The following is a 55,876-nucleotide window of genomic DNA, read 5'->3' as shown; positions in this document are numbered from 1 at the left end:
CAGTACTTCGAGGAGCAGGGCCTCAAGGCCCCCGCCTCCGCCCGTACGACCGTGTACGTCGGCCTCCCGGCCGGCCTCCTCATCGAGATCGACGCGCTCGCGGTCCTCGGCTGAGAACCGAGGCAGGGCGCCCCGGCGGTGGACCGCCGGGGCGCCCTGTCACGTACGTGTCGTCAGGCCGTGCAGTACTGGGCCTGCTTGCCGATCGAGCGGTACATGCAGTCCGCGTTCTCCAGGAGCTGGAGGACCGCGTCGCGGTTGCGGCTCGTCTCGCGCTCGATGACCTCGTCGGGCGGGTAGAAGCCGCCGCCCGAGGACGACGCCGGGTACATCTCGAACGTGTAGCCGAAGATCCGGTGCACGCCCCAGAGGTAGTCGTCGATCGAGCCGTCCGTGATGTAGAGGTCGCTGGACTGCTCGGGCGTGTAGCCGTTGCTCGCGGCCATCTTCCCGCCGACGGTCGCGAAGGCGTCCCGGTCGTCCTGCGTCATGCCCGGGGCGGTGTTCGCGGTCGTCCAGCCGAAGGGCCAGAGCACCAGCTCGCTGTAGGTGTGGAAGTCGATGGCCGCCGTGATCTGCTGCTTCCCGCCGACCACCCGGCCGCGCACGAAGTCGGAGACGACCTTCACCTCGGGGGCCGACTCGGGGGCCGTGCCCCGGTAGGTCTCCGAGCTCTTGGAACCGGAGGAGCCGCCGCAGCAGCCCCACTTGTAGTTCCAGTTCCGGTTCATGTCCGTGCCGATGTACGACGAACCGGAGTTGGGCTGACGGTTCTTGCGCCAGCTGCGGTACGAGCCGGAGGCGATGTCGTACTCGCCGCCGTCCGGGTTGAGGTCCGGGATGATCCAGATCTCACGGCCGTTCACGGCGTTGGTGACCCTGGAGTCCGTGCCGTAGCCCGCGCCGAGTTCGCGCAGCAGGTAGAGCGCCATCTCGACGGTGAGGTGCTCGCGGGCGTGCTGGTGGTGGGTGAAGAGGACCTCGGGCTCGTTCTCGTCGGCGGTGACGTTGTCGCTGATCTTGATGGCGACGATGTCCCGGCCCTGGTACGACTTCCCGATCACCTGCTTGCGCATGATGGACGGGTAGGCGGCGAGGCGCTGGTCGATCTCCGTGTTCATCTCCGCGTAGTTGTGGTACCTCGCGTCGGCGGAGGGGAAGTCGAGCGCACCGAGGCCGTGGTCGTGGGTGTCGCCCTCGGCCGTGCGGTTCGGCGGGCCGGGGAGGGCGACCGGCTTGTAGCCGAGCGCCTTGAGGTTCTTCAGCTGTTCGGTGTTGGCGCTGACGACGACCGAACGTGCGTCGACCTCGTCGATCGAGACGCCGGTGGCCATGAGCGCGGTGCGGGCGGCCGGGGTGGACGGTCCGGCGACCTCGTACTGCCGGATCACCTCCTCGGCGCCCGCGGCGATGCGGGCGGCGGTCGTCGCCGGGTCGGCCCCGGCGGGTGTGGTGAGGGCGGAGAGGGGCGCCGCGAGGGCGAGCGCCACGAGGGCCGCGAGGGTGGCGGACCTTCTGCCGCGGGTGGGACGTCGCATGTCGTCTCCTGGGTGGGGAGTGTGGGGGTGTGCGACAAACTCGTGCGGGTGTCCGGGGCACATGGTGGGGCCATGTCATGGACCGGTCAAGACGCCGAGTTCGGCCATACTGTCCCCGTGGGGACCCTCATCGGCAGATACGTCATCGAACGCAAGCTAGGCGAAGGCGGTATGGGCACCGTCTATCTGGCCCGATCGCGTGGCGGGCGTGCCGTCGCCGTCAAAGTGGCGCGGCCGGAACTCGCCGCCGATCCCTCCTTCCGCGCCCGCTTCCGTGCCGAGGTCGCCGCCGCCCGGCAGGTCGGCGGTTTCCACACCGCGCAGGTCGTCGACGCCGACCCCGAAGCCGAGGCGCCCTGGCTCGCCACCGCCTACATCCCAGGACCTACCCTCTCGGCGCTCGTCACCGCCCAGGGACCGATGGGCGAGGAGCGGCTGCGCTCGCTCGCGGCCGCGCTCGCCGAGGCCCTGGAGGCCATCCACGCCTGCGGGCTCGTCCACCGCGACCTCAAGCCCGGCAACATCGTCATGGCCTCCGACGGGCCGCGCGTCCTCGACTTCGGCATCGCCCGCGCGGTCGAGTCGACCCGGCTCACCGCCACCGGCACGGCCTTCGGCACCCCTGGCTACCTCGCCCCCGAGCAGGCCCTCGGCGAGGAGGTGACGGGCGCCGCCGACGTCTTCGCCCTGGGCGCCGTACTCGTCGCCGCGGCGGGCGGGCGCCCGTTCGGGGACGGTACGCCGATGGGGCTCATGTACCGCGCGGTGCACGAGGCTCCCGACCTGACGGCGGTCCCGGCAGGGCTGCGCGGCCTGGTGGGGGCGTGCCTGGCGAAGTCCCCGGAGGAGCGCCCGACCCCGGGCGAGATCCTGGACGCCGTGGCGGGCACGTCGCCGCTGCGGGAGGGGGCGGCGCCCACTCTCGTCGTAACGGACGCGGTGCCGGGACCTGTACGGGACGCTGTGCCGGCACCTGTACGGGACGCGGTGCCGGCGCCCGTACGACATGCGCCACCGCTGCCCGCTCTGCCCACCATGCCGGCGGAGCCGCCCCCGCCCGCACCCGCGCTCGTCGCCGCCGACGGGGACTGTGGAGTGATCGCCGACGCCGATGGCATCCGCTTCGAAGTGTTCGACGAGGAGGCCGAGTTCGGCTGGGCGGAGATCGGGTCCGTCGAGTACGAGTCCGCCCGCAGGGGGCGGCAGCTCCGTGTCGTCGTCACGCTGTACGACGGCTCGGCCTACGACTGCGAGGTCAACGGCCGCTCCGCCCTCGTGAAGGAGTGGATCGCCCAGCTCGACCTGGTGCTCCGCCACTGCATGCCGCGCTAGCCGCGGACGCGTGGCCGTGGCCGCGGACTAGCGTGGCGCCGCCGGGAAGGAGAGAGACCGGCGGCGCCACAGTTTCCGTGCGGACGGGCCGTTACGGCAGGTTGTGGACGTGCGGGCCCACCGCGTTCGACCAGGCGTTGCCGGCCGTCGCGTCCCAGTTGGTCGACCAGGTCATCGCGCCGCGCAGCGACGGCCAGGTCTGGGCGGGCTTGAAGGTGCCGCAGCCGGTGCCCTTGGTGAGGCAGTCGAGCGCGTTCTTCACGATCTGCGGGTCGACGTAGCCGCTGCCCGCACCCCGCGTGGAGGCCGGCACGCCCAGGCCGACCTGGGACGGGGCGAGGCCGCCCTGGAGCTGGATGCAGGCGAGCGCGGTGAGGAAGTCCACCGAGCCCTGGCTGTACACCTTACCGTCGCAGCCCAGCATCGAACCGCTGTTGTAGTACTGCATGTTGACCACCGTGAGGATGTCCTTCACGGCGAGCGCGGTCTTGAAGTACTCGGTGCCGGTGTTCTGCATGTCGATGGTCTGCGGGGCCATCGTCAGGACCATGGTGGAGCCCGCCTTGGCGGAGAGCTGGCGGAGCGCCTTGGTCAGGTAGGTGGAGTTGATGCCGTGCTCGAGGTCGATGTCGACGCCGTTGAAGCCGTACTCCTGCATGAGGGCGTACGCGCTGTTCGCGAAGGCGGTGGCGGAGGCGTCACTGTTGATCGTGACGTTCCCCTTCTCGCCGCCGACCGAGATGATGACGGACTTGCCCGCGGCCTTCTTCGCGGCGATGTCGGCCTTGAAGTCGGCGACCGAGGCGTAGCCGACGGCCGGGTCGAGGTTGAAGACGATCTGGCCGGGCGTGGCCGTGGAGTCGGCGAAGGAGACGGCGATGATGTCGTACTGCGACTGCACGTCCCGCAGCTTCTGGACCGTGGCGCCGTTGTTGAAGTTCTGCCAGTAGCCGGTGAGGGCGTGCTTGGGGACGGCCGGGCCGGGGCCCGGGTCGGTGACCTTGGCGGTCCGCGCCGTCACCGCGGTGGACTTCGCGGACTCGCCCGCGGAGTTCGTCGCGGCGACCTGGAACTGGTACGCGGTGTCGGCGGTGAGCCCGGTGACGGTCGTCGACGTGCCCGTCACGGTCTGCGGGTTGGCGCCGTCCCGGTACACCTTGTAGCCGGTGGCGCCGGAGACCGCGCCCCAGCTCAGGGCGACCGAGGACGAGGTGACCGTGCCGGCGGCCAGGCCGGCCGGGGTGGCGGGGACGACCGGGTCGGGGTCCTGGCCGCCGCCCCCGTCGGGCCCGAAGACGCTGACGTCGTCGACGGAGTAGGGGGAGGTGCCGTACCAGCCGTGGGTGTGGATCTGGACGGAGGTCGTGCTCGCCCCGGTGGTGAAGGTCGTCGTGAGCTGCTTCCACGCGGCGCTGTCGGGCGTCCAGGTGGAGACGTCGGTGGTGCCGGTGCCGGTCGCGCCGAGGTAGGCGTACCCGCCCTGGACCCAGGCGCTCAGCGTGTACGTCGAGCCGGGCTTCACGGCCACGGTCTGCACGCACTTGGCGTTGTCGAGTCCGGCGGGGGTGGCCCTGAGGGCCCCGGCCCCGGTGCGGACGGGGGAGGAGACGGCGGCGCCGCTCCCGGCGGAACAGGACCAGTTGGTGAGGCCGTTCTCGAAGCCGGCGTTCTTGGCGACGTTGACGTCGGCAGCCTGCGCGGTGCCGGCTCCGCCGACGAGGACGAGCCCGGAGCCGACGGCGAGCGCGAGGGCTCCGCCGAGCCAGCGGCGTCCGGGCGCTGCGGCCTGGCGGCGGGTGGTGGTGCGGTCCACGTGCATCCTCCGGTGGGGGAGTTGGGGATGTGGAGGTGCCGTACGTCGTCTTCGTCGTACGGAGGGGGCGTACGGGGGTGCGGGGAGTGCGGACGGTGGCCACCGTTGTCGCAACAAGCTGGTCCAGACCAATCGCGTTGTCAAGGCCTCTGGCGGGAAGGGCTGTTCGGACGGGGTGCGGCGGTCCGGGCGAGCCGGGCTCCGGGTCCGAAGAAAAACGCGACAGCTTGGCGGATTGTGTGTTCACCACCCCGGGGGACGTGGATAGGCTGCAGAGACGGCAGCACCCTGCGGTGATGCCGTGAACGCGGTCAGTGATCCGCGGCCTCCCGGGAGCGGGGAGGCCGGAGGGGACGGGGGGTCCGACGTGCCGACAGCGATCGCGGTCACCAGCGCCGACCTGGTGCTGCCGCCGACCGACCCCGGAACCCCGCACGCCGCCGTGCTCCCGGCCCCCGGCACGCAGTCGCTCGACGCCTCCGTCGCCGACATGCAGCAGCTCCTCGCGCGGTACGGGCACGTGGTCGTCGTCTGCCCCACCTCCGCCCCGCCCGCCGTCGAGAACCGACTGCACGCCGTCCGCGCCCTGCTCGAGAGCGACCGGATCGCCCTGGTCCGCACCGACCTGCCACCCCTCGGCGCGGCCGTACTCGTCCGCCAGATGCGGCAGTTGGCCGGCTACGACTTCAGCCCCGGCGTCCTCGCCTCCGCCGCCCGGCTCCTCGCCCACTACATCTACGCCGGCGCCGTCCTCGGCTCCGTCTCCAAGCTCGACCGCGTCCCCGTCAGCCTCGGCTCGCATCTCAAGGGCTGGCTGCCCGGCGCCCACTTCGCCGTACTCGCAGGACCGACACCGCAGATCACCCGCGTCGGGGGCGCCGGTGAAACGCCCCTCGCGGGGCCGGAATTCACCACCGAACTCCTCCTCGCGCGCGGCCAGCTCCAGACCGACTGGCCCACCGCCACCCTCGTACCCCGTTGGCGGATCCAGGGCGCCGTCCAGGAGACCCCGCTGCCCGAGACCTCGCCCGGCTGGTGGGGCACCGGCAAACTCGTCGAGTTCGCCGCGTACCTCCCCGATCCGCCCGTCCTCCACCAGCTGGTCTCCTCCGTACGGCGCGAGACCTGCCACTGGTGCGCGATGGACCTCATCGGCGACCGCTGCGGCTTCTGCGGGGCGCCGCTGAACGCGACCGCGGGCGCACCACCGGACCGGACCACCGGCACCAGCGGCGCGACCGGCCGCGCCCGAGGCCGGGCCAACCAGCTCACGGGCCCGTCCACCCACGCCGACGGCCCGGCCGCCCACCTCACCGGCGCGCCCGCGCAGCTCGTCGGCCAGGACCCCCGCGAACTCGCCCCGGGCGGGCAACCCGACCCCCACGCCCTCGGGAGCGGAGCGCCCGCCGGCCCCCGGGCCCTGGGATCCGGCGGGCACCCCGGCACCCATGCCGCCCACGACCGGCCGTGAGTCCCATGCTCCCGATGCGCCTCATGCTTCCGATGCCCCCACCGCCCCCGGCGACCGGCCGTGACCCGTTCCCGTTGCCGCCCCCGCTGTCCGTGTCCCTCCCGTCCGTACAGACCACGTCTCCGATCGAGGTAGTCCGGCCATGAACTCCCGCCAGCGCCGCGGCGTCATCCTGCTGCTGCTGTCCGTCCTGTGCGCCCTCGGGGCCTTCGCCGGCGTGCTCACCGTCATCAGCGACGTGAACTCCAAGGTCGGCCCGGAGACCACCGCGTACCGGATCAAGGACAAGGTGGCCCCCTACACGGCCCTGAAACCCGGCGACTTCGAGAAGATCTCGATGCCCGAGCGCTGGCTCTCGAAGACCGCCGTCACCGACCTCCGCCAGATCGAGGGCAAGATCGCCGTCACCGAACTCCGTCCCGGCTCCCTCCTCCAGACCGACATGATCGTCGAGCGCCCCGAGCTCCAGCCGGGCCAGCAGGAGATCGCGATCATGATCGACGCGGCCACCGGAGTCGCCGGGAAGATCACCGCCGGCGCCACCGTCAACATCTACGCCACCTTCGAGGGCGAGAAGAAGGACGACCCCTCCCAGTCGCGGATGATCGTGGCCGGCGCCCGCGTCCTCTCCGTCGGCAAGCTCACCCCGATCAGCGACAGCAACGACCGCTCGGGCCGCGCCGCCAACGCCGTCCCGATCAGCTTCGCGCTCTCCACCCTCGACACCCAGCGCGTCGCGTACGCCGAGTCCTTCGCCGAGCACGTACGCCTCGCCCTCGTCGCCCCCACCACCGGCGGCGCCCCGGCCGACCAGCGCGACCGCACCTATACGCTCGACACAGACAAGTGAGGCCGGTATGACCACCAGGATCCTGCCGGCCGTCGGCGACCCCGACGCGGCCCGGGCCGTCACCACCCTCATCGGCCAGCTCCCCGACGCCGAACCCGCCCAGCCGGTCACCGACTCCACCCAGCTCGTCGACACCCTCGCCCGGCTCGCCGCCGCCTCCCTCGACGAACTCCCCGAGGTCGTCCTCGTGCACGAGCGGATCGGGCCCGTCCCCGCGCTCGAACTCGTCCGCGAGGTCGCCCTCCGCTTCCCCGCCGTCGGCGTCGTCCTCATCACCGCCGACGCCAGCCCCGTCCTCTTCTCCGCCGCCATGGACTCCGGCGCCCGCGGACTCGTCACCCTCCCCCTCGGCTACGAGGAACTCGCCAGCCGCGTCCAGGCCGCCGCCCAGTGGTCCGTCGGCGTCCGCCGCCACCTCGGCGGGGGCGCCGAGCAGGTCACAGGGCCCGGCGGCACCGTCGTCACCGTCAGCGGCGCCAAGGGCGGCGTCGGCACCACCGTCACCGCCGTCCACCTCGCCCTCGCGGCCCGCGCCTCCGGACGGACCGTCGCCCTCGTCGACATGGACCTCCAGAGCGGCGACATCGCCTCCTACCTCGACGTCCAGTTCCGGCGCTCCGTCGCCGACCTCGCCTCCATCGCCGACGTCTCGCCCCGCGTCCTCCAGGACGCCGTGTACGTCCACGAGACCGGCCTCTCCCTCCTCCTCGCCCCCGCGGAGGGCGAACGCGGCGAAGAGGTCACCGACCGCGCCGCCCGCCAGATCGTCAGCGCCCTGCGCGGCCGGCACGAGGTCGTCGTCGTCGACTGCGGCTCCCAGCTCAACAGCGCCAACGCCGCCGCCATCGAGATGGCCGACACGGCCCTGCTCGTCGTCACCCCCGACGTCGTCGCCGTCCGGGCCGCCAAGCGGACCGTACGGATGTGGGAACGGCTCCAGGTGCGCAAGGCCGAGGAGACGGTCACCGTCGTCAACCGCCACCACCGCTCCACCGAGATCCAGCCACCCCTCGTCCAGAAGATCACCGCCACCCGGGTCGCGGGCACCGCCGTCCCCGCCCACTTCAAGGAACTCCAGGCCGTCGTCGACGCGGGCCGGCTGCACGAACTCGACGCCAAGTCGACCGTCAAGCAGGCCCTGTGGGCCCTCGCGGGCGAACTGGGACTGGTCGGCGCACCGGCGACCGAAGCCCCAGGAAAGCCCGGAAAGCCAGGAAAGCCCGGAAAGCAGCTGGCCCGCGTCGGTGACCGGGGCTCGCTCGGGCTGCGGCGCCGTACCGGAGGACGCTGAGGAATGCGTACCTACCGGGACGACGACAGGGGACGGGGTGACGGAGGGCAGGTGGCGATCGAGTTCCTCGGCATGGTGCCGGTCATCCTGCTCACCCTCGTCCTGCTCTGGCAGGTCGTCCTGGTGGGGTACACGTACACGCTGGCGGGGAACGCGGCGGACGAGGCGGTACGCGCGTGCGCGGTCGGCGGCGACTACGACGAGGCCGGGAGACGGCACCTCGACGGCGCCTGGGCGGAAGGGGCCCTGGTGACCTGCCCCCCTGGTGACCCCATGGTGACGGCGGTCGTGACCATCCGGGTCCCCGTCCTGGTGCCGGGCGTGGGCGGGCTCTTCGACGTGGAGGGCAAGGCGGGCGCGATATCGGAGGTACCCACCCCATGAGTGCACACGTGCGCACCCCCAAGGGCCGCGACCGGGGCCAGGCCGCCATCGAGTACCTCGGGTTCCTGCCGATCCTGCTGCTCGTCGGCCTCGCGGGGTTCCAGCTCGGCGTCGCCGCGTACGCCGCGCAGCAGGCGGGCACGGCGGCCCGCGCGGGGGCGAGGGCCGCGAGCATGGACGAGAACGAGGACGCGCCCAGCGCAAAGGCCGCCGCCGAGGCCGCGGTGAGCGGCTGGATCAACCCCTCCGTCACGTCGTACGAGGAAGGCGACGCGGCCGTCGTCACCGTCACGGTCGAGATCCCCTCCGTCGTCCCCTTCTGGAACGACTTCGGAACAGTCGAGGAAACCGCCACCATGCCGATGTCACCGGACCAGGAGGAGGGGCCATGAGCCTGCGCGCCCGGATCAACTCCCCCGAGGAGCACGGCGGCAACGCGGCCGGGAGGGAGGACGGCCACCTCGTCGCCGCCTTCCGTGCCAAGCTCCTGGAGGAGATCGACCTCACCGAGATGTCCGCGCTGGCGGCCGCCGAGCGGCGCGCCCGTCTGGAGCGCGTCCTCGGCCACATCATCAGCCGTGAGGGGCCGGTCCTCTCCACCGCCGAACGCTCCCAGCTGATCCGCCGTGTCGTCGACGAGGCCCTCGGACTCGGCGTACTCGAACCGCTCCTCGAAGACGCGTCCATCACCGAGATCATGGTCAACGGCCCCGACCAGATCTTCATCGAGCGCAACGGCCGCGTCGAACTCCTCCCGCTCCGCTTCGCCTCGCACGACCAGCTGATGCAGACCATCGAGCGGATCGTCTCCACCGTCAACCGGCGCGTCGACGAGTCGAACCCGATGGTCGACGCCCGTCTCCCCTCCGGCGAACGCGTCAACGTCATCATCCCGCCGCTGTCCCTCACCGGGGCGACCCTCACCATCCGCCGCTTCCCCCGGGCGTACACGCTCCACGAGATGATCGGCTTCGGCTCCCTCGACGAGCAGATGCTGCTCCTGCTGTCCGGGCTCGTGCAGGCCAAGTTCAACCTGATCGTCTCCGGCGCCACCGGCACCGGGAAGACCACCCTGCTCAACGCCCTCTCCGGTCTCGTCCCCGACGGCGAGCGAATCATCACCATCGAGGACTCGGCGGAACTCCAGCTCCAGCAGTCCCACGTGATCCGTCTGGAGGCCCGCCCGCCCAACATCGAGGGCCGCGGAGCCATCTCCATCCGCGACCTCGTGCGCAACTCACTCCGCATGCGCCCCGACCGGATCATCGTCGGAGAGGTCCGCGGCGGCGAGACCCTCGACATGCTCCAGGCCATGTCGACCGGCCACGACGGCTCCCTCGCCACCGTCCACGCCAACTCCGCCGAGGACGCCCTCATGCGGCTCCAGACCCTCGCCTCCATGTCGGAGGTCAAGGTGCCGTTCGAGGCGCTCCGCGACCAGATCAACAGCGCGGTCGACGTCCTCGTCCAGCTCACCCGGCACCCCGACGGCACCCGCCGCATCACCGAGATCTCCGTCCTCGCCTCCCACGGGCGGGAACGGTTCCTGCTCGCGACGGTCTGCCGCTTCCAGGCGCAGCCGCTCGCCGCAGACGGGCGGGTGTACGGGCAGTTCACGTACCACCCGCTGCCCCGACGGGTCGCCGAACGCCTCTACCTGGCCGGCCAGCCCATCCCGCAGGCCTTCGGCGTGGCCGCCACCGACGCCCACCTGACCACCCGCGAAGCCGACTAGCCGACTCGCCGACCACCAGGAGCAAAGGCGCAATGACCGATCCCGTGTGGCTGACGCTCGGCGTGGCCGTGCTCTGCTGCGTCCTGGGCATCGCCGGAGTCCAGCTGTACGCGAGCGGGGCCCGCCGGCACGCGGCACTCGTCGCCCGGCTCGACGAGTCGGGCGAACCCGAGACCGGGGGCCGCCGCAGGCGCCGCTTCCGGGGCGTCGACCGGCGCGTCCGCAGGACCGCCCTCGGCCGGAAACTGGAGCTGCGGATCGCGGCCACCGGCCTCGACGTGACCCCGGGCGAGTTCACGGTCGCCCTCACGCTGACCGTGGCCGTCCTGTGGATCGTCGGACAGGCAGCCCTGTCCCCGTTCTTCGGCCCGATCTGCGGACTCCTCGGCGTGTGGGTGGCGATGGGCTTCCTCAGCTGGCAGCGCCAGAAGCGCATCGAGAAGTTCATCAACCAGCTCCCCGAGCTGTCGCGCATCCTGGCCAACGCCACCCAGGCCGGACTCGCCCTGCGGATGGCCCTCAGCCTGGCCGCCGACGAGCTGGAGGCCCCGGCCGGGGACGAACTGGAGAAGGTGGCCCAGCAGTTGTCCGTCGGTACGTCGCTCGACGACGCCCTCGGCGAACTCGCCGAACGCCTGCCCTCGCGCGAACTCGTCGTCCTCGTCACCACCCTCGTCCTCGCCAACCGGGCCGGCGGCACCGTCGTCTCCTCCCTGCGGAACCTCACCGAGACCCTGGAGGAACGCAAGGAGACCCGGCGCGAGGTCCGCACCCAGCTCTCCCAGGTGAGCATGACCGCGTACTCCGTGCCGGTCATCGGCGTCGGCTCGCTCCTGCTCATCGACAACATGCAGCCCGGCGCCCTCGACCGGATGACCGGTTCCGCCATCGGACAGTTCGCCGTCGTCGCCGCGTTCGCCCTGTACGTGGTCGGCTTCGTCGCGATCCGCCGCTTCTCGAAGATCGACGTATAGGGACGGGCGCGCCATGGACCTCCTCCTCGCCCTCCTGGCCGGCCTCGCCGTCGCCGGCATCGCCTACGGCCTTCGGCTCTACCGCGCCGACGCCCGGCTCCCCGACGACCTCAAGCTCGCCCTGGAGGTCGGCGCGACCCGCACGGGAGCCGTCGACTCGGCGGTCGACCGCCTGGGCATGCGCTGGTCGCCGGCGGTGCTCCGCCTGATGGGCCCCAAACGCGTCAACGCCGTCCGCCGCCGCATCGACCTCGCCGGGAACCCCGGCGGCCTCACCATCGACCGGTACGGGGCGAGGCGGGCGGTCTACGGCTTCCTGGGCGTCCTGGGCGGCCTGCTGATGCTGTCGCGCGGGTCGTTCCTGGTGGCGCTGTTGCTGTTCGCCTTCGGCGCGTTCTGGACGGAGGTCGGCATCTGGTCGGCGGTCCGCATCCGCAAGGACCAGATCGAACGCACGCTGCCGGACTTCCTGGACGTGCTGGCCGTCGTCGTCTCGGCGGGACTGGGCTTCCGCCAGGCGCTCGAACGGGTGGCGGAGAAGTACGAGGGCCCGTGGTCCGACGAACTCCGCATCACGCTCCGCCAGATGGACATGGGAGTCAGCCGCCGCCAGGCGTTCGACGAACTGCGCCGGCGCAACGACTCGGAGCAGGTGGCCCAGTTCGTCACCGCGCTCCAGCAGGGCGAGGAACTGGGCGCGCCGATCGTCGACACGCTCATCCAGATCGCCAACGACATGCGGCGAACGGACGCGCAGAACGCCCGCCGCAAGGCCGCGAAGGCCGTCCCGAAGGCGACCATGGTGATCACGACGCTGATGGTCCCGGCGACGATGATCCTGCTGGGCGCGGGCCTGTTCCTGGGCACGGGCACCGACTTCGGCTCGGTGACGGGCGACCGGTGACATATTCACGGGAAAGCCCTTCGCGCGCGCAACAGGATGTGCCAGAGTGCGGACTGAGTGTGAGGGAGGTGGAGTGGTGGACCCGACGTCGAACCACCGCCCCCGCCTCCTGGCCGGGCACCAGGCCGACCCGATGAGCCGGGCGCACGGTGCCCGAGCGCAAGCGTCTGAACGCGGAGGGGACCACGATGAACGACGCGATGCTGAAGGCTTTGACCAAGGCCAAGCTCGAACTGACCACCTGGACACGATCGAGGGACCGCGGCCAGACGGCGGTGGAGTACCTGGGGATCATTGTGGTGGTGGTGGCGATCGTGGTGGCGATCACCGGAACGGACATCGGCCAGTCGATCAAGAACGCGATCTCCCAGAAGATCACGGAACTCACCGGCGGGGGTGGCGAGTAGGCGTCTACCTGCGGCCGGATGAGGGGCAGGCCTTCCCTGTCTATATCGCGGTTGTGGCTGGGCTGTTATTCCTCGCCTTTGCTTACTTCGCCGTGGGGCAAGCTGCTTTGACCCGAAACAGCGCCCAGACCGCAGCCGATGCGGCGGCTCTTGCGGCGGCCCAAGACGCCAGGGAGCAACTGCGCGAGGGATGGCTCAAAGTGATCCTCGACCCGAAACAATGGGGCGGGTTCGTTGCGGGTGAGGCGTACATCCACGCCGCTGCCTGTGGCAGCGCGGCTGACTTCGCTTCCCGCAACGGGGCTGTGGTGGTCAGTCCTGGTTGCGAGCCGCTGTCCTCTGAGGGCAGCGGCTTCAGAGTGACCGTACTCACGACGGGTGGAGAGGCGAATGCCGCCAAGGCGTCCGCCGAGGCGGTGATCGAGCCGCGTTGCAGGTTCGACGAGCCTGATCAGCCCCCCACTTCGGAGCCGCCGCCTTCTCCTCCCCCATCAGATGAGCCTGAAGAGGAGGAGCCCGGTCCGATTCTCGGGCTTGAGTGCCACGGGGAGCCGTGGGAAATCGATCCTGAGGATCCCAGGCTTCCCAGCGCCACCGACCTGTTCACTGTCCGACTGTCCGAATGACCTGCGACGAGCAAAGGGAGAGCGGTACATGAGCGTGCGGTACGCATGGAATCGCCGGGGGGCGGTGGCCGTCGTCGCCGTGGCATCGGTGGCACTTTTCGTAGCTGGCTGCGGTGCGGAGGAGAAGCCGAAGGCGGACAAGCCGACTGTGACGACTGCCGCTCCTTCCAAGGAGGAGGCGTCGACGGGGTCGGCGCCAGTGGAGGAACCCCTGGAGACTCTGGCGATTGCCAAGGGCCAAAAGGGCTTGGAACTCAGCATTCACTCGGCAGATCGTGACCAGGGTGGCTTCCTCACCGTCAAGGGGCGCTTGAAGAACACATCCGGATCAGCTGGCATCATCCCCGCGCAAATGAGTGGTGACGAAACCGAGATTGTGAAGCACGGAAACTCCTTGGGTGGTGCCACCCTCGTCGACTCCGTCGCCAAAAAGCGCTACTACGTCCTGCGTGACACCGACGGCCGACCGCTGACGACCTCGGCGCTCGACAGTCTCGGCCCCGGCAAGTCCACCGCCGTCTTCATGCAATTCCCCGCACCCCCCGCCTCCACCACAGAGGTCTCCTTCCAGCTCCCCACCTTCGAACCCGCCACCCTCAAGCTCTCCTGAGGCGACGCCATGACGACGACCTACCGCCGCCTCGCCGCACTCGCCCTCGCCTCCGTCGCGCTCGGGCCCCTCGCCGTGCCCGTGGCGTACGCCGACGATCCGCCGCCCGGGGCGGCGTCCAGTGCGTCTCCGCCGCCCGCCATCGACGCGAACGCGCCCGGGCTCATGCTTCCCGACGGTGCCACCCTCGCTCCCGCCAAGGTTCTCGACATCAAGCAGATCGTCGAGGAGGAGGGCGGGCAGCAGCGCCGGCAGGACACCAACGTGGACGTGACCTTCGCGCTGCAGGCCGAGGTGCTCTTCCCGAAGAACAGCGCCAAGCTCGGGCCCGCCGCCAGTGCCCGTCTCGCCGCCATCGCCGCCGAGATCAACAAGCTGGGGTCCGGTCGTGTCCGGGTCTTCGGGTTCACCGACAACCTCGGGACGTACGAGCACGGGCTCAAGCTGTCCAAGCAGCGCGCCGTCGCCGTGCAGCAGGTGCTCGCGCGGAGCCTCAACCCGTCGACGACGTTCGACATCCGCGGGTACAGCGAGGACTACCCGATCGCCGACAACGGCACCGAGGAAGGCCGGAAGAAGAACCGCCGCGTCGAGATCTCCTTCCCCCGTACCTCCCCCGTCAGCTAGACAGCGACGTCAGCGCCGCCCGGATCGTGCCCGTCATGCGGTCCGGGCGGTGGAAGACCTCGTCCGCCGTGAACCCCAGCACCCGCCGCACCTCCGGGCAGGACTGAAGCGCGTTGAAGCGGGCGACGTCCCGTTCGTGGGCGCCACGGGTGCCGTGGAAGGCGTAGCCCTCGACCTCCACCGCCAGCCCCTCCGCCCGGAAGAGGAAGTCGGGGCGGAGGAGCAGTCGCCCGTCCTCGGTCCGCAGCGTCGGCTGGGACTCCGGGAGCAGCCAGGCGTCCCGTATCCGGAGCCGTGCGACCGTCTCCGCCGGGGAGCCCGACGCCGGCTCGGCCAGCGGCAGCCAGGTCCGGGCGCGGGCCGCTCCCCGCCGGTCGGCGGCGAGTTCGGCGGCGAGTTCCTCGTACCGGACGAGCGGTTCACGTCGTACGCCTGCGACGGCCCGCCGTGCGAGCGCCGAGTCCGCGACCACGACGGCCTCCTCGCGGCTCCCGGCGTCCCGTATGAGGTCGCCGACCGTGCGCGCCGGGGTCGTCGTCCGCAGTCCCCGGCGGATCGTGCGGTCGTGGTCCGTCAAATACCTCGTCGTACGCACCCGTATCCGGTCTCCTCGTGACGAGCCTGTCGGCGGGAGCGCGGTGAATTCCAGCAGGCCGGCCGCCCGGTCGCCCGCTCCCAGTCGTTCGATGCGGTGCAGGGCCGCCGCCGTCCCGTGGCTGCAGACCAGTTCCGGACGCAGCCACTGGAGCGCCGTCGCCCTCACCCGCCAGTCCACCTCTTTTCCCGGGGCCGCCCACGCGCCCCGGCAGATCCACTGCCAGCCGGCCCGGCGCAGGCGCGCCGCCAGCCGGCCCGGCGGGCAGCCCGCCGCGACCGCCCAGACCGTCAGAAGGACCCCGCCCTGGCGAGGATCGCCAACTCGTACATACGGCCAACGATCCACGGAAGAGGGACACTTCGCACCCCCTGTGGAAAACCTCCCGAAAGCTGTCGTCAGGAATGCGCAAAGGTAGGGACAGGTCGGCCGGGGTGGGAGCATTCTGGACAGATGACGACGACGACAACGTCGAGCGAGATGCCGGGCGAGACGCCGGGTGAGATGCCGGACGCGACGCCGAGCGCGACGCCGGGTGAGATGGCGAGCGAGACGCCGAGTGTGCGGTTGGTCAGTGATCTCGTCGCACGGATCCCCGAGTTCCGGGACGTGTACGAGGACCATGTCTTCCGTCAGGGCGTCGTGCAGCCGCACGTGTTCTTCTGGGACGTGGTCCAGGACACCGTCCGCTCCTTCCTCGGCGAGGCCCCGGCCACCGCCGCCGACTGGCGCCGCACGTTGGCGTTCCTGGAGGAGCAGAGCTGTCGCGGGATCCTCGGCATCGACGAGGTCATCGTCACCTCCTTCCTCGGCGACCTGCCCTCCCCCCACGAGCCGGGACACGCCATCGTCCAGCAGCTCGGTCCCGTCATGGCCGCGAAGTTCGTCCGCATAAGGCCCCTCGGCTGACCGTCCGGCGCGCCCCGGGATAATCGGGCGCATGTCCCTGACCAGGCCCGACCGCACCACTCTGCTCGCCCTCGGCGGGTACGCCGTCACCCGGCTCATCGGCCTCGCGGTCCTCGCGATCGCCGCCGCCGTGACCGGCGAGGACGGGCTCCACCGGCTCAAGGGGCGCTGGGACTCCGTCTGGTACGTGCGGATCGCCGAGCACGGCTACGGCTACGAGGTCACGCTGCCGAACGGCGACGTCCACTCCGACCTCGCCTTCTTCCCGCTCTTCCCGGCCCTTGAGCGCGGTCTCTCCGCCGTCCTGCCCGTCGACGCGGCCACCGCCGGGCTGCTCGTCTCCTGGACGGCCGGGCTCGTCGCCGCCTGGGGCATCCACCGCTGCGGCGCGCAGGCGTTCGGGCCCCGGGCCGGTGTCGTGCTCGCCGTTCTCTGGGGCGTGTACCCGACCGCGTTCGTGCAGTCGATGGCGTACACGGAGACGCTGTTCACCGCCCTCGCCGCCTGGTCGTTGTACGCCGTCCTGCGCGGGCGCTGGATCCTGGCCGGTGTCCTGTGCGCCGCCGCCGGGCTCACCCGGCCGACGGCCGCCGCGCTGATCGCGGCCCTCGGGATCACCGCCCTCGTCACGCTCGTACGGGACCGGCGGCTGCCCCTGGGGACGGTGGCCGGGGTCCTGATCGCCCCGCTCGGCTGGCTCGGCTACGTCGTGTACGTCGGCGTCCGCGAGGGCGCTCCCACCGCCTACTTCGATGTCCAGGCGGCCTGGGGCAACTCCATCGACGGGGGCGTCGCCCTCGGCAGGTTCATCCTGGGTCTGCCGTGGCCCGCCGCCCTCGGACTGTGCGCGGCGCTCGCGCTGCTCGGCTGGCTGCTCGCGCTGTGCGTACGGCAGCGGCAGCCGCTTCCGGTGCTCGTCCACACGATCGGCGTCGTCCTCGTCTCGCTGGTCGGCGCCGCCTACTTCGGGTCCCGGCCGCGCCTGATGATGCCGGCGTTCGGGCTGCTGCTCCCGCCCGCCGTGGCCCTCGCGCGGCTGCGGAACCGGGCCCTGGCGCCGGTCCTCGCCGGACTCGCCCTGGCCTCCGCCGCCTACGGGGCCTTCACTCTGCTCGGGTCGGGTCCGCCGTGACGTCCGTGGCGTCCGCGACCTCCACGCGCACGCGTACTCCCGGCCGCAGCCCCCAGCCGGCCATCGCCCCCGCCTCCGCCTCGAGGACGTGCCGGCCGCGCGGCCTGACCATGCCGAGGCGTCCCGGTCTCATCGTCACCACGGACAGGACCCTGAGCCCGCGGTCCAGATAGGCCACGTCGATCGCGAACCGCATGCCGAAGGTGTGCACGCTGTTCGTCCGGACGATCAGCAACGCCCCCGTCACCCCGTCCCGGCCGAGCAACCCCCGCCGCCGCGCCCGGTACGAGGCCGCCACTTCCAGAGGGACCTCCCGTGCGGCCAGCCCCAGCGTTCCCGTCCCGTCCGCCCATTTCCCCATGCGGCAGACCGTAGCGGCCCCCCGCCTCTAGGGTCTCGTCCGTGTACGTCACGACGATCACCCTCGCCGCCCTCTGGGGAGCCGCCGTCGGGCTGCTCGTGCCGCGTGCCGCCTACCGGCTCTCCGTGGCGTCCGAGGAGCCGTGGCGGGACCGCTGCCCCGACGGGCACGTGCTCGTCGGGCCCGCGCGCGGCTGGCTCGGCGGGCCCGGTCGGCGGGACTGCGCCACGACGGCCGCCCCGCTCACCGCGCCCCTGCTCACCGCCCTCGTGTGCGCCGCGCTCGCCGCCGCCACCGGCGGGCCGCGGCCGGAGCTGGCGGTCTGGCTGCTCTGCGCGCCCTTCGCCGTGCTCCTCGCCAGTGTCGACGCGCGCGTGCACCGGCTTCCGGACGGTCTCACCCTGCCGCTCGCCGCCGCCGTCCCGCTGCTCCTGGGGGGCGCCGAGCTCCTCCCGTACGACGCGGGCTCCTGGCTCCACGCGCTGCTCGGCGCGCTCGTCCTCGGCGGCGCCTATCTGGGGCTCTTCCTGATCAACCCGGGCGGTCTCGGCTTCGGCGACGTGAAGCTGGCGGTGCCGCTCGGCGCGGCCCTCGGCTGGTACGGCTGGGGCGTCCTGTTCACCGGGGCCTTCGCGGGATTCCTGCTCGGCGCGGTGTACGGGTTCGGTCTCGTCCTGCTGCGGCGGGCCGGCCGGTCCTCGGCGATCCCCTTCGGGCCGTTCATGCTCGCGGGCGGTCTGCTCGGTCTTCTCCTCGGCGCGTTCACCGCGCTTCCCTGAGGCGTCCCGGGGGCCTGCGCGTCAACGTCGGGCCCTGCCCGGCCGGTCCCTCTTGGGAGGGACGGAACTCCGCCGCCACGCCGGGGCGCAAACCCGCCACACGGCCCCGCATCCCTTGTCCTGACTGGGCTCCGGTGAATTCGCCATGCTTCGGACGGCGTACGTGGCGCGCAACACGAGTATCGAAGGGTTATGGTGGAAACCCCCCCTCGGGCCGGTCCGTATCCCCCCCCACGGACCGGCCCGTTTTTTCTTTCCGGGGCCCCGACGGGGCCCCTTTCCGGGGCCCCGCGGGCCCTCAGGGGCCTCAGCCCCGGCCGGCCCAGATGTTCGTGCCCTGGGTGTCCACGGCGAACGAGTCGATCTCCACCAGCTCCTCCGCGGTCAGCGGCGCACCCGCCAGCGCCCCCACGTTCTCCTCCAGCTGGGCGACGCTGGACGCGCCGATCAGCGCCGAGGTCATCCGCTCGTCCCGCAGGACCCACGACAGCGCCAGCTGCGCCAGGGTCTGCCCGCGCCGCCCCGCGATGTCCGCGAGACCACGGAGCCGCCGCAGCACCTCGTCGGAGAGCAGGTTCGGGTCGAGGGACTTGCCCTGGGTGGCCCGCGAGCCCTCCGGGATGCCCTTCAGGTACTTGTCGGTGAGCAGCCCCTGCGCCAGCGGCACGAAGGAGATGCAGCCCATCCCGGCGTCCTCGAGGGTGTCGAGGAGGCCGTCGTCCTCGGTCCAGCGGTTGATCATCGAGTACGAGGGCTGGTGGATGAGCGCCGGGACGCCCATGTCCTTCAGGATCCGCGCGGCCTCGGCGGTCTGCTCGCTGTTGTACGAGGAGACGCCGACGTACAGCGCCTTGCCCTGCTGGACCGCGGAGGCCAGGGCCCCCATGGTCTCCTCGAGCGGGGTGTGCGGGTCGAAGCGGTGCGAGTAGAAGATGTCGACGTAGTCGAGGCCCATCCGCTTCAGGGAGGCGTCGAGCGAGGACATCAGGTACTTGCGGGAGCCCCACTCGCCGTACGGCCCGGGGTGCATCTCGTAGCCGGCCTTCGTGGAGACGATCAGCTCGTCCCGGTAGGGCGCGAAGTCCTGGGCGAAGAGCTTGCCGAAGTTCAGTTCGGCGGAGCCGGGCGGCGGCCCGTAGTTGTTGGCCAGGTCGAAGTGGGTCACACCGAGGTCGAAGGCACGGCGCAGGATCGCGCGCTGGTTGTCGAGCGCCCGGTCGTCGCCGAAGTTGTGCCAGAGGCCGAGCGAGATCGCCGGGAGCTTGAGGCCGCTGCGGCCCGACCGGCGGTACTCCATGGCGTCGTAGCGGTCCGCGGAGGCGCGGTACACGGGGGAATCAGTCACGTATCTCTGCTTATCACGTACTTGTGACAGTCCCGGGCTGGGAGCCCGTCGCCCGTGCGCAGTAGTGTGGCGGCTTGCGGACCGCCGCTGCATGGCGGACCGCCGGTGCATGGAGGGGTAAGAACAGTGAACCTGCGCGACCTGGTGTACGGGCTCTACGCACGCCGGGTGGAAGGCCGCCTCGACCACGCCCAGGTGCCCAAGCACATCGGGGTCATCCTCGACGGGAACCGCCGCTGGGCCAAGGCGTCCGGGGGGACCCCCGAGCAGGGCCACAAGGCCGGTGCGGACAAGATCCAGGAGCTGCTCGGCTGGTGTGCCGAGACGGACGTCGAGGTCGTCACGCTCTGGATGCTCTCCACGGACAACCTGAACCGGCCCGAGGAGCAGCTCGTGCCGCTGCTCGGCATCATCGAGAACGCGGTGCGCTCGCTCGCCGCCGACGGCCGCTGGCGGGTGAACCACGTCGGCACGATGGACCTGCTGCCGTCCCGTACCCAGTCGGTGCTCAAGGAGGCCGAGCAGGCCACCCACGCCAACACGGGGATACTCGTGAACGTGGCGGTGGGCTACGGCGGCCGGCAGGAGATCGCGGACGCGGTGCGCTCGCTGCTCCTGGAGCACGCGGACCGGGGGACGAGCTTCGAGGAGCTCGCCGAGATCGTGGACGTCGAGCACATCTCCGAGCACCTGTACACGCGCGGGCAGCCCGACCCCGACCTGGTGATCCGTACCAGCGGCGAGCAGCGCCTCTCCGGTTTCATGCTGTGGCAGAGCGCCCACTCCGAGTACTACTTCTGCGAGGTCCACTGGCCGGCCTTCCGCAAGGTCGACTTCCTGCGGGCGCTGCGCGACTACGCCGCACGACACCGGCGTTACGGGACCTAGGGCCTGTCGTCTGGACCATGCCGGGCTCGCGGGGTCCGGCACCGCGCCTCGCCGCGTTGTCGTCGGTTGCCATGGCTCCGCCATGGCGCCCTCCTCCGCCTTGCGATCCACGGCACCAGACCCCGCTCCCTGATCCGGCCTGATCCAAACGACAGGCCCTGGGCCGGGCGCCACGGACCGGCTCGGAACCGATCACCTCGTGTTCATGAACACGTCGTCACATGCCGTGGCATGACGGCCCCTGTTCAGGGGCATACCCCTGGTGAAGTGAGCGGCACGGAGACCGCCACCCGGGAGGCCCCTTGCACCAGGACGACCGTGCGGGACACGTACGGGAGAAGCGGAGGGCCGTGGTTCGGCCCGCGCAGCGCGGCCTGAGCCCGGTCCCATTCCGCAGCGACACCGGTTCCGTCGCACCCCGACCTCACAGGGGTCTTCCGAGGGGGTCTGTCCTTCCGTGGTGACCAGCACGAAGCGCCGCCTTTCCGACCGGCGCACCTATGTTCTCGACACCAGCGTCCTGCTGGCCGACCCCAACGCCTTCTCCCGGTTCGAGGAGCACGAGGTAGTGCTCCCGATCGTCGTGGTGACGGAGCTGGAGGCCAAGCGGCACCACCCCGAACTCGGCTACTTCGCCCGGCAGGCCCTGCGCCTCCTGGACGACTTCCGGGTCCGGTACGGGCGTCTGGACGCCCCGCTCCCCATCGGGGACCTGGGCGGCAGCCTGCGTGTCGAACTCAACCATTCCGACCCCGGTGTACTGCCCGCCGGCTACAGGTTGGGGGACAACGACTCACGGATCCTCGCGGTCGCGCGGAACCTCCAGGCGGAGGGGTACGACGTCACGGTCGTCTCCAAGGACCTCCCGCTGCGCATCAAGGCCTCCTCGGTGGGGCTCCTCGCCGAGGAGTACCGCGCCGAACTGGCCATCACGGACGCCAACGGCTGGACCGGGATGTCCGAGCTGGCGCTCTCCGGCGAGCAGGTGGACCTGCTCTACGACCAGGAGTCGCTGTACGTGCCGGAGGCCGCCGAGCTTCCGGTCCACACGGGCCTGGTGCTCCAGTCCGAGCGGGGCAAGGCGCTCGGCAGGATCACCGCCGAGGGGAACGTACGGCTCGTCCGCGGCGACCGGGAGGCCTTCGGGCTCCGCGGACGCAGCGCCGAGCAGCGGATCGCCCTCGACCTGCTCCTCGACCCGGACGTCGGCATCATCTCCATGGGCGGCCGGGCCGGCACCGGCAAGTCCGCGCTCGCGCTCTGCGCGGGCCTGGAGGCGGTCCTGGAGCGCCGTCAGCACCAGAAGGTGATGGTCTTCCGTCCGCTGTACGCGGTCGGCGGCCAGGAGCTCGGGTACCTGCCGGGCAGCGAGTCCGAGAAGATGAGCCCGTGGGCCCAGGCGGTCTTCGACACACTGTCCTCGGTCGCGAGCCGTGAGGTCATCGAGGAGGTGCTCGGCCGCGGGATGCTGGAGGTCCTGCCGCTCACCCACATCCGCGGGCGTTCGCTGCACGACGCGTTCGTCATCGTGGACGAGGCCCAGTCCCTGGAGCGGAACGTCCTGTTGACCGTTCTGTCCCGTATCGGGGCGAATTCGCGGGTCGTGCTGACCCATGACGTCGCCCAGCGGGACAACCTCCGGGTCGGCCGGTACGACGGAGTCGTCGCCGTGGTCGAGAAACTGAAGGGGCATCCGCTCTTCGCGCACGTGACCCTCACCCGCTCGGAGCGCTCCCCGATCGCCGCGCTGGTGACGGAGATGCTGGAGGACGTTCAGATCTGACCCGATTCACACCCTTCCGTCCGCGTACGGAAGTTGGCGCCGCCCGGCAAAGCCCACGAGCTTAGCCGGGCGGCGCTCTGCTGTCCGCAGGATCGTCCAAAACACCTGCCCCCACCGAGGTGTGAGCTTTCACACGCAACGGAGAATTGCCTTGCGGTGCGGCGGTCCGGCAGAGTCTTGCTTCCGTCAGGCCCCGCATACGGCACCCGTGCACCTTCAGGGCGCACAACCCCCGCACAACTCAACAGCCGTCCGTCGTATGCCGCCCACAGCACCACGGGCCCGTGTCTCCTGTGACCCTGTATGTCGGAGACCAGCGCCAGGGGCACGATTTCGCCCGCGTGGTCACCTGTGCGAGCGATGCTGGAAGGAAACCGTGTGAGCCGGATCTCGGTCCGGGGATTCGCGGTGGCTTCGGCCACTGCGGTCACCACCGTCGGCGCCGTCGTGGGCGTAGCGTCGGGTAACGCCGTTCAGTCCTCGGACGACAACTTCGAGGCCACCGCGGCCGACACCACGCTGCTCGCGGACATTCCCGCGGGCGAGCAGGCCCAGGTACAGGTCTCGTCCCTCTCGGAGCAGGCCGACGTCCAGGCCGCGGCCGCCGACTCGGTCGCGCGGAAGGCCGCCGAGGAATCGGCCCGTCTCCGCGCCGCCAAGGACGCGGAGGCGAAGAAGAAGGCGGCCGACGAGGCCGAGGCCGAGGCGAAGGCCAAGGCCGAGGAGGAGCGCAAGGCGGCGGAGGAAGAGCGCGCCAGCCGTTCCGCGGTCCGCGACGCCTCGTCCTTCTCCACGCAGGGCTCGTACTCCATCGCCGAGGTCAAGGCCATGGCCCGCCAGATGATCCCGGCCTCGCAGTTCCAGTGCTTCAGCACCATCGTGGACCACGAGTCCAGCTGGAACTACCGCGCGGTCAACCCGTCTTCGGGCGCCTACGGTCTCATGCAGGCCCTGCCGGGCTACAAGATGAGCTCGGCCGGCTCGGACTGGCAGACCAACCCCGCGACGCAGATCAAGTGGGGCCTCAGCTACATGAACGACCGCTACGGCAGCCCGTGCGAGGCGTGGACGTTCTGGCAGGCCAACCGCTGGTACTAGTCCGGCGTGCTCAACCTTGGGGAGCCCCTCACCGTCCTACGGTGAGGGGCTGCTTGCGTGTAGGTTCGAAGGGCCCAGGGGCTCGCGGGGGAGCGAGCGGGGACGTGTCAGCGGGGGGATGAGGGAAGAGATGGCGAGAGTGCCAGGGTGGCTGGGCCGGCTGGGCGAGAGCCTCAGCCGCGTGGGTGAACGCCTCGACGCGCGCAGGGCCGAGGCGGAGCGCGAGGATCCGCTCGACCCGCAGGGCGACGACCCGGGGGAACGGCAGGGCGACCGCCCGCAGCCACGTCCGGGCGACAAGAGCACCGGGGACACGTCCACCGGGGACGCGTCCGCGCGCCCCGGCGTCGCACCGGAGACGCCGCCTCCGCTCCCGGAGACGGCCGCCGTCGAGCCGGGCCTTTCCGTCCCCGCGCCCCCCGCCTACGCGCCGGCCGTCGCCGCCCGGCCCGACCCGGTCGCCGCCATCCCGTGGGGCATGCGGGTCGCCGCGGAGGCCAGTTGGCGGCTGCTCGTCTTCGCCGGCACGCTCTGGGTGCTGATGAAGGTGATCAGCTCCGTCCAGCTGGTCGTCCTCGCGTTCGTCGCCGCGCTGCTCGTCACCGCCCTGCTCCAGCCCACCGTGGCCATGCTGCGCAGGAAGGGCCTGCCCCGAGGGCTCGCCACCGCCGTCACGGCCATCTCCGGCTTCGTCGTGATGGGCCTGGTCGGCTGGTTCGTGGTCTGGCAGGTCATGGACAATGTCGACAACCTGTCCGACCAGGTCAGGGACGGCATCGAGGAACTCAAGCGCGCGCTGCTGAACAGCCCCTTCCACGTGACCGAGCAGCAGATCAACGGCATCGCGAAGAACCTCAGCGACTCCATCGGCGCCAACGCCGAACAGATCACCCAGGTCGGACTCCAGGGCGTCACCGTCGTCGTCGAGGCGCTGACCGGCATCCTGCTCGCCATGTTCTCGACGCTCTTCCTGCTCCACGACGGGAAGAAGGTGTGGGAGTGGACGCTCAAGCTGGTCCCCGCCCAGGCCCGGCCGGGCGTCGCCGGCGCCGGTCCGCGCGCCTGGCGCACCCTCACCGCCTATGTGCGGGGCACGGTGCTGGTCGCCCTGATCGACGCGGTCTTCATCGGCCTCGGCCTCTACTTCCTCGACGTGCCGATGGCCGTGCCGCTCGCCGTCTTCATCTTCCTGTTCGCCTTCATCCCGCTGGTCGGCGCGGTGATCTCGGGCGCCCTCGCGGTCGTCGTCGCCCTCGTCACCAACGGCCTCTTCACCGCCCTCATGGTGCTCGTCGTCGTCCTCGCCGTGCAGCAGATCGAGGGCCATGTGCTCCAGCCCTTCATCCTCGGACGCGCGGTGCGGGTCCACCCGCTCGCCGTCGTCCTGGCGGTCGCGGCCGGCGGTCTGACCGCCGGCATCGGCGGCGCCGTCGTCGCGGTCCCGCTGGTCGCCGTATGCAACACGGTGGTCGGCTACCTGCGCGCGTACAGCACGGAACAGGCGCTCCGCAGCACGCCGGAGCCGCGCGGGGCGACCGCCTTCGAAGTGGCCCCGACCCCGGCACCCGGCTCGTCCTCCCCCAAGGGGGACGGCCGGTGATCTCGGAACCAGAGCTGGTGGGCGGCGTCGTGTTCGACGCGCCCGAGGTACTGACGGAGGAGAAGGCAGCCCGGCCGCCCCGTCCGCCCCGGGCCCGGCGCCCCTGGCTGTGGGCGCTGGGCGGCGCGGTGCTGGCGTCGGCGGTGTGGGGCGGCGGGCTCTACGCGTACGAGCGGGGCGAGGAGCCCGGCCCTGACCTGGGTGGGTACAAGAGCGTGAGCGGCCTCTGCCAGTTGGCGGAGCTGCCGGCGCTCAGCGCCGTCCTGGGCGAGCGGAGCGCGGACGGCGAAGGGCCCGTGACGGACGACCCGGCGGTGCTGCGGGTGGCCTGCCCGATACGGTTCGGCCCGCCCGAATCGGGCTACAGCGGCTGGCTCTCGTACACCCTGCACAAGGTGACGGATCCGGGGCCCGAGTTCGACGCACAGGCGAAGTCCGCCGACCTCCACACGCCGATCGACGGTCTCGGCGAGAAGGCCTTCTTCAGCGACCGCGAGGGCGAGGCCGGAGAGCTCATGGTTCTCGACGGCCAGGCCGAGATCGCGCTGGCGGTCTCCCGGGACTACAGCGTCGACGCGGAGGGCAACGAGACGGGGAACACCGAGCCGCTCGACCTTTCCGGCATCGACGTCCCGATGACCCAGGACATGCTGGCGCTCATGGCGGCGCTCAAGAAGTGACCCGCCGGGAACGGCGGAAGGGCCCCGGGGCGCGCTGCCCCGGGGCCCTTCTCGTACGACCGCGGTGACGCCCTACTCGGCGAGGACCGCTTCCGCGTCGAGGGTGACGCCGACCGCCTGGATCACCGCGGCGATCTTCACGGCCTCCTGGATCGTGGCGCGGTCGACACCGGCCTGGCGCAGGACCTGCTCGTGCGAGTCCAGGCACTGGCCGCAGCCGTTGATCGCGGAGACGGCCAGCGACCACAGCTCGAAGTCGACCTTCTCGACGCCCGGGTTGCCGATGACGTTCATCCGCAGACCGGCGCGCATCGTCCCGTACTCGGGGTCCGACAGCAGGTGCCGGGTCCGGTAGAAGACGTTGTTCATCGCCATGATCGCGGCGGCGGACTTGGCCGCCTGGTACGCCTCGGGCTTCAGGTTGGCCTGGGCCTCGGGCTCCAGCTCCTTGAGGACCTTGGGCGAGCGCGAGGCGATCGCGCAGGCGAGGACCGTGCCCCACAGCTGCTGCTGCGGAAGGTCGCTGTTGCCGATGACCGAACCGAGGTTCAGCTTCAGGTCCTTGGCGAAGTCCGGTATGGCGGACTTCAGTTCGTCGAGAGCCATGTCAGATCACGCGTCCTTACTCGCCCGAGAGGAGGGCGGCGGCGTCGAGGGTGCCCTCGCCCTTGTTCCAGTTGCACGGGCACAGCTCGTCGGTCTGCAGGGCGTCGAGCACCCGCAGGACCTCCTTGGGGTTACGGCCGACGGAGCCGGCGGTCACCATGGTGAACTGGATCTCGTTGTTCGGGTCCACGATGAAGACGGCACGCTGGGCGAAGCCGTCCGCGCCGCGGACGCCGCAGTCGCTCATGAGCTCGTGCTTCGAGTCGGCGAGCATCGGGAAGGGCAGGTCACGCAGGTCGGCGTGGTCCTTGCGCCAGGCGTGGTGCACGAACTCGGAGTCGCCGGAGACGCCGAGGATCTGGGCGTCGCGGTCGGCGAACTCGTCGTTCAGCTTGCCGAACGCGGCGATCTCGGTGGGGCAGACGAAGGTGAAGTCCTTCGGCCAGAAGAACACCACACGCCACTTGCCCTCGTAGGACTTGTGATCGATCTGCTCGAACTCCTTGCCGCTCTCCAGCGACACGCAGGCGGTCAGGTCGTAGGTGGGGAACTTGTCACCGACAGTGAGCACGCGCTCTCCTTGCAGGCAGGAAGGGTCCCTTTTGGGGTCTTCCGTGGGGGTTGGACGAGGTCACAGCATGGCACGGAGTGCATTGATCAGTGAAATAGCTAGAGTGGTTCGTGTTGATCGAAGGTGGTTATCAGTGGCATCCCCGTACAGCTCCCCGTACGCCTCCCCGCCCGGCCCGCCGCGCGGCAAGCAGCCGAGCCTCTCGCAGCTCAGGGCCTTCGCGGCGGTCGCCGAGCATCTGCACTTCCGCGACGCGGCGGCGGCCATCGGCATGAGCCAGCCCGCGCTCTCGGGCGCGGTTTCGGCACTCGAAGAGGCACTCGGTGTCCAGCTCCTCGAGCGTACGACCCGGAAGGTGCTGCTCTCGCCCGCCGGGGAGCGGCTCGCGGTGCGCACCCGCGCGGTCCTCGACGCGGTCTCGGAGCTGATGGAGGAGGCGGCGGCGGCCCAGGCCCCCTTCACCGGGGTGCTGCGGCTCGGCGTGATCCCGACCGTCGCCCCGTACCTGCTGCCGACGGTCCTGCGTCTGGTCCACCGGCGCTACCCGGACCTCGACCTCCAGGTCCACGAGGAGCAGACCTCCTCGCTCCTGGAGGGCCTCACGGCCGGGCGGCTCGACCTGCTGCTGCTCGCCGTGCCGCTCGGTGTGCCCGGCGTCACCGAACTCCCGCTGTTCGACGAGGACTTCGTCCTGGTCACCCCGGAGGGGCATCCGCTGGCGGGTCGGGACGACATCCCGCGCGAGGCCCTCAAGGAGCTGCGGCTGCTGCTGCTCGACGAGGGGCACTGCCTGCGCGACCAGGCCCTCGACATCTGCCGGGAGGCCGGGCGTACGGGTGGCGCGGAGGTCACCACCACGGCCGCCGGGCTCGCCACCCTGGTCCAGCTGGTGGCCGGCGGTCTCGGGGTGACGCTGCTGCCGCGGACCGCCGTCACGGTCGAGACCGCCCGCAACACCGCCCTGTGGACCGGGCTCTTCGCCGAACCGGCGCCCTCCCGGCGGATCGCCCTCGCGATGCGGACGGGCGCGGCCCGGCACGCCGAGTTCGGGGAGCTGGCGGAGGAGCTGCGGGGCGCGATGCGGGGACTTCCGGTACGGGTGCTCGGCGCCGGTTCCTGAGACCCGGCCCGGCAGCGCGTACGCCGCCGGGCGCCGGCTCCCGAGACCCCCGGTCCCGGGAAACGACGCCCGCTCCCTCGTACCTCCATGCGAAGGGTCATTCCGTGCGCAGGCCGTCCGCCCGCATCAGCCGCCACAGGGCCGGCATGCTCAGCAGGGTCACCGCCGCGATCAGCGCGAGGCCGATCCCGACGACGGGCAGGAAGGTCCACCAGTCCGCGACCGGCTGCCCGCCCAGGTTCAGCAGGACCACCCCGAGGCCGAGCCCGCCCGCCACGGCGAGGACGAGACCGAGGACGATCGGCACCGCCGTCTGCCAGAGCACCGACCAGCTCAGGGTGGAGCGCCGGGTGCCGAGGGCGACGAGCGAGGACAGCAGCCGCTTGCGCTCCCTGAGCTGCTCCAGGGTCGTCACCAGGAGCGAGGCGGCCACCAGGAGCATCGTCAGGGTGGAGCCGACGAGGATGCCGGTGCGGACGCTGGAGAACGCCGCGTCCCGTTCGGTGTCCTTCAGGGTGCGCACCCAGGACGTCGGGTCGATGGCCTCCGCCGTGTTGCGTACGTGGTCGGCGGCGTCGGGCACCGACGGGTCGAGCCGGACCATGGCCTGCGCGTCGGGCTCGTCGAGCCGGGCCGCGTCGATCGCCGAGGGGGTGGCGAGGATTCCGTACTCGTACATGCCCGTCGGGTCGGGTCGGGAGTCCACGACCCGGGCCGTGGCGGGGATGCGCCACTGCGGCAGCGGGCCGCCCTCGGGGCGGCGCGGCTCGTCCGGGTGCGGATACGGGTCGCGCAGGGCGACCGTCGCGCCGGGCCGTGCGGTCCTGGTGACCCAGCTGTCGTCCGGGTTGCCCTGCGCGCCGTGCGCGAGGAAGACGAAGACGTCGCCGTCGACACAGGAGGGCAGTGTGGCGAACTCCCCGAGGGAGGCGCAGTCGCCGACCCTGATCGAGGCCATCGGGGCGAACTCCTCGCCCGCCTTGAGGGGTCCGGGCCGCCACACCTGCGACTCGACGGTGCCGATCACCGCGCTGACCCCCTCGGTGCGCGCGAGGCGGTCGATCACCGAGCGGGCCTCGGCGGCGGTCCCGGCGTCGGCGCCGATCGCGATCTGGGCCCGGGACACGTCCTGGCCGGTGGTCTGCGTGAAGTCGTTCTCCATGGCCTGGAAGAGCATCTGGAGGGCGATGGCCCCGGTCGCCGCGACGACGATGCCGCTGACCGCGCGGGCCGCGGTGCCGCTGCTCAGCTGGAGCCTGCGGACGGCCAGCTGCCAGGACACGGGGCCCCTGTTCAGCCGCTTCACGCAGGCTTCGACGAACCACGGCAGGAGGGTGGTGAGGCCGATCAGGACGAGCGTGGTGCCGGCCGCGACGCCCACGGTGTCGATGCTCGTCCCGGTCGCCTGGACCTCGCCCATCAGCGGGACGAGCAGGGCCACCCCGGCCGCGAGGAGGAGCAGTCGCCACCACAGCCGGCGGCGGCGCGGCGTCGACGTCCGGACGACCCCGAGCGGTTCGATGGCCACCCCGCGCAGCGCGAAGAGGGTGACCACGACCGAGGCGACCGGCACGGCGACGAGGGCGAGCGCGGCGAGCATGGGCATCGGCACGACGTCGGAGGGGTAGGCGTTGACGTCCCAGATGGTGAACGCCCCCGCGAACTGCCGTGCCACGGCGAAGAGTCCGAGACCCGTCAGAAGGCCGAGCAGCGCGCCCGCGAGCGACTCGCCGGCCGCGACCCGCCGGGTCATGGCGATGTCGGCGCCCACGAGGCGGAGTGCCGCGAGCCGCCGGTCGCGCTGTTCGCCGCCGAAGCGGACGGCGGTCGCGACGAAGACGAGCACGGGAAGCAGCAGGACGACGCAGGCGACGACGACGAGGAGGATCAGGAACGCGTTCAGCGGTTCCTCAGGCACGGACCAGCCGTACCGCGTGCCGCGCCCGTCGAGGTTCTCGGTGTCGAGGAAGTCGACGTGGGCGACGTACCGCAGCTCGGCCGGGCCGATGAGTCCGGCCTGCCCGATCGTCCCGGCCACCTGGTAGGGGAGCCGTTCCCTGAGCAGGGCGCCCTCGGGGGAGTCGAGCAGTTCGCGGAGCGCGGGGGAGACCAGCATCTCGCCGACGGCGGGGAAGGCGGACGCGCCGGGCGGGACCGGGGGCGCGTCGCCCTCGGGGCGCAGCAGCAGTCCGCTGATGACGTCGTCGCGGTAGACGGTGGTCCGGCCGAGGTGGAGGAAGGAGTCGGGCCGGGGGGAGGTGACCTGCTCGCTGCCGTCGACGGCGCGGACCGACTCCCGTACCTCCCGCTGGAAGAGCATGTTCGGCAGCGAGGAGGCGACCAGGAGCAGGGCCACGCCGAAGCCGACGCCGCTCGCGGTCAGCACGGTGCGGAGCAGGCCGGACCGGCCACCGGTGACCGCGAAGCGGGCGCCGAGCGCCAGATCGCGGGCCCAGGCGGCGAGGCTCGTGCCGCGGGAAGGCCCGCTGTCGCCGGCAGGCCCCGTGTCGCCGGGGCGCCTTGTGTCGCTGGGGCGAATCGTCTCGCCGGGAAGCGTCATGCGGCCCACTCCGCGTCCCGTACGGCTCCGTCGCGTACGACGATCTCGCGGTCGGAGTAGGCGGCGACCCGGGCCTCGTGGGTGACGAGGACGACGGCGGCGCCGGTGTCCCGGGAGGCGTCGGTGAGCAGCCGCATGACCCGCTCGCCGTTGAGGGAGTCGAGGGCGCCGGTCGGCTCGTCGGCGAAGATCACCCGGGGGGCGGTGACGAGCGCGCGGGCGACGGCGACGCGCTGCCCCTGGCCGCCGGATATCTCGCCGGGGCGCTTGGCCGCGATGTCCTCGACCTCCAGTCGGGCCATCCAGTCGACGGCCCTGGCCTCGGCGGCCTTCCGCTTCTCGCCGTTGAGGCGGAGCGGCAGGGCGACGTTCTCCACGCAGGTCAGCTCGGGGACGAGCTGGCCGAACTGGAAGACGAAGCCGAAGTCGGTACGGCGCAGGGCGCTGCGTCCGGTGTCGGAGAGCGCGGTGAGTTCGCGCCCGTCGTAGGTGATGGTTCCGGCGTCGGGGCGCACGATTCCGGCCAGGCAGTGCAGGAGGGTCGACTTGCCGGAGCCGGAGGGGCCCATGACGGCGACGACCTCGCCCGCCCGGAGTGAGAAGGAGGCGCCGGCGAGGGCCGGGGTCGGGCCGTAGGCCTTGTCGAGGCCGGTGGCGCCGAGGAGCGGGGCGGTGGTCATCGGCGGATCTCCTCGGCGAGCCGGTCGAGCCGGGCGGCGGTCAGTTCCAGCCAGCGCAGGTCGGCCTCCAGATGGAAGAGGGCGTGGTCGCAGATCAGCTGGTCGGCGAGGTCGCCGTCCTTCTTGCGCCGGGTGAGCTCGCGCATCAGGCGCAGGTGTTCGGCGCGCTGGGTGTCGACGAGCTCGGCGGCGCCGCGCCCGGTCAGGAGGGCCAGGACGACCTTGGTGTAGAGCGTGGACTGGAGGTACGGCTCGGGCTTCTCGGGAGTGGCGAGCCACTGGGCGACATCGGTGACGCCGGCCTCGGTGATCGCGTACCGCTTCCGCTCGGGGCCGCCGCCCGCCTCGATGCCGTCGACGACCACGAGGCCGTTCTTCAGGAGCCGGGACATGGTCGAGTAGACCTGGCCGTAGTGCAGCGGCCGGTCGTGGCCGAACTTCTCGTCGAAGGCGCGCTTGAGGTCGTAGCCGTGGCGCGGGCCGGACTCCAGGAGTCCCAGGAGGGTGTGACCGATGGACATGCCGGTCACTGTACATGGTGTGTATACGCGAGGTGTATAGCCAACGCCGCGACGCCCCGCGAGAAGTGGAACGACTCCTTCACGCAACCATCCGGTCCGCTGGGACGTCGGTTCCTCTGGACATGGGTGCTGATTCTCACGTCCGGAAAAGGCGTGATCGGTTGTCCTATGTCCACATCGGCGGTGTTAGCTGGCTAGCTGAGCCGACCCGCGCGGGGCGGGAGAAGGACCGGCGCGCCGGGACACACGACGAGCGGAGCGACACGACTCATGGGCCGACCGGACAAGAGCAAGGCGAAGAAACGCGGCCTGCGCCGCCTCTTCTCCTGGAAGAAGCTCCTGGGCACGTTCTTCGTGGTCTGCCTGCTCGCCATGGGCGCCCTGTACGTCGTCTACCTCATGGTCCCGGTGCCGACGGCCAACGCCGAGGCGACCATGCAGAGCAACATCTACAAGTACGCCGACGGCAAGGTCCTCGCCAGGACCGGCAAGATAAACCGCGAGATCGTCGGCCTGGAGAAGATCCCCGCGGAGGTCCAGAAGGCCTTCGTCGCCGCCGAGAACAAGAGCTTCTACAAGGACAACGGCGTCGACATCAAGGGCACCACCCGCGCCGTCTGGTCCACCCTCACCGGCAAGGGCAAGCAGGGTGGTTCGACCATCACCCAGCAGTACGTCAAGAACTTCTACCTGAGCCAGGACCAGACGGCGACGCGCAAGCTCAAGGAAATGGTCATCGCCATCAAGGTCGATGAGCAGATGAACAAGAGCGACATCCTCGCCGGCTACATGAACACCAGCTACTACGGGCGCAGCGCCTACGGCATCCAGGCCGCCGCCCGCGCGTACTACGGAGTCGACGCCACCAAGCTCACCACCGCCCAGGGCGCCTACCTCGCCTCGCTGCTCCAGGCGCCCAACCAGTACGACTGGACCTCCGCGAGCCCCACCGGCCGCAAGCTCGTCGAGGAGCGCTGGAACTACGTCCTCGACAACATGGTCGAGGAGGGCTGGCTCGCCGCGGCCGACCGGACGGCCATGAAGTTCCCCGTCCCGCAGAAGCCCAAGCCCGCCCCGGGCATGGAGGGCCAGACCGGCTACATCGTCGAGGCCGCCAACCAGGAGCTGATGCGCCAGGGAGTCAGCGAGGAGGACATCAAGGCCGGCGGCTGGACGATCACCCTCAACATCGACGAGAAGAAGCAGAAGGACCTCGTCAAGGCCGTCGACCGGCAGCTGGAGGCCAAGCTCGACCGCAAGGGCGACAAGAAGGACGCCACCGTCCAGGCCGGCGCCACCTCCGTCGACCCGAAGACCGGCGCGGTCGTCGCGATGTACGGCGGCATCGGCGCCACCGAGCACTGGACGTCCAACGCGACCCGCCGCGACTACCAGCCCGCCTCCACCTTCAAGCCGCTCGTCCTCGCCACCGCGATCGAGAACGGCTCCGTCACCCAGGACGGGCGCAAGATAGGGCTCGGCACCGTCTACGACGGCACCAGCCAGCGCAAGGTCGTGGGCAGTGACATCCCCTTCGCGCCCGAGAACGAGAACGACCGCGACCACGGTCCCGTCACCGTCCAGACGGCCACCAACAAGTCCATCAACTCCGTCTACGCCCAGATGATCGTGGACGTCGGAGAGGCCGAGACCAAGAAGACCGCCCTCGCCCTCGGCATGAAGGACGGACCGGACTTCGGCGAGAGCCCCGCCATGTCCCTCGGCACCATGGGCGCCTCCACCATGGACATGGCCGGGGTGTACGCCACCCTCGACAACCACGGCAAGAAGGTCACCCCGACCCTCGTGAAGGCCGCCGAGCACAGGGACCGCGTCGTCACCCCCGCCAAGGGGATCGGCGGGCAGGTCATCGGCCGCGAGGCCGCCGACACCGTCACCAAGGCCATGCAGGGCGTCGTACAGAGCGGTTCCGGCTTCCGCGCCGCCGGTGACTACGAGGCCGCGGGCAAGACCGGCACCTCCGAGAACAACCGCTCCGCCTGGTTCGTCGGCTACACCCCCGAACTCGTCACCGCCGTCGCCCTCTTCGGCGAGGACGCCAAGGGCAACCAGGTCACCCTCACCGACACCATCGAAGAGGGCCGCGCCAACGGCGGCCGCAGGCCGGCCCAGATCTGGGGCGACTACACCACCAACGCCCTCGGCGGCGGCTCCGACGCCTCCTTCGACCTGGAGACGGACAGCTCGACCCCGGTCGAGCCGGACCCCGAGGCGACCCGGACGACCGAGGCGCCCGAGGAGCCGACCGAGGAGCCGACCACGACGGCCCCGGCCACGACGCCCCCGCCGACCACCACGGCCACCACGCCGCCCGTGCCGACGGAGGACCCGGCCACCACGCCGCCCGAGCCCACGGACGAGCCGACCGCCACCCAGGAGCCGTCCCCGCCGCCGTCGATCGAGCCCCCGGACGTCGGCGGCCCCGACCCCGAGGGCGAGGCCAGCACACGGCCGTCGCGGTAGGGACATGACGGAAGGCCGGACCCCTCAAGGGTCCGGCCTTCAGCGTTGTCGGTCCCGGATCAGGGGGTGGCCAGCTCGAACCAGACCACCTTGCCGCCCGAGAGCCGGGTCGCCCCCCACCGCCTCGCAAGGCGGTTCACCAGGAAGAGACCGCGCCCGCCCTCGTCGGTGTCGCGCGCCCGTCGCTGCCGCGGCAGCTGAGGGGAGTCGTCGCCGACCTCGCAGCGGAGCACGTCCGTCCGCAGCAGCCGCAGCGTCACGGGCCGCTCCGCGTACCGCACGGCGTTCGTCACGACCTCGCTGATCAGCAGCTCCACCGAGTCCGTCAGCTCCTCCAGGTCCCAGCGGGCGAGCGCCCGCCGGGCGAGCCGGCGGGCCCGGCCGGGGGCCGCGTCCTCCGGCTCCAGGAACCAGTACGCCACGTCGCTCGGCGCGATCCCGTCGAAACGGGCCGCGAGCAGCGCGATGTCGTCGTCCCGGTCCCCGGGACCCAGCATGTCGAGGACGTCGTCGCAGAGCGCCTCAAGAGGCGGCGAGTGGTCCGGGCCCGTCAGCTGCGCGGTCGCCGCGAGGCGCTCCCGCAGCTGCTCGATGCCGGTCCACACGTCCCGCAACCGGGACTCCACCAGACCGTCCGTGTAGAGCAGCAGCGTGGCACCCGCGGGCGCGTCCAGCTCGACCGCCTCGAAGTCCACCCCGCCCACCCCGATCGGGGCGCCCGGCGGCACCCGCAGCACCTCGGCCCGGCCGCCCAGGTGGAGCAGTATCGGCGGCGGGTGCCCCGCGTTGGCGATGGTGATCCGGTGCGAGACCGGGTCGTACACCGCGTACATGCAGGTGGCCATGCGGTTCTCGCCGAGCCGCTGCGCCTGCTCGTCCAGGTGGTGCAGGACCTCCTGCGGAGGCAGGTCGAGCCCGGCCAGGGTCTGCGCGGTGGTGCGCAGCTGGCCCATGATCGCCGCCGAGGTCATCGAGTGGCCCATGACGTCGCCGACGACCAGGGCGACCCGGCTGCCGGGCAGCGGGATCGCGTCGTACCAGTCACCGCCCACCCGGGCCGTCTCGGCGGCCGGCAGATAGCGCGAGGCGAGCTTGACGCCGGTCGGCTGCGGCAGCGAGTCCGGCAGCATCGTCCGCTGGAGCTCGTCCGCGATGTACGCCTCGCGCCCGTACAGGACGGCCTTGTCGATGCCGAGCGCCGTGTGCGTGGCCAACTGGGCGGCGACCAGCAGGTCGTTCGGCTCGAAGGCGGCCCGCTCGGGGCGACGCAGGAACACGGCGGCGCCGATCACCCGGCGCCGGCCGCGCAGCGGGGCGAGGACCGCCCGCAGCCCGCCGGGCAGCGGATGCCCGGGACCGAGCAGCTCCGACAGCGCGGTCTTGGCGGCGGCGGAGTCGCCGAACACCGGCCGCACCCCGCGCAGCACCTCGGCGAGCGCACCCCCGGACCGCACCTCGCAGAGTTCGGCCGCGGGGGTCGGGCTCGGATCGGGTACGAGGACGAGCTCCTCGCCCTCCAGTTCGCTTAACCGGAGCCGGTCGGTACGGCGCAGGCGCAGCATGAACGGCGCCACCGGACGCTCGTCGCCCACCGGCAGCGGGTCGCGGAGGTAGACCAGGATCTCGTCGGAGAACGTCGGCACGGTGGCCCGGCACAGGCCGAGCACGATCTCGTCCAGGTCGATGCCGCGCGCGATGCGCCGGGTCGCGGCGCCGACGAACCGCAGCCGCTCGCCCTCGCGGCGCGTGGCGGGGTCCCCGCCCCGGCCGCCGCCCGGGTGCTGGGCGGCCACGGCGACGGCGACGCCGGGGGTGCCGGGGCCGGGGGGCGCCGCGGGCCCGCCGCCCGACGGGGGCGCGTCCGTTCCGAGTCCTGCCGGGCTGCCCGGCTGGGCCGGCACCTCGGCGGGCAGGCCGGCCGCCGCCTCCTGGCGAGGGCGCGCGCGTTCGTGCGACCGGGCAGCCAGGGGCTGCCGGCCTTCGTGGGAGGTGGGATGCTCCGTCACGCGTGGGATTCCGTCCGTCCGGGCCGGTGGTGCGATGCACTCGCTCTTCTCGCCGATGCCGCGCCTTCGGCAGGGATAAACCCCTCGTGTGCGGCGGATGTGGAGGCTCCGCGAGTCATGGCGGCGGCGGGGGTCGGAACACCCGGGCAGACGTCCGGCACTGCTCTCCCCCTCGTCGATGACTTCTGGTCAGGTCCTGTGCTGCGTCCGGTCCTTGACGGCCCGTCCGGTGGGCCTGGCAGGTCGCTCGGTCGGTCTGACGTGCTGTCCGGTCCGCCTCCACCGTGCGGAGGACGATCCTACGTTTGAACCCCGGGGGCGCATCAAGGGTCTCACGGTGCCGTGTGCGCCGGAGTGCGGTCCCAGTCCGCCGGAAGTTCCGGAACCCGCCATGCCGGATCGGGCCGCCAGTCCTCCCAGCCGTCAGCGAACGGCGCCCCCCACGCCTTGATCCGGTCCACCGCCCTGCGCCCCGCGTCGCGCACCCGCGCGGCCTGCTCCGGGCCCATCAGACCGCACCGCTGCGCCTGCGCGAACTCGTCCTCGTCCCGCCACAGCCAACTGCGGTCCGGGTATACGGAGATGTCGAGGAAATGGTCCTCGGAGTCGAAGCCGCCGGACCACCGGACCCGCGGCTCCTCCAGGTTCACGTACCAGCTGCGGAAACGCCAGCCACGCTCCCAGAACAGCCACACCGACCAGGGGTCGCCCGGCCGTGCCAGCTTCAGCACCCCGCTGCCGGCCCACCGCGCGCGCTCCGTCGTGCGCGGGGCGGTGTAACGGGTGGCGAGCGGCTCCTCGTGCACGGGCGTGCCGTCGGCGAGGACGGGGCGCACGCACTCCGTACCGGGGGCCATCCACACCGCGAGCAGCTCGGGGGTGTCCTGCACGACCGTCACCGGCCTGCAGATGTGCACCGCCCCGGTGCCGTTGCCGCGGTAGCGCCAGAGGATGTGCTCCCCCGGCGCCCAGTGTCGAGAGCCGTCCGATCCTGTCATGCGCAGATCTTAGGGGCGCGCTCCCACGTGCGCTGCGGTACGGGTCACGGACGAGTCACCTACCGGCCGGTCACCCCTAGGGCCTGCCCGGCGGATCAGGGTCGGACGGGCCCCAGGGGGTGTCTTGCCGATCAGGCCGGGCTCGCGGGGTCCGGCCTGATCCAGACGAAAGGCCCTAGGGACGTGTCATCCGCAGGACGTCCAGCGCCTCGTCCAGCTGCTCGACCGTGAGGTCGCCGCGCTCGACGTACCCCGAGGCGAGGACCACCTCGCGGATCGTCTTCCGCTCGGCGAGGGACTTCTTCGCGACCTTGGCGGCCTCCTCGTAGCCGATGTACTTGTTCAGCGGGGTGACCACGGACGGCGAGGACTCGGCGTACTCGCGCGCCCGCTCGACGTTGGCGGTGATCCCGTCCACCGTGCGGTCGGCGAGCAGCCGGGACGTGTTGGCGAGCAGCCGTACCGACTCCAGGAGGTTCTTGGCCATCACCGGCAGCATGACGTTGAGCTCGAAGTTCCCGGCCGCGCCCGCCACCGCCACCGTGGTGTCGTTTCCGGTCACCTGCGCGGCGACCATGAGGACCGCCTCGGGGATGACCGGGTTGACCTTGCCCGGCATGATCGACGAGCCGGGCTGGAGGTCGGGGAGGTTGATCTCGGCGAGGCCCGTGCGGGGTCCGCTGGACATCCAGCGCAGATCGTTGGCGATCTTGGTGAGGGAGACCGCGACCGTACGGAGCTGCCCGGACGTCTCCACGAGGGCGTCACGGGCGCCCTGTGCCTCGAAGTGGTCGCGGGCCTCGGTCAGCGGCAGGCCGGTCGCGCGGGCGACCTCCGCGATGACGGCCGCGGAGAAGCCGGCCGGGGTGTTGATGCCGGTGCCCACCGCCGTACCGCCGAGGGGGAGTTCGGCGAGCCGGGGGAGCGCGGCGCGCAGCCGCTCGACGCCGTACCTGATCTGGGCCGCGTAGCCGCCGAACTCCTGGCCGAGGGTGACCGGGGTGGCGTCCATCAGATGCGTACGGCCGGACTTCACGACCGTCGCGAATTCGGCCGATTTTCGCTCCAGGGCGGCGGCCAGATGGTCGAGGGCGGGGATCAGGTCGCGGGTGACGGCGCCGGTGGCCGCGATGTGGATGGAGGAGGGGAAGACGTCGTTGGAGGACTGCGAGGCGTTCACGTGGTCGTTGGGGTGGACCTCGCGGCCCTCCGGGAGCCGTTCGGTGGCGAGGGTGGCGATCACCTCGTTGGTGTTCATGTTGGACGAGGTGCCGGAGCCGGTCTGGAAGACGTCCACCGGGAAGTGCTCGTCCCAGCGTCCCCCGGCGACCTCCTCCGCCGCCGACTCGATGGCCTCCGCGCGGTCCTTCTCGATCACCCCGAGCTCGGCGTTGACCTTGGCGGCGGCGGCCTTGATCCGGGCGAGGGCCTCGATGTGGGCCCGCTCCAGGCGCTGGCCGGAGACCGGGAAGTTCTCCACCGCCCGCTGGGTCTGGGCCCGCCACTTGGCGTGCGCGGGGACCCGCACCTCGCCCATGGAGTCGTGCTCGATCCGGTAGTCCTCGGCTTCGTTCATTTTCCCAACCTCTCGCAACCGCTCGCACCGATCCCGTCGGGGGAGTCCCCCAACCCCCCGAAAAAGATGAGCACTTGTCTTGTTCGATGTATTCCCATCATGCGTACCGACCAGTAAAAACCGTGGGTAACCCCACTTCCAGGAGGCGCAATGACGCGCACCAGGTACAGACTCCGCTGGCCCATCGCCGCCGTCACCGCGGCCGCCGCCGTACTCGGCACGATGACCGCCGCCGCACCCGCCGGAGCCGTCGGCACGGGCACGGGAGCGGTGACCGCATCCGTACCCCTGCCGCCCGAGCTCGAGGCGATCCGGGCCGCCGAGGCCACCAGGATCTACGGCGACCCGGCCGAGCGCCCGCTCGCACAGCGCAAGACCGGCCTGATCTCCCTCGGCGACAGCGAGATCTCCGGCGAGGGCGTCGGCACCTACGAGCCCCCCACCAACGGCCCCACCAACTGGTGCCACCGCTCCCCGGACGCCGCCATCCACCGCACCGGCATCGCCGCGGACCTCACCTTCAACGTCTCCTGTTCCGGTGCCTACAGCGGCAACATCCGGATCGGAGGCTCCAAGCAGTACGCCGACGAGCTCGTCCAGAGCGACAACCTCGCCGTCAAGGCCCGCAACACCCGCATCAAGATGATCCTGCTCGTCTCCGGCGCCAACGACGACCTGCAGTTCGGCCCGGTCATGACCGACTGCGTCCAGCGCTACATCCTCAGCCAGGGCGTCTGTGAACCCAAGTACGCCCCCGGCTGGCAGGCCCGCGTCGACGCGCTCGTCCCCAAGACCGAGCAGGTCGTGCGCGACCTGCGGACCGTGATGCGCGACGCCGGGTACGCCGACGGCGACTACAAGCTCGTCGTGATGGGCTACCCCAGCCCCATCGGCCCCGACTTCCGCGACAACACGAACTTCTCCGGCAAGCTGGCCTGCGGCGGCATGGGCTACGACTCCGACACCGTCTGGGGCCGCAACAGCGCAGTCCCCGCCTTCGAACGCGGCATGCGCAAGGTCGCCGCGAACACCGGAGCCGTCTACCTCGACAACTCGCGGCTCTTCCACGGCCACGAGGTCTGCATGGAGGACACCTGGGCCCGGGGCCTCTACATCGACCTCTCGAAGCCCGGCGGCATCGACGAGAACTCCGTACGCCAGTCCTTCCACCCCAACAGGAGCGGCCACGCCGCCTTCGCCTCCTGCCTCACCCAGCTCTACGACTCCGGCCTCCGCGAGGCGAGCTGCGCCGACGTCGACTCCTCGGGCCGGCCGGCCCTCTTCCCGCTCGCCTGGGACGACGTCTACCGGCCGCTGAAGAACGGCGCGACCGGCAACTGCCTCGACGTGGACGGCGCCCAGAGCGCCAACGGCACCCGCGTGTTCGGCTGGGACTGTCACGGCGGCCGCAACCAGGGCTGGTGGTACGACTCCGCCCGCCGGACGGTGCACACCGAACTCACCCAGGACCGCTGCCTGGACGTGCCCAGCACCTCCTACCCGGCGGGCACGGCCCTCATCGTCTGGAACTGCCACGGCGGCGCCAACCAGAAGTTCGTCCGTGACGGCGCCACGATCAGGCCCGCCGCCGCGACCGGCCTCTGCCTCACCCAGAGCGCGGTGAAGCAGCAGATCCGGCTGCAGAACTGCGACGGCTCGGCGAGCCAGACCTTCGCGTAGCCGTCCCACCGGCAGGAAAGGCCGTGGCCCCCGTCCGGCCAGGACGGGGGCCACGGCCGCGCCCGACGACGGCTCTCGGGGGCACTTCGGGGGCACTTCGGGGCACTTCCGGGGTGCTCAGAGCACCTTGAGCGTCGTACGGGCCAGCTCGTACGCCGGCAGCATCGCCCGGTGCTCGTCGGTGTCGAGCCCGCCGAGGTGCACGATCACCGTCCCCTTGGGGGTCGCGACGGCGAAGGCCCGCTCCTCCTTCGACTCCTCCATCAGCTCGTTGTAGACGGTGTACGACACCTCGGTGAGGGGCGACGCACCGGCCCCGGTCTCCTTGTAGACGACCTTCGAGGTGTGCTCCTCGGCCTTCACGAAGCCTTCGAGGGCGGTCCTGGCGGGCCCCTTCCCGGCTGCCGTCCACACCCGCAGGAAACCGATCTGCCCGGCGGCCCTGGCGTTCACCTCGCAGCGGATGACGGCGGGCCCCTGCCGGGTGAGCGCGGCGAACTCCGGATTCTCGGGGTCCTTGATCGCGTCCGGTTCCCACTGCTCCGCGAGCGCGAAGGAGACCGGCAGCGCACACGCCGTCCCCGGCCCGCCGACCGTCTTTCCCGACGCCGCGGCGACGGCCGGTGCCTTCGTGGTCTCCGGTGCGGCCGTGGCCGGCTCCGCCGAGGGCCGGGAGCCCGGCGTGACCTCGGGCAGCGGCTCGGGAGCGCCGCAGCCGGTCAGCAGCAGCCCCGCCGCCAGCGCGGCGGCGACCGGGGCCAGGGTGGGTATCGGGTGTCTCATGCGCGTCAGAGTAGCTCCGGGCCCGTCACGCACCGGACGGGCGGAGTCGGGGCGGGCGCCGGACAATGTGTAGCGGGCGTGCCTCCGGGGGCGGGAAGGGGGAGCACCCCTGGGGGAGATCCCCGACCAGAGGAGGCAGGACATGTTCCGCAGCTTCAGGAGGATCGGCGCCCTCGGCGCCTGCACGGTCGCGGCCGTCGCCTTCACCGCCGTCGCCCCGGTCTCCGCCGCCCCGGCGGTCCCCCCGCTCTCCGCCGTGTCCCAGGCCGAGGATCTGGAGTTCACCCTCTACGCCAAGGAGGTCCCCGGCGGGCAGGACGAGGAGACCGGCCGGGCGCCCGAAGTCGGGGACTCCTTCGCGTTCGCCGACGACCTGTACCGGACCAAGGGCGGTGAGAAGGTCGGCCGGGACGGCGTGAGCTGCACCGTGGTGCGCACCGGGAGCCCTGGCGACCTGCAGTGCGTCGGCACGTTCGCGCTGACCGGCGGCCCCGGTGGGCAGATCGCCGGCCAGACGCTCCTCTCGGTCGATCCGGCGGACGAGGCGCCCGCCGCCTTCGACATCGCCGTCACCGGCGGGACCGGGGACTTCAAGGACGTGCGCGGCACCATCCGCTCGACTCCGGACGGCGACTACTCACGCCTCGAGTTCCACCTCACCCGCTAGCGGGGCCGGTGCCGGGACGGTTCAGGACAGCTTGCCGCCGTAGTCCGGCAGCTTGAAGGTGCGCTCGGCGTGGCCGCCGACCAGGTCGGTGGTGTTGTTGCCGATGTTCGCGATGATCGTGTAGCCCTTGGCCTCTATCTCCGCGCGCTTCTCCGTCTTGTACGCGCTGACCTCGGCGAACAGGTCGGGCAGGGAGCGCACGTACAGACCGTCGACCGGGTATCCGGCCTGCTTCAGGTTCCAGTCCGTGAGGGAGTGCAGGATGCCCGGTCGCGCGGTGACGAAGAAGACGTCCACCCCGCGCGCGTGGGCGGCGGTGACGATCTCGCGGACGTCCGCGATGGCCGGCGTGGGCAGCTCCCAGAACGGGTGGAAGTCCGTCTCCAGGGAGCTGTTGTCGATGTCGAGGACGATCGCCTGCTTCTCGCGGCCCGCGTTCTCGGAGCGCCGCTCGATGTACGGGCGGGCCTCGGCGACCACGGCGGCCACGTCACGGCGCCAGGTCGCGTAGTCGACGTCCGCGAGGGCGGCGGTGGAGGTGAGGTGGGTGTCCGGGTCGGCGGCGGAGGCCGCGGGCGCGGGACCGACGACGAGGAACGCGCTCAGGGCGAGGACCGCGGAGGCGGTGGCGGTGGTGCTTCGGACGGAGGGCATGGGGGGCTCCCGAGTGGTCGACCGGCTCAGTGGTTGACATGCTCGCGTCCCATACTGGCCAGTAGGCGTCGGGAGGGCTACCGGTCGGTAGCGACTTTCTGAGCGGAGATCGACGAAGCCCCCGTTCCGGAGGGAACAGGGGCTTCACGAAAGGGACTTGGGATCAGCCGAGGCCGGGACCCCGTACCGGGATGTGCGTGAACGTCGGCTCGGGAGCCGGGTTCTGGAAGAAGTCGTTGCCCTTGTCGTCCACGACGATGAACGCCGGGAAGTCCTCGACCTCGATCTTCCAGACCGCCTCCATGCCGAGCTCCTCGTACTCGACGACCTCGACCTTCTTGATGCAGTCCTGCGCGAGCCGGGCCGCCGGGCCGCCGATCGAGCCGAGGTAGAAGCCGCCGTGGCTGCCGCAGGCGTTCGTGACCTGCTGCGAGCGGTTGCCCTTGGCCAGCATGACCTTCGAGCCGCCCGCCGCCTGGAACTGCTCCACGTACGAGTCCATCCGGCCCGCCGTGGTCGGGCCGAAGGAACCGGAGGCGTACCCCTCGGGAGTCTTCGCGGGGCCCGCGTAGTAGACCGGGTGGTCCTTCAGGTACTGCGGCATCTCCTCGCCCGCGTCCAGGCGCTCCTTGATCTTGGCGTGCGCGATGTCGCGCGCCACGACCAGCGGGCCGTTGAGGGAGAGGCGGGTCTTGACCGGGTACTTGGTCAGCTCGGCGAGGATGTCGTCCATCGGCTGGTTCAGGTCGATGGTGACGACGTCGCTCTCCTCGGAGAGGTGCTCGTCGGTCGTCTCCGGGAGGAAGCGCGCCGGGTCGGTCTCCAGCTGCTCCAGGAAGACGCCCTCGGCGGTGATCTTCGCGACGGCCTGCCGGTCGGCCGAGCAGGACACCGCGATCGCGACGGGCAGCGAGGCGCCGTGGCGGGGCAGGCGGACGACGCGGACGTCGTGGCAGAAGTACTTGCCGCCGAACTGCGCGCCGATGCCGATCTTCTGCGTCAGCTCGAAGACCTTCTCCTCCAGCTCCTTGTCGCGGAAGCCGTGGCCGGTCTCGGCCGAGCCCTCGGTGGGCAGCTCGTCCAGGTAGTGCGCGGAGGCGTACTTCGCGGTCTTGAGCGCGAACTCGGCGCTGGTGCCGCCGACGACGATCGCCAGGTGGTACGGCGGGCAGGCCGCCGTGCCGAGCGAACGGATCTTCTCCTCCAGGAACTTCATCATGGAGGCCTCGTTCAGGACCGCCTTGGTCTCCTGGTAGAGGAAGGACTTGTTGGCGGAGCCGCCGCCCTTGGCCATGAAGAGGAACTTGTACGCGCCGCCGTCGGTCGCGTACAGCTCGATCTGCGCGGGCAGGTTCGAGCCGGTGTTCTTCTCCTCCCACATGGTGACCGGGGCCATCTGCGAGTACCGCAGGTTGAGCTTGGTGTACGCGTCGTAGACGCCCTTCGACAGGGCCTCCTCGTCACGGCCGGAGGTCAGCACGTTCTGGCCGCGCTTGCCCATGACGATCGCCGTGCCCGTGTCCTGGCACATGGGCAGGACGCCGGCGGCGGCGATGTTCGCGTTCTTCAGCAGGTCGAGCGCGACGAACTTGTCGTTGCCCGACGCCTCCGGGTCGTCGATGATCCGCCGCAGCTGGGCCAGGTGGGCCGGGCGCAGGAAGTGCTGGATGTCGTGGATCGCCTCGGCGGCCAGGCGGCGCAGCGCCTCCGGCTCGACCTTGAGGAACGTACGGCCGTCGGCCTCGAAGGTGGAGACACCTTCGGAGGTCACCAGGCGGTAGGGCGTGGTGTCCTCTCCCAGGGGGAGCAGATCGGAGTACGCAAACTCTGGCATGGGGGCCATTCCTCACTCGGCAAGACGGCGCACCGCCTCCATTGGCGGTGCGCCTTCCAGCGTAGAACGCGGCCCGTGCGCCGGTCCTGTGAGGTAAGGCTCACTTGGCGCCCCGACCACGCCGGAGTGTCGTGTTCCGCTCGGGCGGCTCCCGGACTCCGTCCACAGGCCCGGCCCCGCCCTCTGGTCGCGATCTATCGCGTTTCGCTAGGCTGGCTCCGTGGACCTCGAAAAGAAGCCCGACTCCGAAGAGCAGCCCCGCCCGCAGCGCTCGGCGCCGCCCGCCGAGACCGCCCCCGCCGAGCCCCTTCTCGCCGACCCGCAGGGCTCGTTGCGCGCGTCCGACGCGGACCGGGACCGGATCGCGGACATCCTCAGGGACGCCCTGGCCGAGGGGCGGCTCGACCCCGAGGAGCACTCGGACCGGATCGACGCGGTGTACCGGGCCAAGACCGTCGGGGAGCTGGAGCCGATCGTCCGCGACCTGCCGGGCGCCAGGACCCGGCACCAGGAGCCCGAGCCGGCCTACGGGTACGGCCCGGACGGCGCCGACGGCCCCGCCGAGAACCTCGTCGCGATCTTCTCCAGCAACACCCGCAGGGGGCGCTGGCGGGTGAGCCGGCGGACGAACGCCTTCGCCCTCTTCGGGAACATCGAGATCGACCTGACCGAGGCGATCTTCGAACAGCGCCTCACCACCATCAACGCCACGTCGATCTTCGGCAACGTGGAGGTGCGGGTCCCGGAGAACATCAGCCTGCGCGGCAGCGGCAGCGGGATCTTCGGCAACTTCGAGGTCGTGACCCTGGAGGGCGTCGACCCGCAGGCCCCCGTCGTCGTCATCAACGGCTACTCGGTCTTCGGGAACGTCGAGGCGCGACCCAAGCGCGGCAAGTGGATCACCGACCTCCAGGACAAGCTGCGCAAGCACCTGGGCCACTGAGGCCGGGGGCGGCGCCGGGGTGGCGCTGGTTACCGGGGTGGTCAGGGTGACCGGAATTCGTCCTCGGGTATCCGCAGTGCGGAACCGGACGGCACGCAGTGCATAGGCGCCCGCACAGCGGGTAGGGCTGGTGCATCGCCGCTCGCTCGCGAAGTCGTCGTCAGGAGTAGACCGTGCTGCAACTGCCGCATCAGCCCCTCCAGGTCGCCGCTGTCCCCCCTCAGCGTGCCCCTGCGCGGGAGGACGAGGCCGGGCCTTGGCACGCGGAGGCGGTGTGCCGCCGGGACGAGGCCGGGCTCTTCTTCGCCCCCTCCAAGGAGCCGACCGCCGCGCGCCTCGCGCGTGAGGCGGCGGCGAAGCGGGTCTGCGGGCGCTGTCCCGTGATGGTCGAGTGCCGGGAGCACGCGCTGCTCCAGCCCGAGCCGTACGGGGTGTGGGGCGGGCTCACCGCGGCGGAGCGCCGCGTCGCCCTCGCCCGGCGCCGGCGGCGCGAGGTGGAGCTGCGGAAGGCGGCCACGACCGAGCGGATCGCCCAGGCGGGCTGAGTCGTCGTTCCGCGGTCCCGGGTCCCGTCCGTACGGGAAGGGGCGCCCCCACCGCACATGGGGGCGCCCCTCTTCGTACCGTCGTCGGACGTCCGGCCGGCGGTTACTTCGCGCGGTCGAAGTCGATCTTGCTGTACGCGCGCAGCTTCGAGAGCCGGTGCGTGGAGTCGATCTGGCGGATCGTGCCGGACTTCGAGCGCATGACGAGCGACTGGGTGGTCGCCGTCTCGGCGCGGTAGCGGACTCCGCGCAGCAGCTCGCCGTCGGTGATGCCGGTCGCGACGAAGAACACGTTGTCGCCGCCGACCAGGTCGTCGGTGGAGAGCACCCGGTCCAGGTCGTGGCCCGCGTCGAGCGCCTTCTGCCGCTCGGCGTCGTCCTTCGGCCACAGCTTGCCCTGGATCACGCCGCCGAGGCACTTGATGGCGCAGGCGGAGATGATGCCCTCGGGGGTGCCGCCGATGCCCATGAGCATGTCGACGCCGGTGCCCTCGCGGACGGCCATGATCGAGCCGGCGACGTCGCCGTCCGAGATGAACTTGATCCGGGCGCCGGTCTCGCGGATCTCCTTGACGATGCCCTCGTGGCGGGGGCGGTCCAGGATGACGACCGTGATGTCCTCGGGCGAGGAGTTCTTCGCCTTGGCGACCCGGCGGATGTTCACCGAGACGGGGGCGTTGATGTCGACGAAGTCGGCGGCCTCGGGGCCGGTGACCAGCTTGTCCATGTAGAAGACCGCGGACGGGTCGAACATGGAGCCGCGGTCGGCGGCGGCCAGGACGGCGATCGCGTTGGGCATGCCCTTGGCGTTGAGCGTGGTGCCGTCGATCGGGTCGACGGCGATGTCGACCTCGGCGCCGGTGCCGTCGCCGACCCGCTCGCCGTTGAAGAGCATGGGGGCTTCGTCCTTCTCGCCCTCGCCGATGACGACCACGCCGTTCATCGAGACGGTGGAGATCAGGGTCCGCATGGCGTTGACCGCCGCGCCGTCCGCGCCGATCTTGTCGCCGCGACCGACCCAGCGTCCGGCGGCCATGGCGGCGGCCTCGGTGACGCGGACCAGCTCCAGGGCGAGGTTGCGGTCGGGAGCCTCGGGGGAGACGACGAGCTCGGGCGGCAGATGATGGTGCTCGGTCATCGGAACGCACCTTTCTGTACGGCGACGGCCGGGAAAAGAGGGTGCTGTGACTCTATCGGTACGTCGACAAAATGAGCAGAGGGGCCCACGTATGAGCACGGCACCATGATGCGACCATGGTGCCGTGGCAGGTATGCGAGGTAGGCAGACGGTACGCGGGATGTTCCAGTCCCTCGGGGTGATCTTGATCGCCGCGGGGGTCATGTATCTCTTCATCCCACACGACGAGAGCGCCGAACCGGTCAAGGCGAAGGACTACCGGGTCGAGCTCCTGACGGCCCAGCGGGCGGCGCCCTACCCGGTGCTGGCCCCCGAGGGTCTGGGTGAGGGGTGGAAGGCGACGGTCGTCTCGTACAAGCGTGACAGTGCCGACGCCTGGCAGCTCGGCTTCCTCTCCCCGGACACGCAGTACGTGGCGATCCACCAGTCGACGGCGGCGCCGGGCACCTATGTGCCGGACGTGACGCAGCGGGCGAAGAACACCGGGAAGACCCAGACGGTGGCCGGCCAGGTCTGGCAGCGCTGGGAGGGCCCGAAGTACGACGCGCTCGTCCGTGTGGACGGCAAGGCGACGACGGTCGTGACCGGCACGGCCTCCTTCGAGCGGCTGGCCGAGATGGCGGGCTCACTGCGATCGAAGAAGGTCTGAGCCGGGCGACCCGGCACATGCGAGAGGCCCCGCACTCCCTGAGTGCGGGGCCTCTCGCATGCCGTCGGGCGTCGCCCTCGGGGCGCCGTCGTGCGGATCAGACGGTGGTGACGACGTCCTCGTAGGCGAGGCGCGGGGAGCGCGGGAACCAGGCGTCCTCGCCCGGCTTGCCGATGTTGACGACCATCAGCGGGGTGTGGTCGTCGTCCAGGAACTCCTTCTGGACACCGTCGAAGTCGAGGCCGGTCATCGGGCCCGCGGCCAGGCCGGCGGCGCGGACGCCCACGATGAAGTACGCGGCCTGGAGGGCGGCGTTCAGCAGCGCGGCGCTCTCGCGGACCGGGCGCTCGGCGAAGAACATGTCCTTGGCCTGCGGGAAGTGCGGCAGCAGGCTCGGGAGCTCCTCGTGGAACTCGTTGTCGGCGGAGAGGATCGCGACGAGCGGGGCCGAGGCGGTCTTGGACTGGTTGCCCTCGGCCATGTGCTTGACCAGGCGCTCACGGGCCTCGGGGGAGCGGACCAGGGTGATGCGCAGCGGGGTCTGGTTGAAGGCGGTGGGGCCGTACTTCACCAGGTCGTAGATCGCCTGGACCTGCTCGTCGGTCACCGGCTCGTCGGTGAACGTGTTGGCGGTGCGGGCCTCACGGAAGAGGAGGTCCTGGGCGGCGGGGTCAAGGGCGAGAGACATGCTGCGTACCTTCCGGACTGCAAAGGGGAGTCGCTCGTACAACGTTCAAGCGATGTCTCGACAGTACGCCCATGATTGATGAAACTTCAACTAATCCATCCGGATAGTGATCCGCTTCACTCGGAGTCTACGGCAGGGCTACTCGTCCCCGCCGCCCGCCTCCGCGGCCTCGGCGGCACGCTCGGCCGCCAGCGAGGCGTCGAGCCGGGCCCGCGCACCCTCGAGCCGGCGCCGGCAGACCTTCGCCAGCTCCTCGCCCCGCTCCCAGAGCGCGAGGGAGTCCTCCAGGGACGTACCGCCCGCCTCGAGGCGCCGGACGACCTCGATCAACTCGTCACGCGCCTGCTCGTACCCGAGCGCGGCCTCGTCCGTACCCGCTCCCGTACCCGTTCCCGCTGCCATGCCGCTCCATCCACCGTGTCCGGTTCTCACTCGAAAACGTCCGGATCTAGATCACCTAGATCACCTAGATCATCATCTCTGTCCGCCGTCGGCTCTCAGACGGGATCGCCCACGCGCCGCACCGCGAACTCGCCCTCCGCGACCCGCGCCCGCAGCTCCTCGCCGTCCGCGACCTCGTCCGGGGAGCGGACCACCGCGCCGTCCGCCCGCTGGAGCACCGCGTACCCCCGCTCCAGCGTCGCCGCGGGCGAGAGCGCCCGGACCCGTGCCCGGGTGTGCGACAGCTCGGAGTCCGCCCGGTCCAGGAGGTGCCCGAGGACGCGCCGGCTCCGGGCGAGGAGCGCGGCCACCTCGTCCGCGCGGACCTCGACCATGCGCTGCGGATGCTCCATGACGGGCCGCGCGAGCGTCTGTGCCAGGCCGCGCTCCTCCCGGTCGAGCAGCCCTCGTACCGTCCGCAGGGCCCGGTCCCGCAGCCCGCGGACCCGCTCCAGCTCCTCGCCCACGTCGGGCACGACCTTCTTGGCCGCGTCCGTCGGCGTCGAGGCGCGCAGGTCGGCCACCAGGTCGAGGAGGGGCGAGTCCGGTTCGTGGCCGATCGCCGACACCACCGGCGTACGGCAGTCGGCGACGGCCCGGACGAGCTGCTCGTCCGAGAAGGGCAGCAGGTCCTCGACGCTGCCGCCGCCACGGGCGACGATGATCACGTCCACGTCGTCGTGCGCGTCGAGCTCCTTGACCGCCTGGACGACCTGCGGAACCGCCTTCACGCCCTGCACCGCGACGTTCCGCACCTCGAAGGCGACGGCGGGCCAGCGGCGCCGCGCGTTCTCCAGGACGTCCCGCTCCGCCGCCGAGGCGCGGCCGCAGACGAGCCCGATCCGGTGCGGCAGGAACGGCAGCGGCTTCTTCCGGTCGAGCGCGAAGAGCCCTTCGGCCGCCAGGGACCGCTTCAACTGCTCCAGGCGGGCGAGCAGCTCGCCGATCCCGACCGGCTTGATCTCCACCGCCCGCAGCGACAGCTGCCCGCGCGGCGCGTACCACTCGGGCTTCGCGTGCACGACGACCCGGGCGCCCTCCGACACGATGTCCGCGACGGCGTCGAAGACCTGGCGGTAGCAGGTGACGCCGATCGAGATGTCGTGGGAGGGGTCCCGCAGCGTCAGGAACACGACCCCGGCGCCGGGGCGCCGGGACAGCTGCGTGATCTGCCCCTCGACCCAGATCGCCCCGAGCCGGTCGATCCACCCCCCGATCAGGCGGGAGACCTCACCGACGGGAAGCGGTGCTTCGGCGGACGTAGTCAGAGCCATGGACCGAGCGTAACCGGGCGGTACGACAACGTCAGGGGCGCGCGGAGGCCGCGCCGCGCGGCGGGCGGCACCCGGTAGGCGCGCGTCGAGCACGAGACGAGCCGCCCGTCTCGCGGCACCGGCAGGCGCGGTACGGCGACGTCAGCGCCCCGCCGGCGTCCGCGTCGCTCCCTGGACGGCCAGGACGACCAGGCCCACGCCCAGCCACACCACGCCCACGAGCTGGGCCTCGGGCGAGGCCTCGACGATGACCGCGATCAGGATCGCCGCCCCCACGACGGGAAGGACGACGTGCTTCAGCCAGTTCGGCTCGCCCTCCGCCCTCCGTACCGCGAACCAGCCCACCACGCTCGCGTGCAGCAGGACGAAGGCCGTCAGCGCGCCGACGTCGACCACCGACACCAGGTGGTCGAGGCCGTCGTCCCGGCGGGCCGCCCACACCGCCGCCACCATCGTGACCGTCGCCGCCACGAGCAGCGCCACCCGCGGCACGCCCGCGTCCGTCCGGGCGAGCGCGTGCGGCAGGCGCCGGTCGCGGCCCATCGCGAACAGCAGCCGGCCGCCGGCCGCCTGCCCCGCGAGCGCCGCGAAGGCCGCGCCGATCGCCTTGGAGACGGCCACGAGGTCGTGCAGCCAGCCGCCGACCGAGACGTCCACGGCGTCGTAGAAGGCGGAGCCCTGCTTTCCGGGATCAGCGGCGAGTTCGGCCGAGGAGACCGGTTCGAGGAGCGCGACCAGCCAGGACTGCGCCACGAAGAGGACGCCCGCCAGGGCCAGGCAGAACAGCACCGCCCGCGCCACCTTCGCCGAGCCGCCCGTGACCTCCTCGGCGAAGGAGGCGATGGCGTCGAAGCCCAGGTAGGAGAGGACGGCCACGGACACCGCGCCCAGCACGGCGGCCAGCGAGAACGAGACGTCGCCGGTGAGCGGCGACCACCAGTCGCGCCGTGCCCCGTCCCGTACGAGCACCACCACGGCGGAGACGACGAAGACCAGCAGGACGACGATCTCCATCGCGAGCACCGCGAAACCGACCCGGGCGGCCGCCCGTACGCCCCAGAGGTTCAGCAGGGTGGTGACGACGACGGCGATCCCGGTCCACACCCACCGGTCCACCTCCGGGACCAGCGCCTCCATCGCGATGCCCGCGAAGAGGTACGCGACGGCGGGGATCAGCAGGTAGTCGAGCATCGCCATCCAGCCCGCGATGAATCCCGGCCCTTCCCCGAGGCCCTTGCGGGCGTACGTGAAGACGGAGCCGGCCTGCGGAGCGACCCGCACCATCTGCGCGTAACTGAAGGCCGTGAACGCCATGGCGACGGTGGCCACGACGTACACGAGTGCGACCGCGCCGCCGGACTTGGCGTCCAGCGTCCCGAAGACCCCGACCGGCGCCATGGGCGCGATGAAGAGCAGCCCGTAGACGACCAGGTCCCGGAACCCTAGATTCCGTCGGAGTCCCGTGTGGTCCTCGCGCCCCGCCACCTGTGATTCCTCGGCCATGGCGACAGTTTCGGCCAAGGCGCCGATCAAACCGCTCACCGACGCGGCCTTACGATGGGACCCATGACTGCGATGCCCGCGCCGACGCCCGAGTCCGCCCCCGCGACGAACCGTCCGAAGCGTGTCCTGCTCGCCGCCCCCCGCGGCTACTGCGCGGGCGTGGACCGTGCCGTGATCGCGGTGGAGAAGGCCCTGGAGCAGTACGGGGCGCCGATCTACGTCCGGCACGAGATCGTCCACAACAAGTACGTCGTCCAGACCCTGGAGCGGAAGGGCGCCATCTTCGTCGACCAGGCGACCGAGGTGCCGCCGGGCAACATCGTGATGTTCTCCGCCCACGGCGTCGCTCCGACCGTCCACGAGGAGGCCCGCCAGGGCCAACTCAAGACGATCGACGCCACCTGCCCGCTCGTCACCAAGGTCCACAAGGAAGCGGTCCGCTTCGCCAACGAGGACTTCGACATCCTCCTCATCGGCCACGAGGGCCACGAGGAGGTCATCGGCACCTCCGGCGAGGCCCCCGACCACATCCAGCTCGTCGACGGCCCGGGCGACGTCGCCAAGATCGAGGTCCGCGACCCGTCCAGGGTCGTCTGGCTCTCCCAGACCACGCTGTCCGTCGACGAGACGATGGAGACGGTCGACGCGCTGAAGGAGAAGTTCCCGCAGCTGATCTCCCCGCCGTCCGACGACATCTGCTACGCCACGCAGAACCGTCAGATCGCGATCAAGGAGCTCGCCGGTCAGGCCGAGCTGGTCATCGTCGTCGGCTCGAAGAACTCCTCGAACTCGATCCGCATGGTCGAGGTCGCCAAGCAGGCCGGCGTCCCCGCCGCGTACCTCGTCGACTTCGCGAGCGAGATCGACGAGGCCTGGCTGGAGGGCGTCACCAGCGTCGGCCTCTCCTCCGGCGCCTCCGTCCCGGACATCCTGGTGCAGGAGGTCCTGGAGTGGCTCTCCGAGCGCGGTTACGCCGACGTGGAGATCGTCAAGACCGCCGACGAGTCGCTCACCTTCTCGCTGCCCAAGGAGCTCCGCAACAAGGACCTGCGGGCCGAGGCGGCGAAGCTCCTCGCGGCCGGGCCGGTCAAGGAGTAACACCGCGCCCCAGCCCTTACCGTGGGGTCCATGAACGTCTTCGGAGTGGACATCGGCGGCTCGGGCATCAAGGGCGCCCCTGTGGACCTGGAGCGCGGCGCGCTCACCGAGGAGCGCCACAAGGTGCTGACCCCGCAGCCCGCCACACCCGACGGTGTGGCGGGCTGTGTCGCGGAGGTGGTGGAGCACTTCGGCTGGACGGGCCCGGTGGGGGTGACCTTCCCCGGCGTGGTCACGGGCTCCACGATCCGTACGGCCGCGAACGTCGACCGGTCCTGGATCGGGGTCGACGCCGGCACGCTCATCGGCGCCCGCCTCGGCGGCCTCCCGGTGACCGTGCTGAACGACGCGGACGCGGCCGGGATCGCCGAGATGACCTTCGGAGCGGGCCGCGGCCGCAAGGGCACCGTGATCCTGCTGACCCTCGGCACCGGCATCGGCTCGGCCGTCTTCGTCGACGGCCGCCTCGTCCCCAACACGGAGCTGGGCCACCTGGAACTCAAGGGCCACGACGCGGAGACCAGGGCGTCGACGAAGGCCAAGGAGGACGAGGACCTCAGCTGGGAACACTGGGCGACGCGCCGCGTGCGGAAGTACCTCGCGCACGTCGAGATGCTGTTCTCGCCCGAGCTGTTCATCATCGGCGGCGGGGTGAGCCGGAAGGCCGACAGGTTCCTGCCGCTGATCGAGGGCATCCGGGCGGAGATCGTCCCGGCGGAACTGCAGAACAACGCGGGCATCGTGGGGGCGGGGATGGCGGCGGCGGGGAGGGCGGGGGCGTGAGGGCGGCGCGTACGTGAGAGGGGCGGGCGACGGCAGCCGGGGCGACGGCAGCCGGTGACCGGACCCGACCGGTTCCGATCAGCCCACGGGACGACGGCGCGGGCCGCTGCCGGCCCCGCCCGCCCCGCCCCGTCCACGGGGCCCCTCACCGGCCGCGCCGGCCGCCGAGGAAGCCGAGGCGGGGGCCGGATCCGGGCCGGGGGCCGTCCGAACGGCGTGACGCCGCCCCATCTCCCGCACCTTCCGTACGCTCGCGATGAGCCCGGCGACGAGGGTGCCGCCGTACAGCCAGCCGGCGTGCACGGCGAGGGCGGTCACGACCGCCATGGCCTGGCCGCCGAGGCCGCCGGAGCCGCCCGCGATGGGCACGACACCGACGGCGAAGGCGATGGGCACGCCGATCGGGGCGGTGACGAGGTCGGCGGTACGGACCCACAGCGCGGTCAGGGCGCTGACCGGCAGGAACAGCAGCCCGTACGCGACGGGGGAGCCGTCGAGCAGCAGCCGGTCGAGGAAGCCGAGCGTCAGCATGACGGCGGAGGCGAAGAGCCCGGCGCCGAGCCCGGTGAGCCGGGGCGAGGGAAGCCGCCGCAGCGCGAGGACGACGGGAGGCACGGGCCGCCCGCCCGCCTTCCCCGTGGGCCCCACGGTCCCGGCCCGCTCGACGCGGGCGCCGCCGGGGAACCGCCGGGCCCTGCCGGTCACGCGGTACACGGCCGCGCCCTCGACGAGCGCGCCGGGCGGCGTCACGGGCGGCGCGACGGGGGTTTGCGGCCGTCGGCGGCCTTGCGGCTGACTTGTCCTGTGCTGCTCCACTCCACCAACGTAGGTCGGGAAGGGGCGGGAACCGGGTCCGGGACACGCCCTTTGGGTGACCTTGCCCCCGAGAACGACCGAAGGTCGGCGTCACTGGCCGGTTCGGGCCGCCCGTAAACTGGGGGATCGGCCCCCCATCCGCACTTCAGGAAGTCGCCACCGTGTCGCTCACGATCGGAATCGTCGGTCTGCCGAATGTCGGCAAGTCGACCCTGTTCAACGCCCTGACCAAGAACGACGTGCTGGCGGCCAACTACCCGTTCGCCACGATCGAGCCCAACGTCGGCGTCGTCGGTGTCCCCGACGCCCGCCTGGCCGTCCTCGCGGGCATCTTCGGGTCCCAGAAGATCCTTCCCGCGACCGTGGACTTCGTCGACATCGCCGGCATCGTGCGCGGCGCCTCGGAGGGCGAGGGCCTCGGCAACAAGTTCCTCGCGAACATCCGCGAGTCGGACGCGATCTGCCAGGTCATCCGCGCCTTCAAGGACGAGAACGTCGTCCACGTCGACGGCAAGGTCTCGCCCAAGGACGACATCGAGACGATCAACACCGAGCTGATCCTCGCCGACCTCCAGTCGATCGAGAAGGCGGAGCCGCGCCTGACGAAGGAGTCCCGCCTCCAGAAGGAGAAGGTCGCGGTCCTCGCGGCCGTCCTGGAGGCGAAGAAGATCCTCGAAGCGGGCGACACGCTCTTCTCGAAGGGCATCGCCAAGGGCACGGAGCAGGGCGACCTCCTCCACGAGCTGCACCTCCTCACCACGAAGCCCTTCCTCTACGTCTTCAACGTCGACGAGGACGAGCTGACGGACGAGGCCTTCAAGGAGGAGCAGCGCGCGCTGGTCGCCCCCGCCGAGGCCATCTTCCTGAACGCGAAGCTGGAGCAGGAGCTCATCGAGCTGGAGGACGACGAGGCCCTCGAGCTCCTCCAGTCCGTCGGCCAGGAGGAGCCGGGCATGGCCACGCTGGGCCGCGTCGGCTTCGCCACCCTGGGCCTCCAGACCTACCTGACGGCAGGCCCGAAGGAAACCCGCGCCTGGACGATCAAGAAGGGCGCCACCGCCCCCGAGGCGGCCGGTGTCATCCACACCGACTTCCAGCGCGGCTTCATCAAGGCGGAGATCATCTCCTTCGCCGACCTGGTCGAATGCGGCTCGGTGGCCGAGGCCCGCGCGAAGGGCAAGGCCCGCATGGAGGGCAAGGAGTACGTCATGCAGGACGGCGACGTGGTGGAGTTCCGCTTCAACGTGTAGCCATGTGCGTACTGTGCGTTACCTGATTGATCGAATGTGCAGTACAGAAGGGGTCGGGCTCTGTCGAGTCCGACCCCTTGCGCATTCCCGTGCTGGCTCGGTGCTGACTTTTCAGCTGCTTCGGGGCGGTGTGAGCCTGTCGAGGTCCAGGCTGATCTCGAAGGGCACGGGGCGCTGGAGGGTGCCGCGGAAGATGCCGGCGGGCGCGTATGCGCCGGTGGGTTCGTCGAGCTCATAGACGTGGACGACGGGTGCCCCGTCCTCATCTTCGATGCA

Annotated in this window: 55 protein-coding genes (2 of these 55 only partly in view); 32 read left to right on the top strand and 23 right to left on the bottom strand. The window is 71.4% G+C overall.

The features are described from left to right. Nucleotides 1–114, top strand: partial view of a RidA family protein gene (locus IO20_RS0121665; RefSeq protein WP_030548775.1) — the 3' end only. It extends 300 nt beyond the left edge of the window; only the last 114 of its 414 coding nucleotides appear in the window; its start codon lies beyond the left edge, outside the window; it ends in the stop codon at nt 112–114. A 59-nt stretch (nt 115–173) separates the two neighbouring features. Here IO20_RS0121665 and IO20_RS0121660 read toward each other — a convergent pair whose 3' ends face one another. Next, nucleotides 174–1,538, bottom strand: a complete 1,365-nt coding sequence (locus tag IO20_RS0121660; protein ID WP_030548773.1) for a M14 family metallopeptidase — start codon at nt 1,536–1,538, stop codon at nt 174–176. A gap of 117 nt (nt 1,539–1,655) precedes the next feature. On the opposite strand from IO20_RS0121660, the gene IO20_RS0121655 reads away from it, so the two are divergent. After that, nucleotides 1,656–2,870 (top strand): serine/threonine-protein kinase, encoded by a 1,215-nt coding sequence (locus IO20_RS0121655; protein WP_030548770.1) that lies wholly within the window; start codon nt 1,656–1,658, stop codon nt 2,868–2,870. A 91-nt stretch (nt 2,871–2,961) separates the two neighbouring features. Here IO20_RS0121655 and IO20_RS0121650 read toward each other — a convergent pair whose 3' ends face one another. Next, complete coding sequence (locus tag IO20_RS0121650; protein WP_169749508.1) at nt 2,962–4,689, bottom strand: chitinase; 1,728 nt, start codon at nt 4,687–4,689, stop codon at nt 2,962–2,964. 361 nt (nt 4,690–5,050) lie between these two features. Between IO20_RS0121650 and IO20_RS0121645 the strand changes: the two genes are divergently transcribed. From IO20_RS0121645 to IO20_RS0121595, 12 genes are all read left to right on the top strand, one after another. Further along, the gene (locus IO20_RS0121645) at nt 5,051–6,154 is read left to right on the top strand and encodes a hypothetical protein (RefSeq protein WP_030548765.1); all 1,104 of its coding nucleotides are present in this window, start codon (nt 5,051–5,053) and stop codon (nt 6,152–6,154) included. Between the two features lie 142 nt (nt 6,155–6,296). Then, entirely contained in the window at nt 6,297–7,004 is a 708-nt protein-coding gene (gene cpaB, locus IO20_RS0121640) for a Flp pilus assembly protein CpaB (protein ID WP_030548763.1), read from the top strand. A 7-nt stretch (nt 7,005–7,011) separates the two neighbouring features. Further along, nucleotides 7,012–8,295 (top strand): CpaE/TadZ family protein, encoded by a 1,284-nt coding sequence (locus IO20_RS0121635; protein ID WP_030548762.1) that lies wholly within the window; start codon nt 7,012–7,014, stop codon nt 8,293–8,295. Nucleotides 8,296–8,298: 3 nt separating this feature from the next. Then, entirely contained in the window at nt 8,299–8,679 is a 381-nt protein-coding gene (locus IO20_RS0121630) for a TadE/TadG family type IV pilus assembly protein (RefSeq protein WP_030548761.1), read from the top strand. Next, entirely contained in the window at nt 8,676–9,071 is a 396-nt protein-coding gene (locus IO20_RS0121625) for a TadE/TadG family type IV pilus assembly protein (protein WP_030548759.1), read from the top strand. Before IO20_RS0121630 ends, IO20_RS0121625 begins: the two co-directional genes overlap by 4 nt. Then, entirely contained in the window at nt 9,068–10,414 is a 1,347-nt protein-coding gene (locus tag IO20_RS0121620; RefSeq protein WP_030548757.1) for a TadA family conjugal transfer-associated ATPase, read from the top strand. The genes IO20_RS0121625 and IO20_RS0121620 overlap by 4 nt, the downstream gene beginning before the upstream one ends. Nucleotides 10,415–10,446: 32 nt before the next feature. After that, nucleotides 10,447–11,388 carry a type II secretion system F family protein gene (locus IO20_RS0121615; protein ID WP_030548755.1) on the top strand — a complete coding sequence of 314 codons (942 nt, stop codon included), beginning with the start codon at nt 10,447–10,449 and terminating at the stop codon, nt 11,386–11,388. Nucleotides 11,389–11,401: 13 nt separating this feature from the next. Then, on the top strand, nt 11,402–12,292 hold the full coding sequence (locus IO20_RS0121610) for a DUF5936 domain-containing protein (protein ID WP_030548753.1): 891 nt from the start codon (nt 11,402–11,404) through the stop codon (nt 12,290–12,292). A 200-nt stretch (nt 12,293–12,492) separates the two neighbouring features. Next, nucleotides 12,493–12,699, top strand: coding sequence for a hypothetical protein (locus tag IO20_RS39820; RefSeq protein WP_051874398.1), 207 nt, complete (start codon nt 12,493–12,495; stop codon nt 12,697–12,699). Between the two features lie 53 nt (nt 12,700–12,752). After that, nucleotides 12,753–13,325 (top strand): pilus assembly protein TadG-related protein, encoded by a 573-nt coding sequence (locus IO20_RS38750; RefSeq protein ID WP_245685000.1) that lies wholly within the window; start codon nt 12,753–12,755, stop codon nt 13,323–13,325. Nucleotides 13,326–13,353: 28 nt separating this feature from the next. After that, nucleotides 13,354–13,935 (top strand): hypothetical protein, encoded by a 582-nt coding sequence (locus IO20_RS0121600; protein ID WP_030548748.1) that lies wholly within the window; start codon nt 13,354–13,356, stop codon nt 13,933–13,935. Nucleotides 13,936–13,944: 9 nt separating this feature from the next. After that, nucleotides 13,945–14,562 (top strand): OmpA family protein, encoded by a 618-nt coding sequence (locus IO20_RS0121595; RefSeq protein ID WP_030548746.1) that lies wholly within the window; start codon nt 13,945–13,947, stop codon nt 14,560–14,562. Here the strand turns inward: IO20_RS0121595 and IO20_RS0121590 are convergent. Further along, nucleotides 14,555–15,337, bottom strand: coding sequence for a hypothetical protein (locus tag IO20_RS0121590; RefSeq protein ID WP_245684999.1), 783 nt, complete (start codon nt 15,335–15,337; stop codon nt 14,555–14,557). The two genes, IO20_RS0121595 and IO20_RS0121590, sit on opposite strands and share 8 nt — an antisense overlap. A 273-nt stretch (nt 15,338–15,610) precedes the next feature. Here IO20_RS0121590 and IO20_RS0121585 point away from each other — a divergent pair, with 273 nt between their 5' ends. Both IO20_RS0121585 and IO20_RS0121580 read left to right on the top strand, forming a co-directional pair. Further along, nucleotides 15,611–16,066 carry a hypothetical protein gene (locus tag IO20_RS0121585; protein WP_030548741.1) on the top strand — a complete coding sequence of 152 codons (456 nt, stop codon included), beginning with the start codon at nt 15,611–15,613 and terminating at the stop codon, nt 16,064–16,066. 31 nt (nt 16,067–16,097) lie between these two features. Further along, nucleotides 16,098–17,198 carry a glycosyltransferase family 39 protein gene (locus IO20_RS0121580; protein ID WP_030548739.1) on the top strand — a complete coding sequence of 367 codons (1,101 nt, stop codon included), beginning with the start codon at nt 16,098–16,100 and terminating at the stop codon, nt 17,196–17,198. On the opposite strand, the gene IO20_RS0121575 is transcribed toward IO20_RS0121580, so the two are convergent. Continuing rightward, the gene (locus IO20_RS0121575) at nt 17,170–17,559 is read right to left on the bottom strand and encodes a DUF192 domain-containing protein (protein WP_030548737.1); all 390 of its coding nucleotides are present in this window, start codon (nt 17,557–17,559) and stop codon (nt 17,170–17,172) included. The genes IO20_RS0121580 and IO20_RS0121575 overlap by 29 nt on opposite strands. 41 nt (nt 17,560–17,600) lie before the next feature. Here IO20_RS0121575 and IO20_RS0121570 point away from each other — a divergent pair, with 41 nt between their 5' ends. Further along, entirely contained in the window at nt 17,601–18,338 is a 738-nt protein-coding gene (locus IO20_RS0121570) for a prepilin peptidase (protein ID WP_030548735.1), read from the top strand. A gap of 307 nt (nt 18,339–18,645) precedes the next feature. Here the strand turns inward: IO20_RS0121570 and mgrA are convergent, their stop codons facing one another. After that, the gene (gene mgrA, locus IO20_RS0121565) at nt 18,646–19,683 is read right to left on the bottom strand and encodes an L-glyceraldehyde 3-phosphate reductase (protein ID WP_030548733.1); all 1,038 of its coding nucleotides are present in this window, start codon (nt 19,681–19,683) and stop codon (nt 18,646–18,648) included. Between the two features lie 126 nt (nt 19,684–19,809). Here mgrA and IO20_RS0121560 point away from each other — a divergent pair, with 126 nt between their 5' ends. From IO20_RS0121560 to IO20_RS0121540, 5 genes are all read left to right on the top strand, one after another. Next, nucleotides 19,810–20,571, top strand: a complete 762-nt coding sequence (locus tag IO20_RS0121560) for an isoprenyl transferase (RefSeq protein WP_030222480.1) — start codon at nt 19,810–19,812, stop codon at nt 20,569–20,571. 457 nt (nt 20,572–21,028) lie between these two features. After that, complete coding sequence (gene phoH2, locus IO20_RS0121555; protein ID WP_030222477.1) at nt 21,029–22,354, top strand: RNA 5'-3' helicase PhoH2; 1,326 nt, start codon at nt 21,029–21,031, stop codon at nt 22,352–22,354. A 378-nt stretch (nt 22,355–22,732) separates the two neighbouring features. Further along, nucleotides 22,733–23,452, top strand: coding sequence for an aggregation-promoting factor C-terminal-like domain-containing protein (locus tag IO20_RS0121550; protein WP_030548731.1), 720 nt, complete (start codon nt 22,733–22,735; stop codon nt 23,450–23,452). 130 nt (nt 23,453–23,582) lie between these two features. Continuing rightward, nucleotides 23,583–25,052: an AI-2E family transporter gene (locus IO20_RS0121545; RefSeq protein ID WP_030548729.1), complete on the top strand. Its 1,470-nt coding sequence runs from the start codon at nt 23,583–23,585 to the stop codon at nt 25,050–25,052. After that, a complete protein-coding gene (locus IO20_RS0121540) occupies nt 25,049–25,732 on the top strand; it encodes a hypothetical protein (RefSeq protein ID WP_030548727.1) in 684 nt (227 codons plus the stop codon). The genes IO20_RS0121545 and IO20_RS0121540 overlap by 4 nt, the downstream gene beginning before the upstream one ends. Before the next feature lie 72 nt (nt 25,733–25,804). Here IO20_RS0121540 and IO20_RS0121535 read toward each other — a convergent pair whose 3' ends face one another. Both IO20_RS0121535 and IO20_RS0121530 read right to left on the bottom strand, forming a co-directional pair. Next, nucleotides 25,805–26,338 (bottom strand): alkyl hydroperoxide reductase, encoded by a 534-nt coding sequence (locus tag IO20_RS0121535; RefSeq protein WP_030222466.1) that lies wholly within the window; start codon nt 26,336–26,338, stop codon nt 25,805–25,807. A gap of 16 nt (nt 26,339–26,354) precedes the next feature. After that, the gene (locus IO20_RS0121530; RefSeq protein WP_030548725.1) at nt 26,355–26,909 is read right to left on the bottom strand and encodes a peroxiredoxin; all 555 of its coding nucleotides are present in this window, start codon (nt 26,907–26,909) and stop codon (nt 26,355–26,357) included. Nucleotides 26,910–27,042: 133 nt separating this feature from the next. Between IO20_RS0121530 and IO20_RS0121525 the strand changes: the two genes are divergently transcribed. Then, entirely contained in the window at nt 27,043–28,029 is a 987-nt protein-coding gene (locus IO20_RS0121525; RefSeq protein ID WP_078945928.1) for a LysR substrate-binding domain-containing protein, read from the top strand. Between the two features lie 97 nt (nt 28,030–28,126). Here IO20_RS0121525 and IO20_RS0121520 read toward each other — a convergent pair whose 3' ends face one another. From IO20_RS0121520 to IO20_RS0121510, 3 genes are read right to left on the bottom strand one after another with little or no spacing between them, the layout of a single operon-like run. Continuing rightward, on the bottom strand, nt 28,127–30,589 hold the full coding sequence (locus IO20_RS0121520; protein WP_078945947.1) for an FtsX-like permease family protein: 2,463 nt from the start codon (nt 30,587–30,589) through the stop codon (nt 28,127–28,129). Next, complete coding sequence (locus IO20_RS0121515; RefSeq protein WP_030548719.1) at nt 30,586–31,269, bottom strand: ABC transporter ATP-binding protein; 684 nt, start codon at nt 31,267–31,269, stop codon at nt 30,586–30,588. The genes IO20_RS0121520 and IO20_RS0121515 overlap by 4 nt, the downstream gene beginning before the upstream one ends. Then, nucleotides 31,266–31,790, bottom strand: coding sequence for a PadR family transcriptional regulator (locus IO20_RS0121510; RefSeq protein WP_030548717.1), 525 nt, complete (start codon nt 31,788–31,790; stop codon nt 31,266–31,268). Before IO20_RS0121510 ends, IO20_RS0121515 begins: the two co-directional genes overlap by 4 nt. Nucleotides 31,791–32,060: 270 nt before the next feature. On the opposite strand from IO20_RS0121510, the gene IO20_RS0121505 reads away from it, so the two are divergent. Then, entirely contained in the window at nt 32,061–34,274 is a 2,214-nt protein-coding gene (locus tag IO20_RS0121505) for a transglycosylase domain-containing protein (RefSeq protein WP_030548715.1), read from the top strand. Between the two features lie 59 nt (nt 34,275–34,333). Here IO20_RS0121505 and IO20_RS0121500 read toward each other — a convergent pair whose 3' ends face one another. The 3 genes from IO20_RS0121500 to IO20_RS0121490 form a co-directional block, all read right to left on the bottom strand. Then, nucleotides 34,334–36,280, bottom strand: a complete 1,947-nt coding sequence (locus IO20_RS0121500; RefSeq protein ID WP_030548712.1) for an ATP-binding SpoIIE family protein phosphatase — start codon at nt 36,278–36,280, stop codon at nt 34,334–34,336. Between the two features lie 332 nt (nt 36,281–36,612). Then, on the bottom strand, nt 36,613–37,278 hold the full coding sequence (gene fomD, locus IO20_RS0121495) for a cytidylyl-2-hydroxypropylphosphonate hydrolase (protein ID WP_030548710.1): 666 nt from the start codon (nt 37,276–37,278) through the stop codon (nt 36,613–36,615). Nucleotides 37,279–37,453: 175 nt separating this feature from the next. Then, nucleotides 37,454–38,854 carry a class II fumarate hydratase gene (locus IO20_RS0121490; protein ID WP_030548708.1) on the bottom strand — a complete coding sequence of 467 codons (1,401 nt, stop codon included), beginning with the start codon at nt 38,852–38,854 and terminating at the stop codon, nt 37,454–37,456. A 150-nt stretch (nt 38,855–39,004) separates the two neighbouring features. Between IO20_RS0121490 and IO20_RS0121485 the strand changes: the two genes are divergently transcribed. Then, nucleotides 39,005–40,534, top strand: coding sequence for a ricin-type beta-trefoil lectin domain protein (locus IO20_RS0121485; protein WP_030548707.1), 1,530 nt, complete (start codon nt 39,005–39,007; stop codon nt 40,532–40,534). A 117-nt stretch (nt 40,535–40,651) separates the two neighbouring features. Here IO20_RS0121485 and IO20_RS0121480 read toward each other — a convergent pair whose 3' ends face one another. Further along, complete coding sequence (locus tag IO20_RS0121480; RefSeq protein ID WP_030548706.1) at nt 40,652–41,317, bottom strand: lipoprotein; 666 nt, start codon at nt 41,315–41,317, stop codon at nt 40,652–40,654. Between the two features lie 142 nt (nt 41,318–41,459). Here IO20_RS0121480 and IO20_RS0121475 point away from each other — a divergent pair, with 142 nt between their 5' ends. Then, a complete protein-coding gene (locus IO20_RS0121475; RefSeq protein ID WP_030548704.1) occupies nt 41,460–41,984 on the top strand; it encodes a hypothetical protein in 525 nt (174 codons plus the stop codon). 21 nt (nt 41,985–42,005) lie between these two features. Here IO20_RS0121475 and IO20_RS0121470 read toward each other — a convergent pair whose 3' ends face one another. Both IO20_RS0121470 and IO20_RS0121465 read right to left on the bottom strand, forming a co-directional pair. Then, nucleotides 42,006–42,638 (bottom strand): HAD family acid phosphatase, encoded by a 633-nt coding sequence (locus IO20_RS0121470; protein ID WP_030548703.1) that lies wholly within the window; start codon nt 42,636–42,638, stop codon nt 42,006–42,008. A gap of 163 nt (nt 42,639–42,801) precedes the next feature. Next, a complete protein-coding gene (locus tag IO20_RS0121465; protein ID WP_030548701.1) occupies nt 42,802–44,472 on the bottom strand; it encodes a fumarate hydratase in 1,671 nt (556 codons plus the stop codon). Between the two features lie 220 nt (nt 44,473–44,692). On the opposite strand from IO20_RS0121465, the gene IO20_RS0121460 reads away from it, so the two are divergent. Continuing rightward, entirely contained in the window at nt 44,693–45,415 is a 723-nt protein-coding gene (locus tag IO20_RS0121460; RefSeq protein ID WP_030548698.1) for a DUF1707 SHOCT-like domain-containing protein, read from the top strand. A gap of 173 nt (nt 45,416–45,588) precedes the next feature. Then, nucleotides 45,589–45,960, top strand: coding sequence for a WhiB family transcriptional regulator (locus IO20_RS0121455; RefSeq protein WP_030548696.1), 372 nt, complete (start codon nt 45,589–45,591; stop codon nt 45,958–45,960). A 103-nt stretch (nt 45,961–46,063) separates the two neighbouring features. Here the strand turns inward: IO20_RS0121455 and glpX are convergent, their stop codons facing one another. Further along, entirely contained in the window at nt 46,064–47,098 is a 1,035-nt protein-coding gene (gene glpX / locus IO20_RS0121450; RefSeq protein ID WP_030223818.1) for a class II fructose-bisphosphatase, read from the bottom strand. Nucleotides 47,099–47,231: 133 nt separating this feature from the next. Between glpX and IO20_RS0121445 the strand changes: the two genes are divergently transcribed. Continuing rightward, the gene (locus tag IO20_RS0121445) at nt 47,232–47,747 is read left to right on the top strand and encodes a DUF4245 domain-containing protein (RefSeq protein WP_211270403.1); all 516 of its coding nucleotides are present in this window, start codon (nt 47,232–47,234) and stop codon (nt 47,745–47,747) included. 97 nt (nt 47,748–47,844) lie between these two features. Here the strand turns inward: IO20_RS0121445 and IO20_RS0121440 are convergent, their stop codons facing one another. From IO20_RS0121440 to IO20_RS0121425, 4 genes are all read right to left on the bottom strand, one after another. Then, entirely contained in the window at nt 47,845–48,435 is a 591-nt protein-coding gene (locus tag IO20_RS0121440; protein WP_030548692.1) for a malonic semialdehyde reductase, read from the bottom strand. 138 nt (nt 48,436–48,573) lie between these two features. Next, the gene (locus IO20_RS0121435) at nt 48,574–48,837 is read right to left on the bottom strand and encodes an exodeoxyribonuclease VII small subunit (protein WP_030548689.1); all 264 of its coding nucleotides are present in this window, start codon (nt 48,835–48,837) and stop codon (nt 48,574–48,576) included. 95 nt (nt 48,838–48,932) lie between these two features. After that, nucleotides 48,933–50,150 carry an exodeoxyribonuclease VII large subunit gene (xseA, locus tag IO20_RS0121430; RefSeq protein ID WP_030548687.1) on the bottom strand — a complete coding sequence of 406 codons (1,218 nt, stop codon included), beginning with the start codon at nt 50,148–50,150 and terminating at the stop codon, nt 48,933–48,935. Between the two features lie 141 nt (nt 50,151–50,291). Then, entirely contained in the window at nt 50,292–51,653 is a 1,362-nt protein-coding gene (locus IO20_RS0121425) for an APC family permease (RefSeq protein ID WP_030548680.1), read from the bottom strand. A gap of 54 nt (nt 51,654–51,707) precedes the next feature. Between IO20_RS0121425 and IO20_RS0121420 the strand changes: the two genes are divergently transcribed. Next, nucleotides 51,708–52,751: a 4-hydroxy-3-methylbut-2-enyl diphosphate reductase gene (locus tag IO20_RS0121420; RefSeq protein WP_397787147.1), complete on the top strand. Its 1,044-nt coding sequence runs from the start codon at nt 51,708–51,710 to the stop codon at nt 52,749–52,751. A gap of 30 nt (nt 52,752–52,781) precedes the next feature. Continuing rightward, on the top strand, nt 52,782–53,534 hold the full coding sequence (gene ppgK / locus IO20_RS0121415) for a polyphosphate--glucose phosphotransferase (protein WP_030548676.1): 753 nt from the start codon (nt 52,782–52,784) through the stop codon (nt 53,532–53,534). Nucleotides 53,535–53,612: 78 nt separating this feature from the next. Here the strand turns inward: ppgK and IO20_RS36765 are convergent, their stop codons facing one another. Then, nucleotides 53,613–54,182, bottom strand: coding sequence for a DUF6542 domain-containing protein (locus IO20_RS36765; RefSeq protein ID WP_037636007.1), 570 nt, complete (start codon nt 54,180–54,182; stop codon nt 53,613–53,615). A gap of 329 nt (nt 54,183–54,511) precedes the next feature. Between IO20_RS36765 and ychF the strand changes: the two genes are divergently transcribed. After that, entirely contained in the window at nt 54,512–55,600 is a 1,089-nt protein-coding gene (ychF, locus tag IO20_RS0121405) for a redox-regulated ATPase YchF (protein WP_024760863.1), read from the top strand. 111 nt (nt 55,601–55,711) lie between these two features. Here the strand turns inward: ychF and IO20_RS0121400 are convergent, their stop codons facing one another. Next, a protein-coding gene (locus IO20_RS0121400) for a Uma2 family endonuclease (RefSeq protein WP_030548669.1) crosses the window boundary here: on the bottom strand, nt 55,712–55,876 show its final stretch. Its footprint extends 417 nt past the window's final position; only the last 165 of its 582 coding nucleotides appear in the window; the start codon falls outside the window, past its right edge — the gene reads right to left on this strand; its stop codon occupies nt 55,712–55,714.

Origin of the sequence: Streptomyces exfoliatus (genome assembly GCF_000725545.1) — a bacterium.
Taxonomy (GTDB): domain Bacteria; phylum Actinomycetota; class Actinomycetes; order Streptomycetales; family Streptomycetaceae; genus Streptomyces; species Streptomyces exfoliatus.
Note: the sequence above shows the minus strand (reverse complement) of the source record. Positions and strands in the feature narration are given on the sequence as shown.

Coding starts and splice junctions, on each gene's coding strand:
- IO20_RS0121660 (WP_030548773.1), bottom strand. CDS start 1,538: ATGCGACGTCCCACCCGCGGCAGAAGGTCCGCCACCCTCGCGGCCCTC.
- IO20_RS0121650 (WP_169749508.1), bottom strand. CDS start 4,689: ATGCACGTGGACCGCACCACCACCCGCCGCCAGGCCGCAGCGCCCGGA.
- cpaB (WP_030548763.1), top strand. CDS start 6,297: ATGAACTCCCGCCAGCGCCGCGGCGTCATCCTGCTGCTGCTGTCCGTC.
- IO20_RS0121635 (WP_030548762.1), top strand. CDS start 7,012: ATGACCACCAGGATCCTGCCGGCCGTCGGCGACCCCGACGCGGCCCGG.
- IO20_RS0121630 (WP_030548761.1), top strand. CDS start 8,299: ATGCGTACCTACCGGGACGACGACAGGGGACGGGGTGACGGAGGGCAG.
- IO20_RS0121625 (WP_030548759.1), top strand. CDS start 8,676: ATGAGTGCACACGTGCGCACCCCCAAGGGCCGCGACCGGGGCCAGGCC.
- IO20_RS0121620 (WP_030548757.1), top strand. CDS start 9,068: ATGAGCCTGCGCGCCCGGATCAACTCCCCCGAGGAGCACGGCGGCAAC.
- IO20_RS0121615 (WP_030548755.1), top strand. CDS start 10,447: ATGACCGATCCCGTGTGGCTGACGCTCGGCGTGGCCGTGCTCTGCTGC.
- IO20_RS0121610 (WP_030548753.1), top strand. CDS start 11,402: ATGGACCTCCTCCTCGCCCTCCTGGCCGGCCTCGCCGTCGCCGGCATC.
- IO20_RS39820 (WP_051874398.1), top strand. CDS start 12,493: ATGCTGAAGGCTTTGACCAAGGCCAAGCTCGAACTGACCACCTGGACA.
- IO20_RS0121600 (WP_030548748.1), top strand. CDS start 13,354: ATGAGCGTGCGGTACGCATGGAATCGCCGGGGGGCGGTGGCCGTCGTC.
- IO20_RS0121595 (WP_030548746.1), top strand. CDS start 13,945: ATGACGACGACCTACCGCCGCCTCGCCGCACTCGCCCTCGCCTCCGTC.
- IO20_RS0121585 (WP_030548741.1), top strand. CDS start 15,611: ATGACGACGACGACAACGTCGAGCGAGATGCCGGGCGAGACGCCGGGT.
- IO20_RS0121580 (WP_030548739.1), top strand. CDS start 16,098: ATGTCCCTGACCAGGCCCGACCGCACCACTCTGCTCGCCCTCGGCGGG.
- IO20_RS0121575 (WP_030548737.1), bottom strand. CDS start 17,559: ATGGGGAAATGGGCGGACGGGACGGGAACGCTGGGGCTGGCCGCACGG.
- IO20_RS0121545 (WP_030548729.1), top strand. CDS start 23,583: ATGGCGAGAGTGCCAGGGTGGCTGGGCCGGCTGGGCGAGAGCCTCAGC.
- IO20_RS0121535 (WP_030222466.1), bottom strand. CDS start 26,338: ATGGCTCTCGACGAACTGAAGTCCGCCATACCGGACTTCGCCAAGGAC.
- IO20_RS0121520 (WP_078945947.1), bottom strand. CDS start 30,589: ATGACGCTTCCCGGCGAGACGATTCGCCCCAGCGACACAAGGCGCCCC.
- IO20_RS0121515 (WP_030548719.1), bottom strand. CDS start 31,269: ATGACCACCGCCCCGCTCCTCGGCGCCACCGGCCTCGACAAGGCCTAC.
- IO20_RS0121510 (WP_030548717.1), bottom strand. CDS start 31,790: ATGTCCATCGGTCACACCCTCCTGGGACTCCTGGAGTCCGGCCCGCGC.
- IO20_RS0121505 (WP_030548715.1), top strand. CDS start 32,061: ATGGGCCGACCGGACAAGAGCAAGGCGAAGAAACGCGGCCTGCGCCGC.
- fomD (WP_030548710.1), bottom strand. CDS start 37,278: ATGACAGGATCGGACGGCTCTCGACACTGGGCGCCGGGGGAGCACATC.
- IO20_RS0121490 (WP_030548708.1), bottom strand. CDS start 38,854: ATGAACGAAGCCGAGGACTACCGGATCGAGCACGACTCCATGGGCGAG.
- IO20_RS0121485 (WP_030548707.1), top strand. CDS start 39,005: ATGACGCGCACCAGGTACAGACTCCGCTGGCCCATCGCCGCCGTCACC.
- IO20_RS0121480 (WP_030548706.1), bottom strand. CDS start 41,317: ATGAGACACCCGATACCCACCCTGGCCCCGGTCGCCGCCGCGCTGGCG.
- IO20_RS0121475 (WP_030548704.1), top strand. CDS start 41,460: ATGTTCCGCAGCTTCAGGAGGATCGGCGCCCTCGGCGCCTGCACGGTC.
- IO20_RS0121470 (WP_030548703.1), bottom strand. CDS start 42,638: ATGCCCTCCGTCCGAAGCACCACCGCCACCGCCTCCGCGGTCCTCGCC.
- IO20_RS0121465 (WP_030548701.1), bottom strand. CDS start 44,472: ATGCCAGAGTTTGCGTACTCCGATCTGCTCCCCCTGGGAGAGGACACC.
- glpX (WP_030223818.1), bottom strand. CDS start 47,098: ATGACCGAGCACCATCATCTGCCGCCCGAGCTCGTCGTCTCCCCCGAG.
- IO20_RS0121445 (WP_211270403.1), top strand. CDS start 47,232: ATGCGAGGTAGGCAGACGGTACGCGGGATGTTCCAGTCCCTCGGGGTG.
- IO20_RS0121440 (WP_030548692.1), bottom strand. CDS start 48,435: ATGTCTCTCGCCCTTGACCCCGCCGCCCAGGACCTCCTCTTCCGTGAG.
- IO20_RS0121435 (WP_030548689.1), bottom strand. CDS start 48,837: ATGGCAGCGGGAACGGGTACGGGAGCGGGTACGGACGAGGCCGCGCTC.
- xseA (WP_030548687.1), bottom strand. CDS start 50,150: ATGGCTCTGACTACGTCCGCCGAAGCACCGCTTCCCGTCGGTGAGGTC.
- IO20_RS0121425 (WP_030548680.1), bottom strand. CDS start 51,653: ATGGCCGAGGAATCACAGGTGGCGGGGCGCGAGGACCACACGGGACTC.
- IO20_RS0121420 (WP_397787147.1), top strand. CDS start 51,708: ATGGGACCCATGACTGCGATGCCCGCGCCGACGCCCGAGTCCGCCCCC.
- ppgK (WP_030548676.1), top strand. CDS start 52,782: ATGAACGTCTTCGGAGTGGACATCGGCGGCTCGGGCATCAAGGGCGCC.